Raw genomic sequence first — 56,578 nt, forward strand, 5'->3', positions numbered from 1 at the left:
GCAGCGATGCGTTGAGCTAACCGATACTAATGAACCGTGAGGCTTAACCTTACAACGCCGAAGATGTTTTGGCGAAGAGACAGAATTTCAGCTTTGATTCAGAGTCCGAAGGATTTTGTGCTGAGACAAGGCGGCAAGCGAAGGAAAGGAAGGAGCATACTGAGGTATGTGACTGACTTTACGGGAGCAGCCAACGCAGTATCAGCCCAAAAGACACAGGACAGAGCACAGGAATTTGCCTGGCGGCTGTAGCGCGGTGGTCCCACCTGACCCCATGCCGAACTCAGAAGTGAAACGCCGTAGCGCCGATGGTAGTGTGGGGTCTCCCCATGTGAGAGTAGGGAACTGCCAGGCATCAAATAAGAAGAACCCCGTACCGTAAGGTGCGGGGTTTTTTGCTTTTGTTTTCTCCCTCACCCTGCGGGAGAGGGCACCAGACCGCACCATTCCCCTCCTGGGCTTTCTCCGGAACTTACCTTGCTAACGAAATTTGTGATCTCCCTCGCAATGTTATTTATAACAAAATAATAACATTTAATTTACAAGGTATTGAGTTCCTTCAGAGCTCAACATGCCGTTGTTTATGGCAGGAGTATAATCATAATGACCGAAAGCATTACATCGAACGGGACGCTGGTTGCCAGTGATACCCGAAGAAGGGTATGGGCAATTGTTAGTGCCTCATCCGGTAACCTGGTTGAATGGTTCGACTTTTACGTCTACTCATTCTGTTCACTTTACTTCGCACATATTTTCTTCCCGTCAGGAAACACCACAACGCAGCTACTGCAAACGGCAGGTGTATTTGCCGCAGGATTCTTAATGCGGCCGATTGGTGGCTGGTTATTTGGCCGTATCGCAGACCGTCGCGGGCGTAAAACCTCCATGCTGATCTCGGTCTGCATGATGTGTTTTGGTTCCCTTATCATCGCCTGTCTGCCGGGGTATGACGCTATCGGAACCTGGGCGCCCGCCCTTTTATTGCTGGCTCGTTTATTCCAGGGACTCTCCGTTGGGGGAGAGTACGGCACCAGCGCCACGTACATGAGTGAAATTGCACTTGAAGGTCGGAAGGGTTTTTACGCCTCTTTCCAGTATGTCACGCTCATCGGTGGTCAACTGCTGGCCATTCTGGTTGTCGTGATCCTGCAGCAGATCCTCACAGACAGCCAGCTTCATGAATGGGGATGGCGAATTCCTTTCGCGATGGGGGCTGCACTGGCGATCGTGGCGCTTTGGCTGCGCCGTCAGTTAGACGAAACCTCGCAAAAAGAGGTCAGGGCGCTGAAGGAAGCGGGATCGTTTAAAGGACTGTGGCGAAACCGCAAAGCTTTCCTGATGGTTCTCGGTTTCACCGCCGGTGGTTCACTCAGTTTTTATACTTTTACCACCTACATGCAAAAGTATCTGGTGAATACTACGGGAATGCACGCCAACGTCGCCAGCGTCATCATGACCGCCGCGCTGTTCGTCTTTATGCTGATACAGCCGCTAATTGGTGCGCTCTCAGATAAGATGGGCCGTCGCACATCAATGTTGATTTTTGGTGGCATGTCCGCCTTATGTACCGTCCCCATTTTAACCGCGCTTCAGCACGTCTCATCACCTTATGCCGCATTTGCACTGGTGATGCTGGCGATGGTGATTGTGAGTTTCTACACCTCGATCAGCGGAATACTCAAGGCCGAGATGTTTCCGGCACAGGTGCGTGCTTTGGGAGTAGGGCTTTCTTATGCGGTCGCCAATGCCCTGTTTGGTGGTTCGGCGGAGTACGTTGCGCTGTCCCTGAAATCATGGGGAAGCGAAACGACATTCTTCTGGTATGTGACGATCATGGGGGCGCTGGCCTTTATCGTATCCCTGATGCTGCATCGCAAAGGGAAAGGTATTCGTCTTTAATAATGCGCCATCTGCCACACGGCATAGCCGGTCGTGGCACCGGCAACATCCCAGGCAAAATCTTTCCAGCTCCAGCCGCTCCCTGAGGGGCGGCTATCCCATAATTCTTTAGATGCCCCAAGACTGACTGAGAACATCAGGCCGATTGCCGCACTACGATCCCGGCTATACCCCTGGTGCTGGGCGTACTCATTACCGGCAGCGGACAACATCGCGGATGCGAGGAAGTGTTGCGCTTTATCCTTGCCGGACCAACTATCGTTCGCCATATGGCTACAGCCGGTTAAACAGAGGGTCATGACTAACAGAAGAAGACGCATCAACAGCTCCATAAAAAAGCCCTGCGGGTGGCAGGGCCTGGATATTACAGAATACGGCTGATAAGACGATCGATACGGATGCGACGCAAACGGCGAATAAGCTTACGAACCTTCACCGGATAATCGGCAATGCTCTGTAGCTCGCGGTAATGACGAACAACCGTCGTATGTGTACGAATAAGTTCCAGTTCACGTTCACGCTGCGCGGCCAGCTCATGTTGTGGATCGTGGATCAGAATCGCGTTTTCCAGATCCAGACGCCAGGCACGAGGGTTCAGGTTGTTGCCGGTCAGCAGCATCCATTCATCATCAACCCACATTCCTTTGAGATGATAACTGTTATCTTCATCTTTCCAGAGACGCACCACCAGCTGGTCGGTGTTTACGTAATACTGTAAGCGACTGAGGAAACGACGCAGGTTAATCTCATAAAGGTAGGGCAGGGCGCCGATGATTTTGAAGGGTTGATCTTCAGGAATGAAAAAGTCATTTGCCGTTTTATCACCGACAATGATTTCCACTTTTTTACCGTCGCGCAGCAGCTGAATGATATTGCGCACCAGCACGGCGGGAAGGTTAAAGTACGGCGTACAGATAGTGAGCTTCTGCTCCGCGCACGGCATCAGATGGAAAATCGTTTTGTTCAGCAGGCTGGATTTGCCTAAGCCCACCAGAGGTGTAACGGACAGCTCTTCGTTGTTTGCATCGCCCTGGAAATGATAAACCGCATCGCGCAGCTCCTGGCGGAACGCGCGAACGTCGTTTTTGATTTCCGGGCTTTTCGGTCGATGAGGATCGTCAAGGCGATTCACACCACGGCCATGTACCAGATGTTTATCCACCCAGTTAAACATGATGTCGGCCATCTGCGAATTACGGATCAGATGGTAGCGGTCGTAGCGATACTTATCGAGCTGATGAAGGTAAACATCATTCAGACTCGCGCCACTATAAAGCACGCTGTCATCGATGATGAACCCTTTGAAATGGAGTACGCCAAGCGCTTCACGGGTATTCACCGGCACCCCGTAAACAGGGACATCAACGCCAGGATTTTCCTGCGCCGTGCGGCAATACCAGTCTGCGTTTGTATTTGAAGCAGCAGCGCCAATACGGCCACGCTGAGCGCGGTGCCAGTCAACCAGCACGCGAACATCCAGTTCAGGACGCTGACGCTTGGCTTCGTAGAGCGCATTCAGGATCGCGCGGCCACCTTCATCTTGTTCAAGATAGAGTGCCACAATGCAAATGCGTCGCGTGGCGCTGGCAATCTTTTCCAGAAGCGTCTCCCGAAAATGAGCGGGAGCGTAAAAGAACTCTACATCATCAACTGACTGAGAAATCTTCGGTAGTTGAGCAAGGTGTTGTTGATGTTTATTACGCTTAAATTTTGACAACATCACAGTGCGTTTCTTCTCTGTTCATTGAAGGGTTGTCTGTACCATGCAAACAACATAAGCGGACAATGATACCACCAGTCCCGTCCAAAGTGGGTAACATTTCCAGTAGCTTACTCGGGTTTATCCGGCGATTTCAGAGTGAGGGAGAGGGCAACAATCCCCTCGTCCAGCTGAATATCAACGTCAAAACCGAGTTTTCGCGCCAGGGTCACCATACCGCGATTGTTTGGCATAGTAATGCCATTCAGGCGTAACAATCCGTGATCGCGCGTATAACTGATGAGTTTTTCCAGTAGCCGCCGCCCAAGACCCAGGCCTTTAAGATCGGAGCGCACCAGTACGGCAAACTCCGCGTCGACGTTATCCGGATCTGAAATAGCACGCGTCACGCCAAGGATCTCATCACCGTTTTCGGAACGACGAACGGCGACAAAGGCCATTTCTCGATCGTAGTCGATCTGGGTCATATTGGCTAAATCATCGTGGGTAAATTCGTTGATTTCGCTGAAGTAGCGATAGTAAAGATCCTCTTTCGTGACCTGAGAGATAAACGTCCGCAGTTGCGGTTCGTCTTCCGGCAAAATGGGGCGAAACAGCGAACGCTCACCGTTCTTCATCTCCACCCACTCTTCCAGTTGCAGAGGATAAGGACGGATTGCCAGACGGCTCTCTCTGTCGCCTTCGAATGGCGCGATATCCAGCGTGACGTCCAGCGCCGTGAACTCATTGCCGGAGGCGAGCAGAGGATGAATGTCCAGCCGCTGGATCTCCGCGCAATCGACTATCAGGTTAGAGACCTGCACCAGGAACTGGCTTAACCCCGCAATGTCGAGCGGACGCAGGGCGCTCCGGCCACGGATTTTTTTGCTTTTGATGGCCTGAATAATCAGATAGCGAGCAAGGTTCATGTTCAACGGCGGTAAGGCCACCACGGCTTGTTCTTCAGGGCGCCATTCCACGCCACCTTCTCCCAGCATGATGAGCGGGCCAAAAACCGGATCGTGCTCAACAACCACCCGCAGTTCCTGTGCGCCCGCGCGGTTCGCCATGCTTTGCACCAGCAGTCCGTGGATTCTGGCCTGAGGCCAGGCCATTTTTACGCGGTCGAAAATAGCATCTGCCGCTTGCTGAACTTCAGCCGCGGTTCGAAGATACAGCATTACCCCCTGCACATCGGACTTGTGGGGAATATCTGGTGAGCGAAGCTTAAGGGCGACCGGATAACCAATCTGTTCGGCAATATGTACTGCTTCTGCGCTGTCGCTGGCGATCCAGGTGGGCAGCGTCTGCATCCCATAGCTACCAAGAATGGGTTGCACTTCGTGAGTGTCCAGCGATGTCGCACCTTCATCGATAGCCTGTTGCAACAGCCGGTGAACGTCGACGGAATTTGCCGTCAGATTGCCGGGCAATGCTGGAGTTTCACGTAACTGTTTCTGGTTACGACGGTACTCCACCATATGCATAAAGGCGGTAATAGTCCCTTCCGGGGTACGGTACGTTGGCAACCCCGCTTCGCTGAACAGTCGCCGTGCCTCCTGAGAGGAGAACTCACCGCACCAGTTGGTGAGCAGAGTGACGTATTTACCACGCGGATGGTTACGCACTGCTTCAATGAGGGCTCGCGCGCTCTCACTGCCAGGAGCGACCGCGCTGGGGGAGTGGATAATCATCAGCGCATCGAAATCCTGACTATCCAGCAAAATAGAAATGGCTTTGATATAGCGATCGCTACTGGCATCATCGCGTAAATCAAGGGGGTTCCCGGGGGCAACGCTGATGGGTAAAGCCTCTCTCAGGCGCTGAAGCGTCTCTTCACCGAGCGTGGCCAGCTTGCCATTACGTAACCACAGTTCGTCCAGCGCCAGCGCCGCCGGAGCTGCACCGTTACTGACGATCATTAATTTCTCTCCGCGCAACGGACGCATATGACTCAACGTCTCGACGGCGGAAAAAAGTTCGTGCGTGTCCTGTACCCGCAGTAAACCCGCGCGCTGGATAGCTGCATCCCAGGCGGGATCCATCCCGGAGTGGGAATGCAGCAGGCTCTGTGCTGCAGGGCTGCGTCCGCTCTTGATGACCAGGATGGGTTTATTACGTGACGCACTGCGCGATGCCGACACAAAACGACGGGCGTCGCTAAGGTGTTCAAGATAAAGCAGGATCGCACTGGTTTTGCTGTCACGCGCCAGAAAATCCAGCAGTTCATCCACGTCGATATCCAGGCTGTCACCCAGGGCGATGAAGTAGGAGAACCCCATCTCACGCTGCTGCGCCCAGTCAAGGATCGTGTTGGATACCGCAGCCGACTGCGAAATAAAAGCAAGTTTGCCTTTACGGATCGGGACTGGAGAAAAGCTGGCATTCAGTCCTTGCCAGGGGGCGAGCAGCCCCAGACTGTTCGGCCCAAGAATACGCATTTGATAGCGGCTGGCGCACGCCAGAAGCTCGGGCTGCTGTTCAGGAGGAGATGAGAGGATAATGCAGGTCTTACACCCTTTCTTGCCGAGCGATTCCAGTAATTCCGGGTTACGTTTCGCATTTGTACAGAGTACGGCCAAATCGGGTACGAAAGGCAGGCTCTGAACATCAGGCCATGCAAGTACCCCCTGAACGGCCTTATAGGCCGGTGTAACGGGCATAACGGGGCCATTAAATCCGCCGGCCAGCAGGTTGCGCATCATCAGATAGCCAGCGCGATCCGGTTTCATTGATGCGCCGATGACGGCTATGGATTTAGGACGTAGTAGCGCTTCTAACCCTCGCTGGCTCATGCAGGCCTCCTGTGAATGCAAGCGACCTGATGATTTTAAACGTTTTCTGTCCCGGTTGCTGTGACACTGCCCTTATGAACGGTTTTTCCCGCCAGATAGCGTTCGCGAAAACGGGAGAAATGGCTGCCCAGCGCGGCAGCCGCCTCGGTATCACCCGCTAAATCCAGCAGTGCGATCGCCACTTCGGCGGTGCAGTATTGTCCCTCGGCATGGGCTTCACGTAAGCGGTAGGCCGATACGCGAGAGAGGTCGACAGAAATGATCGGCAGCGCATCAAGGTAAGGGCTTTTGCGAAACATTTTCCGCGCTTCCGTCCAGGTGCCATCCAGCATAATAAACAGCGGTGGTTTTCCGGATGGCGGGGCTGACAGTACCTGACGGTCGGCGCCTGCATAGGAGGCAGGGAAAACGACCATAGGCTGATAGTCCGGGCTTGCCACTAAGTCGAGCAGGGCCTGAGGAGGCTCCGTGCGCGACCACTGAAACGCGGCCGTATCAGGCAGAATATCGGCGATCAGACGGCCCGTATTGCTGGGTTTCATCGGTTCGGTATCAAACATGACCAGGCAAAAACGGCTTTCCGCCGTGGCCGGTACCAGCGTGTCGCACAGGCACACTTTTAACGGCAGCAGGCAGCGCTGGCAGCGACGGATGCGGTTGCCACGAGCGAGAAAAGGGCGAGTCGCGCGGGCAAGGCGTTCGGCGCGTAATTGAAGTACAGCGTTATCAGTCATGGGCGAAAGGGCTGGAAAAACCCCATTTTCGCAGAGGCGGGAACGGGGCACAAGATGTGCCCCGTGAATGTTACAGCGACTCGTTCAACCAGCTCTCGAACGGCGCTTTGGGTACCGCGCCGTTGAGCATGTCGATGACTTCACCATTTTTGAAAATCATGATGGTCGGAATGCTACGAATACGAAAACGGGCGCTGAGCTCGCGTTCTGCCTCCGTATTCACCTTCACAAAACGCATCTTCCCGCTGCGCTCTTCGGCGACATCTTCAAAGATTGGCGCGAAGTTACGGCACGGGCCACACCATGGTGCCCAGAAATCGACAACCACCGGAAGATCGTCCTTGAGGAGTTTGTCCAGCGTAGCACCTGTAGCGTTAATCACATCGCCATCAAACAACTCATGGCCACAACGCCCGCATTTCGCACCATCCTCGATCCGATCGTCCGGAATGCGGTTAAGAGCCTGACAGTTGGCACATACGGTATTCATAACTAACCTCTGATAGAACCATGGGACAGCGGCAGTATGCCGATAATGTTTCTAATATGTTACATATTATCAATGAGCCTGTTTGAAACGACAATGCGTTTTATTCAATGAGAACAATAGTCATAGGCTTTTGTACGAAATTATGGCTATGCGCTTGCACATCGGGTAATCTGCGCGCTTCGCGCAGCGCTGGTGGAGAAAAGCATGAACGACGAAATGAAAAATAAAAGCGGCAAGGTCAAAGTGATGTATGTCCGCAGTGATGATGACTCTGATAAACGCACCCAAAATCCGCGTACCGGAAAAGGTGGCGGGCGTCCGGCGTCCTCTCGTGCAGACGGTGGCCGTCGCCCCGCCCGCGATGACAGAAACAACCGCGGTGATGACCGCAAACGTGATGACCGCAAGCGTGACGATCGCAAACGCGATGATTTTGCACGTGAGGGTTCGTCACCATGGCGTACCGTGTCCCGCGCGCCTGGCGATGAGACGCCTGAAAAAGCCGATCACGGCGGCATCAGCGGTAAAAGCTTTATCGATCCGGAAGTGCTGCGCCGTCAGCGTGCGGAAGAGACACGCGTGTATGGCGAAAACGCCTGTCAGGCTCTGTTCCAGAGCCGCCCTGAGTGTATCGTTCGTGCATGGTTTATCCAGAGCGTCACCCCTCGCTTCAAAGAAGCCCTGCGCTGGATGGCGGCAAACCGTAAAGCCTATCATGTGGTTGATGATGCCGAGTTGACGAAAGCGTCAGGCACCGAACACCACGGTGGTGTCTGCTTCCTGATCAAAAAACGCAACGGCACAACGGTGCAACAGTGGGTCAGCCAGGCCGGTGCCGATGACTGCGTGCTGGCGCTGGAAGATGTGGGTAACCCGCATAACCTGGGGGCGATGATGCGCAGCTGCGCGCACTTCGGCGTTAAAGGGGTACTGCTGCAGGATGCTGCGCTGCTGGAATCCGGTGCCGCGATCCGTACTGCGGAAGGCGGTGCCGAGCACGTTCAGCCGATCACCGGCGACAGCGTTCTGGATGCCATCGAGCAGTTCCGTAAAGCGGGCTATTCCATTGTGACGACCTCCAGCCATGCCGGTACGCCGCTGTTTAAAGCGACGCTGCCGCGAAAGATGGTGCTGGTGTTAGGTCAGGAACGTGATGGTCTGTCAGACGCGGCACTCTCGAGTGCGGATCTGAGCGTCTCTATTGACGGGACGGGCAATGTGGAAAGTCTGAACGTTTCCGTCGCGACCGGCGTACTGCTGGCGGAGTGGTGGCGTCAGAACAAAGCATAAGCTTTTTATGTGCCGGGCCAGCCCGGCACATTCATTTCCTACTCGCTTTCTGCCGGTAACACGGGCATCCAGTCAATCGGCGTTTCGCCACGTTTTTCCAGCCACTCATTCGCCAGAACAAAATGATTACAGCCAAAGAAACCACGATGGGCTGACAGCGGAGACGGGTGTGGCGCTTTCAACACGTGATGACGCTGACGGTCAATAATCGCCCCTTTCTTCTGCGCATGCGATCCCCACAGTAAAAACACTACCCCCTCACGATGTTCATTGATAAGGCTGATGACTTTATCCGTAAAGGTTTCCCACCCAAGGCTGGCGTGAGAGTGCGCCTGACCTGCTCGTACGGTTAATACGGTATTCAGTAACAGCACGCCCTGGCGCGCCCAGCTTTCCAGATAGCCATGATTGGGCCGGGTAAAACCGGGGATCGTTCCTTCAAGCTCTTTATACATGTTCAGCAGAGAAGGGGGGATAGCCACGCCCGGGCGCACGGAGAAGGCCAGCCCATGAGCCTGACCAGGGCCGTGGTAAGGATCCTGACCCAGGATCACCACTTTGACATCGCTCAGTTCGGTATAGCGAAACGCGTTAAATACGTCTTTCTGGGGCGGATAAATCGTCTGGCCAGACTGCCGCTCTGCCGCAACGGTACTGAGAGTGTTGATAAAATAGGGCTGCTGTTTCTCTTCTGCCAGCACATCGTGCCATGTCAGCGGTGTCGTCATCTCGCTCTCCTGCGAATCTCATTCTGCGCCTAGCTTAACCGCTAAATCCTGCGGTGCAAAATTCCATGCGGAAATTAGTCCTAACTCCTTAAATTATGGTTGAAAAATTACAAATTGATTTGAATTGGTAAGGCTGGAAAATTGATCTGAAACAATAAAACCAGACCACACTCTTTGTGTGGTTGGTGATTTTGTTGATTTAAATCAATAAATCACTGGGGTGTGAATGATATATATACACACAAGAAACAATGGTTTTACCAATTGGCCGCGAAAGGCCGACACCAGTTAATGTAGCCTAAGGGAGGCAACACATGATTACAGGTATCCAGATTACTAAAGCTGCAAACGACGATCTGCTCAACTCTTTCTGGCTGCTGGACAGCGAGAAAAACGAAGCACGCTGTGTGGTAGCAAAAGCGGGTTTTGCGGAAGATGAAATCGTTCCAGTTAATAAGCTGGGCGAAATTGAATACCGCGAAATCCCAATGGAAGTGAAACCAGAAGTGCGTGTTGAAGGTGGTCAGCATCTGAACGTGAACGTACTGCGTCGCGAAACGCTGGAAGATGCGGTTAAGCATCCTGAAAAATACCCACAGCTGACTATTCGTGTGTCTGGCTACGCGGTGCGTTTCAACTCCTTGACCCCGGAACAGCAGCGCGACGTTATCGCGCGTACCTTTACTGAAAGCCTGTAAGGTTTTTAGCCAAGGGGGTGGAACAAAAAGCCGGGATATTTCCCGGCTTTTTTTTACTCTTCAGTTTTCGCTTCTGACGCAGTACCGCTTGGCTTACGGCGTTTACCAATATTCTTGGTATCGCGATGACGCTGCTTCACGCGCGGCTTCTCTTTTTCTTTCTCTTTTCTCTCCGCACGTTTCGCCAGTGCTTTTTTAGACGGTTTGCCCGTCATTTTTTCACTCGGTGCACGCGTGGTTGGGCGCAGGCCATCGACAACGCGGGATTTCAGCGGCTCGTCGATATAGCGACCAATTTTCTGCAGCAGCAGATGGTCGTGCGCTTCAACCAGGGAGATCGCTGTACCTTTACGCCCGGCGCGGCCGGTACGGCCGATGCGGTGCAGATAGGTATCACCGCTGCGCGGCATATCGAAGTTGATCACGTGGCTGACGTCCGGAATGTCAATCCCGCGTGCAGCAACATCTGTTGCCACCAGCACGTTAACGCGGCCATCGGTCAGACGCTTAATGCCTTCGGTACGTTTGATCTGTGCCATCTCGCCTTCGAGGTAGCAGTTGTTAATCCCGGCATTACGCAGCATTTCAGCCAGCTCATGCACACGCTCGCGCTTACGCACAAAGACGATAGTGCGGGTGGCCTCTTCCTGCTTCAGCAGGTGCTTGAGCAATTCAACCTTGTGCTCAAGGTTGTCCGCGCGATAGTACCACTGATGGATCTTCTTGCGTTCACGGGTAGAAGGCGTTGCCGACACTTGCACCGGATCTTCCAGCAGGCGCTCTGCGAAGTCTTTGATCGCGTCCCCTTCGAGGGTGGCAGAGAAGAGCATTGTCTGGTTGCGCCAGCGCGTCTCGCCGGCGATGTGTTCGATATCCTGCGCGAAGCCCATGTCCAGCATACGGTCGGCTTCGTCCAGAATCAGGGTTTCTACCGCGCGGCAGTCAAAGTTCTCTTCTTTAATGTATTGCAGCAGACGGCCTGTCGTCGCAACGACGATATCCTGGTTTTCGCTGAACACTTCGGCGTGGTTCATATACGCAACGCCGCCGGTGATTGTTGCGATATCCAGATGGGTATTCGCTGCCAGCTCGCGTGCGTGATCGGCAACCTGCATAGCCAGTTCACGGGTAGGCGTCAGGATCAAAATACGCGGCGGGCCTGATTTTTTACGAGGAAAATCGAGCAGGTGCTGCAACACAGGCAGCAAGTAGGCTGCTGTTTTCCCCGTGCCGGTTGGCGCAGAACCGAGCACATCGCGGCCCTCAAGCGCAGGCGGAATGGCCGCTGCCTGAATGGCGGTCGGGCGTGTAAAGCCTTTGCTCTCAAGTGCATTGAGCAGGCTTTCATCGAGTTCAAGTTCGGAAAAAGTCGTTACAGTCATGTTCTACCTCTGTGTGGGGCGCTGATTATAGACGTTACGGCTGTAATCTTCATCTGTTTGTATGGATATCGCTTTTCGGCCACTTCGCTTTCCCCTATGCTACTCCAGTTTCACTTAGAAGGTTGCTCTGACATGTCTCAACTCAAAGCGCAATTGCGCCGCGATGGTTTTACGTTTAAACAATTTTTTGTTGCTCACGATCGCTGTGCCATGAAAGTCGGTACAGACGGTATTCTACTGGGAGCGTGGGCGCCTGTCGCAGGGGTTAAGCGCATTCTGGATATTGGCACCGGCAGTGGTCTGCTGGCATTAATGCTGGCTCAGCGCACGGATGAGCATGTCACCATTGATGCGGTTGAACTGGATGCGCAGGCCGCAGGGCAGGCGAGTGAAAATGCGCTCGAATCCCCCTGGGCAACCCGAATTAAAGTTGAATGCGCGGACGTACTGGCCTGGGCACCAGAGCAAACGGCGCGTTACGATTTGATCGTCAGTAACCCTCCCTACTACGCGCCCGGCGTGGAGTGCGGTACGCCTGAGCGCGAACAGGCTCGTTATACCGGTTCGCTCGATCATAAAGCCCTGTTAACCAACGCAGCGAATTTAATTTCCGAAGAAGGGTTCTTCTGCGTGGTACTTCCCGAAAGCACCGGTAATACCTTTATTGAGATCGCACGTGAGATGGGCTGGAACTTACGGCTGCGAACCGATATCTCGGATACGGAAGGGCGGTTACCACACCGGGTCTTGCTGGCGCTTTCGCCAAAAGAGGGTGAATGTTTTAACGACAGGATGGTTATCCGTGGGCCAGACCAGCGTTACTCAGAAGATTACACTGCGCTGACCCAGGCATTTTATCTGTTTATGTGACGCTGCGGGGAGAGAACCGACGGGCCGGATTCAGGCAGCGTGTCGGGATAGTCCAGGGTGTAATGTAAACCCCGACTCTCTTTACGCATCATCGCGCAGCGAACGATCAACTCGGCAACCTGTACCAGGTTACGCAGCTCCAGCAGATTGTTGGAAACGCGGAAATTGGCATAATACTCATCAATTTCCTGCTGCAGCATGGTGATACGGCGTAAGGCTCGCTCAAGACGCTTCGTCGTGCGTACAATGCCAACGTAGTCCCACATAAATAGCCGAAGCTCATGCCAGTTATGCTGGATCACAACCAGCTCATCCGGGTTTTCCACGCGGCTCTCATCCCAGGCTGGTAAGTGCTCAGCGTGGCGGGCATACGGCATGCGTTTGGTTATATCCACCGCTGCGGACCAGCCGTAAACCAGGCACTCCAGCAACGAGTTGGATGCCATGCGGTTCGCGCCATGCAGCCCGGTATAGCTCACCTCGCCGATGGCATACAGACCATCCACATCCGTACGCCCATAATCGTCAACCATGACGCCACCACAGGTATAGTGAGCGGCTGGCACAATCGGTACCGGGTCGCGCGTCAGATCAATCCCAAGGCTGAGCAGCTTTTCATAAATCATCGGGAAATGCTGACGGACAAACTCAGCCGGTTTGTGGCTGATATCCAGATACATGCAATCCACGCCAAGACGTTTCATCTCGTGATCGATAGCGCGGGCGACGATATCACGCGGCGCGAGCTCGCCCCGCGGGTCAAAGTCCGGCATAAAACGTGAGCCGTCCGGTCGTTTCAGATACGCGCCTTCACCGCGCAGGGCTTCCGTCAGCAGGAAATTGCGCGCCTGCGGATGAAACAGTGCGGTTGGGTGAAACTGGTTGAACTCAAGATTGGCAACACGACACCCGGCGCGCCAGGCCATGGCGATACCATCACCAGAGGCAATGTCCGGGTTGGTGGTGTATTGATATACTTTGGAGGCGCCACCTGTTGCCAGCACCACGGCTTTCGCCTGACAGGTTTCGACCTTTTCTTTGTTACGATTCCAGACCCAGGCCCCCACCACCCGGCGCGTGCCCGGCAGGCCGATTTTGTCAGAAATAATCAGGTCAACGGCATTACTGCGCTCAAGCACCCGAATATTAGGATGGCTGAGCGCCTTGCTGACCAGGGTGGTTTCTACCGCTTTACCGGTGGCATCTGCAGCGTGCAGGATCCGGCGGTGGCTGTGTCCGCCTTCGCGGGTAAGGTGGTAACTCTCTTCGCCGTTTGGCTGAACCTGAGTATCAAAGAGTACACCCTGGTCAATAAGCCACTGGACGCAGTGACGCGCATTGCTGGCGACAAATTCCGCAGCATGTTCATCGACGATCCCGGCTCCGGCAATCAACGTATCTTCGACATGTGACGCAATGCTGTCTGTTTCATCAAACACGGCGGCAATTCCGCCCTGGGCATAAAATGTGGAGCCTTCGCTCATCGGTCCTTTACTCAGAACAATTACGCTCTGATGCTCAGCCAGACGCAGCGCCAGCGAGAGTCCTGCCGCGCCGCTACCGATGATCAGTACATCACAATGTAGTTCAGGTGTTGTGTTCATGATTTTTGTTTAATTTACTAAACAGTGTTTGGGCAGAATAGCACCTCAGTGCGAGATATCGCACGTTTTTTTTTATTCTCAGTTGCAGTGACTAAACGCGCATGCGCGGATTTCCGGCATGTAAAAGAAGGAAAATATTTTGCGAAGCAGGTCGTTAGCGTCAGATTTTGTGGTGAAATAAAGCCTGGGTTGCGTTACTCTTCTGACCGGATAAGAGATGTTTGAAGTCAGAAAGTGGGTATGTATCGTGAACAGACTTATAATGAGAGAAAATAAACAGTCTGTGACGCGATGAACAAAAACAAAGGCGTTACGGAACTTATTGAAGAATAGACACTCCAACTCGGTGCTTGCTCAAAAGTGCGGGATTTGTAGAGTGGCGTTTCGATAACGCGTGGAATTTTGGTTTGGGGAGACATTACCTCGGATGAGCGAGCAGTTAACGGACCAGGTCCTGGTTGAACGGGTCCAGAAGGGAGATCAGAAAGCCTTTAACCTACTGGTGGTGCGCTACCAGCATAAGGTGGCGAGTCTGGTTTCCCGCTATGTACCGTCAGGTGATGTGCCTGATGTTGTACAAGAGTCTTTTATTAAGGCCTATCGCGCGCTGGACTCGTTCCGGGGAGATAGTGCTTTTTATACCTGGCTGTACCGTATTGCGGTCAATACGGCAAAGAATTATCTGGTCGCTCAGGGCCGTCGTCCGCCTTCAAGTGATGTGGACGCAATCGACGCCGAAAACTTCGAAAGTGGCGGTGCGCTGAAAGAAATTTCGAACCCTGAGAACTTAATGTTGTCAGAAGAACTGAGACAAATTGTTTTTCGCACGATCGAGTCGCTCCCGGAAGATTTACGCATGGCAATTACGTTACGGGAGCTTGATGGTCTGAGCTATGAAGAGATAGCCGCTATCATGGATTGTCCGGTCGGCACGGTACGTTCACGAATTTTCCGTGCGCGAGAAGCTATTGATAATAAAGTTCAACCGCTTATCAGGCGTTGACGATAGCGGGATACTGGAAAAGGTATTAGGCATGCAGAAAGAAAAACTTTCCGCTTTAATGGATGGTGAAACGCTGGATAGTGAGCTGCTCAATGAGTTGTCTCATTCTCCCGAAATGCAAGAGACCTGGGAGAGTTACCATCTCATCCGTGACACCCTTCGTGGTGACACCAGCGAGGTTATCCATTTCGATATCTCAGCCCGCGTGATGGCGGCTATTGAGAATGAGCCTGTTCATCAGACCACTCCGCTGATTCCTGAAGCTCAACCTGCACCACACCAGTGGCAGAAAATGCCGTTCTGGCAGAAGGTGCGTCCGTGGGCCAGTCAACTTACCCAAATGGGTGTGGCGGCATGCGTATCGCTTGCAGTTATCGTTGGCGTCCAGCACTATAATACTCAGTCTGAAACTAATCAGCAGCCAGAAGCGCCAGTGTTCAATACACTGCCGATGATGGGCAAAGCCAGCCCGGTAAGTTTGGGTGTACCGGCTGATGCCTCCGCCAGTGGCGGTCAGCAACAGCAGGTTCAGGAGCAGCGCCGTCGCATTAATGCGATGTTGCAGGATTATGAGTTGCAGCGTCGTCTGCACTCAGAACAGCTTCAGTTTGAGCAGGCACAAACCCAGCAGGCTGCTGTGCAGGTGCCAGGAAACCAAACTTTAGGAACGCAATCGCAGTAATGAAGCAACTTTGGTTCGCCATGTCTCTGATGGCGGGTAGCCTGTTCTTCTCTGCCAACGCCTCGGCTGATGTTTCATCCGGGGCGTTGTTGCAGCAAATGAATCTGGCCAGCCAGTCACTCAATTACGAGTTGGCATTTATCAGCATCAATAAGCAGGGCGTCGAGTCGTTACGCTATCGCCACGCCCGTCTTGATAATCAGCCGCTCGCGCAACTTTTACAGATGGATGGCCCGCGTCGGGAAGTGGTTCAGCGTGGTAACGAAATCAGCTATTTCGAGCCAGGCCTGGAGCCTTTCACCCTCAATGGCGACTATATCGTTGATTCTCTGCCATCGCTCATCTACACCGACTTCAAGCGCCTTGCCCCTTACTACGATTTTATTTCGGTAGGGCGTACGCGCATCGCTGACAGATTGTGTGAAGTGATCCGCGTTGTCGCCCGCGACGGGACGCGTTACAGCTACATTGTCTGGATTGATGCCGAAACCAAGCTTCCAATGCGTGTAGACCTGCTTGATCGCGATGGTGAAACGCTGGAACAGTTCCGCGTTATCTCCTTTAGCGTCAATAATCAGGTGGGTAATAGCATGCAGAATCTGGCGAAAGCCAGCCTGCCGCCGCTGCTTTCCGTTCCGGCGGGAGATTCCGTGAATTTCAACTGGGTTCCTTCCTGGATCCCGCAAGGCTTTACGGAAGTATCAAGCAGCCGCCGACAACTGCCTACCATTGAAACGCCGGTTGAATCGCGCCTCTACTCCGATGGCTTGTTCAGCTTCTCGGTGAACATCAATCGCGCGACGGCAAACAGTGCCGAACAAATGCTGCGTACCGGACGTCGAACAGTCAGTACCACGGTACGCGACAACGCGGAGATCACCATCGTCGGCGAATTACCCCCGCAAACGGCGAAGCGTATTTCTGACAGCATCAAATTCAGGGCTGCACAATGATTAAAGAGTGGGCTACGGTTGTATCATGGCAGGACGGTGTTGCGCTGGTAAGCTGTGATGTAAAGGCCTCCTGTAACAGTTGTGCATCCCGGGCGGGTTGTGGCAGCCGCGTGCTAAATAAGCTCGGGCCGCAAACCTCGCACACGCTTTCCGTGCCAAGTGAGCAACCGCTGGTGGCAGGACAGAAGGTGGAACTGGGCATTGCCGAAGGCAGCCTGTTGGGTTCCGCAATGCTGGTTTATCTCTCCCCGCTGGTGGGGCTCTTTGTGATGGGCGGCGTGTTTCAGATGCTGTTTGGTACCGATGCGGCGGCCATGTGCGGCGCTGCATTGGGAGGTGTGGGTGGTTTCTGGCTTGCCAAAGGTTTCTCCCCAAGGCTCGCAGCCCGCGAAGCGTGGCAGCCTGTTATTCTCAGCGTAGGGCTGGCACCAGACCAACTTCGTGTTGAGACGCTCTCCTCTGAGGCCCGGTGATCCATCGGGCTTTATCATCATTTACATCTTAAAAAAGAAAACGCCATTTCTTCACGCTATACCTGGCGCTAAGTGCATTTCCAGGTAACGGAGATGTAGTGTAGAATGCTGCGTTTTCGCACTGAAAAACGTCAGGCTAAGAACAGCGGCCTCCAGGAATTCGTAAGGCATAATTATTTAACTATATGAAGAACATACGTAACTTTTCGATCATTGCTCACATTGACCACGGTAAGTCGACGCTGTCTGACCGTATTATCCAGATTTGCGGTGGCCTGTCTGATCGTGAAATGGAAGCCCAGGTTCTGGACTCCATGGACCTGGAACGCGAACGTGGTATCACCATTAAAGCGCAGAGCGTCACGCTCGATTACAAGGCGGCTGATGGTGAAACCTACCAACTGAACTTTATCGACACCCCAGGCCACGTTGACTTCTCCTATGAAGTTTCTCGCTCGCTGGCAGCCTGTGAAGGCGCGCTGCTAGTGGTGGATGCGGGGCAGGGCGTAGAAGCCCAGACCCTGGCAAACTGCTACACGGCGATGGAAATGGATCTCGAGGTGGTGCCGGTTCTGAACAAGATCGACCTGCCAGCCGCTGACCCTGAGCGCGTGGCGGAAGAGATTGAAGATATCGTCGGAATTGACGCGACCGATGCCGTGCGTTGCTCGGCCAAAACCGGCGTGGGCGTTACCGATGTGCTGGAACGTCTGGTGCGTGATATTCCGCCACCAGAAGGTGACCCGGATGCCCCACTGCAGGCACTGATTATCGACTCATGGTTCGATAACTATCTGGGCGTTGTCTCGCTGGTGCGTATTAAAAACGGCACCATGCGTAAAGGCGACAAAATTAAGGTGATGAGTACCGGCCAGGTCTATAACGCAGACCGTCTCGGAATCTTCACTCCAAAACAGGTTGACCGTACCGAGCTGAAATGCGGCGAGGTGGGTTGGCTGGTTTGTGCCATTAAAGACATTCTCGGTGCGCCAGTGGGCGATACCCTGACCGGCGCGCGTAACCCGGCAGAAAAAGCGCTGCCAGGCTTTAAAAAGGTGAAACCACAGGTTTATGCCGGCCTGTTCCCGGTCAGCTCTGACGACTACGAGAACTTCCGTGATGCGCTCGGCAAGCTGAGCCTTAACGACGCCTCGCTGTTCTACGAGCCAGAAAGCTCCACGGCGCTCGGCTTCGGCTTCCGCTGCGGCTTCCTTGGTCTGCTGCACATGGAGATCATTCAGGAACGTCTGGAGCGTGAATACGATCTGGATCTGATCACCACCGCGCCGACCGTAGTGTACGAAGTGCAGACCACCAACAAAGAGATTGTCTACGTCGACAGCCCGTCCAAGCTGCCGCCGCTGAACAACATCGATGAGTTGCGTGAGCCAATCGCAGAGTGTCATATGCTGCTGCCGCAGGAATATCTGGGTAACGTTATCACGCTGTGCGTGGAGAAACGTGGCGTTCAGACCAACATGGTTTACCACGGTAACCAGGTCGCGCTGACCTACGAAATCCCAATGGCGGAAGTGGTTCTCGACTTCTTCGACCGTCTGAAGTCTACGTCTCGTGGCTATGCGTCATTGGATTACAACTTCAAACGCTTCCAGGCTTCGAACATGGTACGTGTGGACGTGCTGATCAACGGCGAACGTGTTGATGCGCTGGCCCTGATCACCCACAACGACAATGCACCGTACCGTGGCCGTGAGCTGGTTGAGAAGATGAAAGATCTGATCCCGCGTCAGCAGTTTGATATCGCGATTCAGGCGGCCATCGGCAACCACATTATCGCCCGCTCTACCGTGAAACAGCTGCGTAAAAACGTTCTGGCGAAATGCTATGGCGGTGACGTCAGCCGTAAGAAAAAGCTGCTCCAGAAGCAGAAAGAAGGTAAGAAGCGTATGAAGCAGGTCGGTAACGTCGAACTGCCGCAGGAAGCATTCCTTGCCATTCTGCATGTTGGTAAAGACGGCAAATAACCCTAAGGAGTTGGCATGGCGAACATGTTTGCCCTGATCCTGGTCATCGCTACCCTGGTGACAGGTCTGTTGTGGTGTCTGGATAAGTTTATTTTCGCCCCAAAACGCCGTGAACGTCAGGCTGCCGCGCAGGCAGCCACAGGTGATGGGCTTGATGCGAAAACCCTGAAGAAAGTTGGCCCGAAACCGGGCTGGCTGGAGACCGGGGCATCGGTATTCCCGGTGCTGGCGATTGTGCTGGTGGTGCGTTCGTTTATTTACGAGCCGTTCCAGATCCCGTCAGGCTCCATGATGCCAACGCTGCTGATTGGTGATTTTATTCTGGTCGAGAAGTTTGCCTATGGCATTAAAGATCCGATCTACCAGAAAACGCTGTTCGAAACGGGCCATCCGAAACGTGGCGACATTGTGGTGTTTAAATACCCGGACGATCCACGCCTTGACTACATCAAGCGCGCAGTGGGTCTGCCGGGTGATAAAGTCACCTACGATCCGGTTGCCAAAGAAGTGACCGTTCAGCCTGGCTGCAGCTCCGGTACCGCCTGTGAAAACGCGCTGCCAATCACCTACTCAAACGTTGAGCCAAGTGATTTTGTGCAGACCTTTGCCCGTCGTAACGGCGGCGAAGCGACCAACGGTTTCTTCCAGGTGCCGAAAGATGAAACCAAAGAGAACGGTATTCGTCTGGTCGAACGTAAAGAGACGCTGGGTGATGTGACGCACCGGATCCTGACCGTGCCAATTGCGCAGGATCAGGTCGGGATGTATTACAAACAGCCAGGTCAGCAGCTGGCCACCTGGATCGTACCGCCGGGACAGTACTTCATGATGGGCGATAACCGCGATAACTCCGCGGACAGCCGTTACTGGGGCTTTGTGCCGGAAGCGAATCTGGTGGGTAAAGCAACCGCAATCTGGATGAGTTTCGAGAAACAGGAAGGCGAATGGCCGACCGGGGTACGCCTGAATCGTATTGGCGGGATCCATTAATTCTCAATAATTGAACACGTAGTCGCTTTAATTAGCGGCTACGTGAATTATTTCAGCGATAAATCTCTTCGAACTAACGACATCCCCTGTCGTTGTGTATAGAATATTCCCCCGAAGTTTAAGGTTGGCCCTGCAAGGGTGCCACGGCACACGAAACCGCGTTGGTTTTCTCAGGTCGGTTTCGTGTGCTGCATTTTTGACGCATTCATTTATTGGTATCGCATGAACCCCATCGTAATTAATCGGCTTCAACGGAAGCTGGGCTACACTTTTCATCATCAGGAGCTGTTGCAACAGGCATTAACCCATCGCAGTGCCAGCAGCAAACACAATGAGCGCCTCGAATTTTTAGGTGACTCAATTTTGAGTTTCGTGATTGCTAATGCGCTTTATCATCGTTTCCCGCGTGTGGATGAAGGTGATATGAGCCGCATGCGCGCCACGCTGGTAAGGGGTAACACCCTTGCGGAAATCGCACGCGAATTTGAACTGGGCGAATGTCTGCGTCTTGGGCCGGGTGAACTGAAAAGCGGCGGCTTCCGTCGTGAATCTATTCTTGCCGATACGGTTGAAGCATTAATCGGTGGCGTGTTCCTGGACAGCGATATCCAGACCGTAGAAAAACTGATCCTGAACTGGTATCAGACCCGTCTGGATGAAATCAGTCCGGGCGATAAACAAAAAGATCCGAAAACGCGTTTGCAGGAATATTTGCAGGGTCGTCACCTCCCGCTGCCATCTTATCTGGTGGTGCAGGTGCGTGGTGAAGCGCACGATCAGGAATTTACCATCCATTGCCAGGTCAGTGGCCTGAGTGAACCGGTGGTGGGCACAGGTTCAAGCCGTCGTAAGGCTGAACAGGCTGCCGCCGAACAGGCGTTAAAAATGCTGGAGCTGGAATGAGCGAAGAAAAAACCTATTGCGGATTTATTGCCATCGTCGGACGTCCGAACGTGGGTAAATCCACCCTGCTGAATAATCTGCTTGGGCAGAAGATTTCGATCACCTCGCGTAAGGCACAGACCACGCGTCACCGCATTGTCGGTATCCATACTGAAGGCGCGTATCAGGCGATCTACGTTGATACCCCAGGCCTGCACATGGAAGAGAAGCGTGCCATTAACCGCCTGATGAACAAAGCGGCGAGCAGCTCGATTGGTGACGTGGAGCTGGTTATTTTCGTTGTGGAAGGCACCCGCTGGACGCCGGACGACGAAATGGTCCTGAACAAGCTGCGTGACGGTAAAACGCCGGTGATCCTCGCGGTCAACAAAGTGGATAACGTACAGGAAAAAGCCGATCTGCTGCCGCACCTGCAGTGGCTGGGTAGCCAGATGAACTTCCTCGACATCGTTCCGCTGTCTGCAGAGACCGGTCTGAACGTGGATACCATCGCCGGTATCGTGCGTAAGCATCTGCCGGAAGCGACTCACCACTTCCCGGAAGATTACATCACCGATCGTTCTCAGCGCTTTATGGCTTCTGAAATTATCCGCGAAAAGCTGATGCGTTTCCTTGGCGCAGAACTGCCGTACTCCGTGACGGTAGAGATCGAGCGTTTCCAGAGTAACGAGCGTGGCGGTTACGACATTAATGGCCTGATCCTCGTTGAGCGTGAAGGGCAGAAGAAGATGGTCATTGGCAACAAAGGCGCCAAGATCAAAACCATCGGTATCGAAGCCCGTAAAGACATGCAGGAGATGTTTGAAGCACCGGTTCACCTGGAGCTGTGGGTGAAAGTGAAATCTGGCTGGGCCGATGATGAGCGTGCTCTGCGCAGCCTCGGTTACGGCGAAGATCAGTAAACCAAGACGACGCACGAATGGAAGGCTGGCAGCGCGCTTTTGTTCTGCATAGTCGTCCCTGGAGCGAAACCAGCCTGATGCTGGACGTCTTCACGGAAGAGTCGGGTCGCGTGCGCCTTGTTGCAAAAGGCGCACGTTCCAAACGTTCCAACCTCAAAGGCGCCTTACAGCCCTTTACGCCGCTGCTGGTCCGTTTTGGCGGGCGAGGGGAAGTCAAAACCCTGCGCAGCGCTGAAGCCGTCTCTCTGGCGCTTCCCCTTTCTGGCATCACGCTTTACAGCGGTCTGTACGTCAATGAACTCATTTCACGCGTTCTTGAACATGAGACTCGCTTCTCTGAACTTTTCTTCGATTATCTGCACTGTATCCAGGCCCTTGCTGGCGCAACCGGTTCGCCTGAACCCGCCCTGCGCCGTTTCGAGCTGGCGCTGCTGGGTCACCTGGGATATGGCGTCGATTTTCTGCATTGTGCGGGGAGTGGAGACGAGGTCGAAGACGGGATGACCTACCGGTATCGGGAAGAAAAAGGGTTTATCGCCAGCGTCGTGATTGATAACAACACCTTTACCGGACGCCAGCTCCGGGCGCTGTATGAGCGCGAATTTCCGGACCAGGATACCCTTCGTGCTGCAAAACGCTTTACCCGGATTGCGCTCAAGCCGTATCTTGGGGGCAAACCCCTGAAGAGCCGCGAATTGTTCAGGCAGTTTATGCCGAAACGTTAACGTTTTATCCCTCACCCCAGCCCTCTTCCGGAGGGAGAGAGGGAAGGAAAATGAATCAAAATACCGAGGATTGTCATGGCTGAATTACTGTTAGGCGTCAACATCGATCACATCGCCACGCTGCGTAATGCTCGCGGTACGGCTTATCCCGATCCGGTTCAGGCGGCGTTTATTGCTGAGCAGGCTGGCGCCGATGGCATTACCGTTCATCTGCGCGAAGACCGCCGCCACATCACTGACCGTGACGTGCGTATTCTGCGACAGACGCTGGATACCCGGATGAACCTGGAGATGGCGGTCACGGAAGAGATGCTGACGATTGCCTGTGACACCAAACCGCATTTCTGCTGCCTGGTACCGGAAAAGCGTCAGGAAGTAACCACCGAAGGCGGTCTGGACGTGGCGGGGCAGCGTGACAAAATGCGCGATGCCTGCAAACGTCTGGCGGACGCGGGTATCCTGGTTTCTCTGTTCATTGACGCTGATGCGGAGCAGATCAAAGCGGCGGCTGACGTGGGCGCGCCGTATATTGAAATTCACACCGGCTGCTACGCCGATGCCAAAAACGATGCCGAGCAGGCTAAAGAGCTGGAGCGTATCGCGAAAGCGGCTACTTACGCCGCGAGCCTGGGTCTGAAGGTTAACGCAGGGCATGGGCTGACCTACCACAACGTTAAAGCCATCGCCGCCCTGCCGGAAATGCATGAGCTGAACATCGGCCACGCCATTATTGGCCGTGCGGTGATGAGTGGCCTGAAAGAGGCGGTTTCAGAAATGAAACGCCTGATGCTGGAAGCGCGTCAGTAATGGCTATTCTGGGCTTAGGTACCGACATCGTCGAGATAGCCCGCATTGAAGCGGTGATCGCCCGTAGTGGCGATCGCCTGGCAAGGCGCGTGCTGAGCGATAACGAATGGGCCATCTGGGAAGCGCATCAGCAGCCGGTACGTTTCCTGGCCAAGCGCTTTGCCGTTAAAGAGGCAGCGGCCAAAGCCTTTGGCACCGGTATTCGTAACGGTCTGGCGTTTAACCAGTTTGAAGTGTTTAACGATGAGCTGGGTAAGCCGCGCCTGCGTTTATGGGGCGAGGCCTTGAAGCTGGCAGAGAAACTCGGCGTGGCGCACATGCACGTGACAATCGCGGATGAACGGCACTATGCCAGCGCAACGGTGATTATCGAGAGTTAAAGTTTGTCCGCGTGATGCATCAGGACAAACTTATCCCACAGCTGCTCTTCGCTTTCGACGTGTGCCGGATCCTTCAGGATGGTATTGGGGATCGGGCACACTTTCTGGCAGGTCGGCGTTTCATAGTGGCCAATGCACTCGGTGCAACGGTCGCTGTTAATCTCATAAATGCTGTCGCCCATCGAAATGGCCTGGTTAGGGCATTCCGGTTCGCACATATCGCAGTTGATGCATTTTTTGGTGATTAACAGCGCCATCAGGAAATTCTCAGAAACAACACAAACAGGGCGGGCATTATACGCTCATTCGTTGTTCAAACCAGTTTTTTTACCAGCTCTTCGCTGTGACGAATTCGCTCAGGCGCATGCTCCAGATCCTGCTGCACCAGCGCCATAAACAGCAGATCCGTCAGCATCATTTGCGCGCTGGTGGACGAAACAGCCGCGCTGCGCGTGGCCTGCTCCTCGGCAATGGTATACAAGCAGCGCGTTGCCCGCTGCTGCAGTGCATTGGGCGTAAAACCGGTAATAGCCAGAATTTTACCACCCACACGCAGGGCCTCGTCGGTGGCCATGTTGATTTCACGGCGTTCCCCGGTATAGGAGATCGCCAGCAGCAGATCGTCAGGATCCATGGCCTGCACTGTCGCCAGCAGGGCATGCATATCCTGTTCGACGATGGCGTTATACCCGATTTTCGTCAGCTTCCAGCCAAAATTACGCGCCACCAGCCCGGATGCACCGATGCCGGTCAAAATGATCCGTCGTGCCGCACGCAGCATTGCCACGCTTTCCAGTAATTTTTCTTCAGTGTTGACATCAAGAGTGGCGTGCATGGCCGCGACGTTCTCTTTGATCAACTTCTCGCCCACCAGACGCATGGGATCATCGCCACGGATCTGATTATGCACCGGCATGGATTGCGGATTGGGGTTACTCACCAGGGCTTCGCTGATTGCCAGTTTCAGGGCCGGGAAGCCCTTAAAGCCAATCTTCTGGGCAAACTTCACCACGCTGGACTGGCTCACACCCGCTTCGCTTGCCAGCTGCTGAGAGCTGAGATGGCGGGCATGGTCGGGCTGAGAAAGCAAAAAATCCGCCAGCTTTTTGTCGCTTTGAGCAAAGCCTGCATAACGCTGGCGAATGCGAATTAAACAGTTCATACGTTCTCCTGGCGAAAATGTGATTGTCTGCGCAAATACGAATTTTGCTCGCCTGAATGAATTTTATATTCCATTATAGTGCGATTATTATGAATTAAAAATTCCAGAGGTAAAAAAGATGAATCTTGGCTCACTTGTATCAGAAACGCGTAACCCGCAAACCATGGATCTGGATGCTCTCTCCACCCTGGAGCTGGTTAATCGTTTTAATCAACAGGATACGCTGGTCGCACTGGCAGTGAAAGAGACATTACCAGAGGTGGCGAAGGCCGTCGATGCTGCGGCGCAGGCGCTCAAGGCGGGGGGCCGCATTATTTATATGGGCGCCGGAACCAGCGGACGACTCGGCGTGCTGGATGCCTCTGAATGTCCGCCTACGTTCGGCGTTCCGCACGGGCTGGTGGTCGGTCTCATTGCCGGTGGGCCAGGCGCGCTGCTGAAGGCGGTAGAAGGGGCGGAAGACAACAAACAGCTCGGTGAAGATGACCTGAAAGGGCTTAACCTCAACGCAAACGACCTGGTGGTCGGGCTGGCCGCTTCCGGGCGCACACCTTACGTCATTGGTGGCCTGGAATATGCCAATCAGACGGGCTGCACTACCGTGGCTATCTCCTGTAATCCAGGCTCGCCCATTGCGCAGGTGGCCTGCATCGCTATTTCGCCGGTCGTCGGGCCCGAAGCGCTCACTGGCTCCACGCGCCTTAAATCCGGGACCGCGCAAAAACTGGTGCTCAATATGATCTCCACCGGCGCGATGGTGAAGTTCGGCAAGGTGTATCAGAACCTGATGGTGGATATGCAGGCCACCAACGTCAAGCTGGTGGACCGGGCCTGTCGCATGGTGATGGAAGCGACCGGTGCGAGCCGCGAAGAGGCGGAAGCCGTACTCCAACAAACCGATCACGATGTGAAACCGGCCATTCTGATGATCCTGAGCGGGCTGGATGCCGCCGCCGCGCGAGCCAGGCTTGCCGAGCATAATGGATTCTTACGGGCGGCATTAGAAAACTAACACAGAGGCGTGTATGGAAAAAACAGCAGCGCTCGCCAGCCATATTTTGCAGGGGATCGGCGGAGAGAAGAACATTCAGCGTCTGGAAAACTGCATGACGCGTGTGCGCGTCGAGGTGCATGACGACGACCAGCTTGATATCGCGCACCTTAAGCAGCTTCCTGGCGTCAGCGGGTACGTAAAGCAGGGGCAGCAGCATCAGCTGATCGTCGGGCCGGGAAAAGCGGCGCAGGTCGTTGATGCCATGCGCGCATTGATGGGCGGAGGGGCGGCCGTGCCGGTTGACGATGCCGAGCGCACCAAAGCGCAGGCAAAGGCCAAATACAAAGCCCCCATGAGCGATGCGCTGCGACAGCTGGCAAACGTCTTTATTCCACTTATTCCGGCGTTTATTGCCTCCGGGTTGATCACCGGGATCATCAATATCCTCAAGCGGCCGGATATTGTCGGCGATTTTGCCACGCACTACCCGAACCTGCTCGGCATTCTGGGGATCTTTGGTAGCGCTGTCTTCGCCATCATGAACATTCTGGTTGGGGTTAACACCGCCAAAGTGTTTGGCGGCTCAATGGCGATGGGCGGGGTGATGGCCGGTATTCTCTCCAGCCCGCAGCTTGCGCAGATAACCCTGTTTGGCGAGGCTCTCCAGCCCGGGCGCGGCGGGGTGATTGCGGTGCTGCTGGTGGTCATCCTGATGTGCTGGATTGAGAAAAAGCTGCGCGCCGTTCTGCCCGGTTCCATTGAGCTGATCCTCAATCCGCTGCTGACCACGCTTATCACCGGCTGTGTGGCGATTGTGGCCCTGCAGCCGCTGGGCGGCTGGATCTCTGAGGTGATTGCCCACGGCGCTTCTCTGGCTATCGATCGCGGCGGGTTATTAGTGGGCGCTGTGCTGTCAGGAACCTTCCTGCCGCTGGTGCTGACCGGGCTGCATCAGGGGCTGGTACCGATCCACGTCGAGCTGGTGCAGGCTCATGGTTATAACGCGCTGCTGCCCATTCTGTCGATGGCGGGGGTAGGTCAGGTTGGTGCGGCGATTGCCGTGCTGATGAAAACCCGTAACGCGCGCCTGAAAAAAGTGATTAAAGGGGCGCTACCGGTCGGATTGCTGGGCATTGGCGAGCCGCTGATTTTTGGTGTCACGCTGCCGCTCGGTAAGCCTTTCCTCGCGGCCTGTCTGGGCGGGGCGGTGGGCGGGGCGCTTATCAGCTACTGGAAAGTTGCCACTGTTATCACCTTTGGACTCTCCGGTTTACCGCTGGCGCTCACCATCGTGACCGGAAAAGTCATGCTCTATCTGTTAGGCTATCTGGTAGCGGTGATCGCCGGGTTCTTGTTTACCTGGCTGGCGGGATTCAACGACCCAGAGGAGTAAGGTTTGGCTAATCACGAGCGTCGTGTTGTCTTTTTCGACCTGGATGGAACGCTGCATCAGCAGGATATGTTTGGCACGTTTATGCGCTACCTGCTGCGGCGTCAGCCCCTGAACGCACTGCTCGTCTTACCTTTGTTACCCGTGATTGGCCTTGCGCTGCTGGTGAAAGGCCGGGCAGCGCGCTGGCCAATGAGCCTGCTGCTCTGGGGCTGTACCTTTGGCCACAGTGAAGCCCGGCTCAAACAGCTTGAGCAAGACTTTGCGCACTGGTTTCGCGATCATGTGACGGCGTTTCCGGTTGTGCAGGCACGGCTGACCAGCTACCTCGATGCGAACGACGCCGATATCTGGTTGATTACCGGCTCGCCGCAGTCGCTGGTAGAGCAGGTCTATTTTGATACGCCGTGGTTGCCGAGAGTGAATCTGATCGCCACGCAGATCTCTCGTGGTTACGGCGGGTGGGTGTTGAGCATGCGCTGTCTGGGGCATGAAAAGGTGGCCCAGCTGGAGATGCGCATTGGCACGCCGCTGCGCCTGTACAGCGGTTACAGTGACAGTAAGCAGGACAACCCGCTGCTCTATTTTTGCCAGCACCGCTGGCGCGTCACGCCTGCGGGTGAACTTCAGCAACTCGAATAGTTTTATCCATAGCGGGTGTGTATAATGCCGCCCGCTTTTCGACTGGAGTATCAACCGTTGTCCAACCCTGAATTCTCACACGAATACTGGATGCGCCATGCGCTCACCCTTGCCCGGCGCGCCTGGGACGAGGGAGAAGTGCCCGTGGGGGCGGTGCTTGTCCATAACAACCAGGTGATTGGAGAAGGGTGGAACCGCCCGATTGGTCGCCACGATCCTACCGCTCACGCAGAAATCATGGCGCTTCGTCAGGGGGGGCTGGTACTGCAAAACTACCGTCTGCTCGACACCACGCTGTACGTCACGCTTGAGCCATGCGTCATGTGTTCCGGCGCGATGGTGCACAGCCGTATCGGTACGCTGGTTTTTGGCGCGCGGGATGAAAAAACCGGTGCTGCGGGCTCGCTGATGGACGTGCTTGGACACCCGGGAATGAACCATCAGGTGAAGACTATCGGTGGGGTGCTTGCACCAGAGTGTTCGGGGCTATTAAGTGATTTCTTTCGAATGCGCCGTCAGCAGAAAAAGCAACAAAAGGCAGAATTGAAGTCGTCGGACGATTAATTTCGTCCGGTGCCACAACCGGATAGCTTTGCGCCAGCTGTTTCGCCTCTGTCGCCTCTTTTTCCTTCTCCAGCAGATACCCCACCAGGCTAATCTGATATTTACGAATATTTTCCACGTAGGCATAAGCCTCATGCCCGCGCGCATAGCCGTAGGTGAGCTTGTTGTACCACGGCTTCTGGCTCAGGAGCGGCAGACGCTGTTTTACGTCAGACCAGCTGTCGGGGTTGCCTTTTGTTTTTGCCGTCAGGGCCCGGGCGTCGAGCATGTGGGCATAGCCCATGTTGTAGGCGGCCAGCGCGAACCAGATACGCTCCTCTTCCGGCACTGTCTCGGGGACTTTGGCCATCATATCCTGCAGGTAGCGCGCGCCGCCGCTGATGCTCTGTTCCGCATCGGTACGGTCGGTTAGCCCGAGGCTCTGCGCGGTATTTTTAGTCAGCATCATCAGGCCGCGCACGCCGGTGGGGGAGGTGGCCTGGGTGTCCCAGTGGGACTCCTGATACGAGATAGCCGCCAGCAGTTTCCAGTCAATCTCCTGCGCATATTTTTCGAACAGAGGCTGCAGGTCAGGCAGGACGCTGTCTACCGCGCGCAGGAAGCTGCGGGTGTCAACGTAGTCAAAGTCATCACCATGGCCGAGGTACTTCTCTTCCAGGCGTGCCAGGGTACCGTCTTCATTAATGGTGTTATAAAAATCGAGCATGGCCGCAGAGAGGGTCTGATCGTCATCAAGATGAGTAAACCAGGTCACGGGCTGTTCGTCCGTCACGTCCAGCGCCACGGCGATTTCAGGATGCACCCGCTGGAACAGGCTGATCGCCACGGAGTCGGCGATGGTGTAAGGCAGTTTCTGATCTTTGACCTGGTCCAGCAGCTCGGTCGTGCCGAGTTTAGGGTCGACGGTCCAGCTCAGGTCAGGGTATTTCTTCTCCTTCAGCTCACGCAGATCGTCAATCACCACATGGCCAGGGGCAATCGTCAGCTGTTGAGCGTTGATCGAGGCCAGCGTACGCGGGCGCAGGCTACCGACGCGATAGACCAGCTGCTGTGAAACGGAGTAATAGGTCGGGCCCGGCTGGTAATTCTTGCTGCGCTCGCTGTTGTACACCAGCCCGGCGGCGAGGATATCGGCATCGTTGTTATCCAGGTCATCAAACAGCTGGCTGATGTTCTGGCGCACGGTGATTTTGAGCTTCACGCCAAGGTAATCGGCAAACTGCTGAGCCAGCTCATAGTCCAGACCGATGGTTTTGCCGTTGATGTCGCTGTAAATCAGCGGAGAGTTAAGCGTGCTGACACGCAACTCCCCCCGCTCCTGAATGGCGGCGATACGGTTTTCGGCTTTGCCGAACCAGGGGATGGAAGGCCAGAGGGCCACTGCCAACAGCAACGTTACAATGCCGATGAGCAGATAATTAATCTTTAATTTTTTCAATTAGTTAATTCTCTGCGACGCCGGTTGCCTTAGTATGCTGTAGCCATGTTAAAAATAAGGTTTGCCATTGATTGAGCGGCATTTTGCGTAAAGTTACGCCACTTGGCAACAAATTAGAGAGAGAGGTCACATCTATTGTTAAACGATGCCGTCGATTTTATTTCGACGCAAACGGTTTCGTCGACGCTCAGGATTCTCTATAATGACGCCCGTTTTCCCCCCTTGCGCACACTGTAAGCGCCCCGGCGCTTCGAAGACGAGAGACTTATGATGGAAATTCTGCGTGGTTCGCCTGCACTGTCTGCCTTCCGTATTAACAAACTGCTGGCACGTTTTCAGGCAGCCGACCTTCCGGTAAGCAATATTTACGCTGAGTATGTCCATTTTGCTGACCTGAATGCCCCCCTGAATGCAGAGGAGCGCGTACAGCTGGAACGCCTGCTCAAGTATGGCCCAAATCTGAGCAGCCATACCCCAACCGGTAAACTGATCCTTGCGACGCCTCGTCCAGGCACCATCTCCCCCTGGTCTTCCAAAGCGACTGACATCGCTCACAACTGTGGTCTGAACCAGATTAACCGTCTGGAACGCGGCGTGGCGTATTATGTTGAAGCCTCCACCCTGAGCGACGCCCAGTGGCAGGCGGTGGCCGCAGAGCTGCATGACCGCATGATGGAGAGCGTATTTGCTTCTCTGGATGATGCGCAGAAACTTTTCTCCCACCATCAGCCTGCGCCAGTACAGAGCGTGGATTTGCTGGGGCAGGGCCGTCAGGCGCTGATTGACGCTAACCTGCGTCTCGGCCTGGCACTGGCAGAAGACGAGATTGACTACCTGCAGGATGCGTTCGTTAAGCTGAACCGCAACCCGAACGACATCGAACTCTATATGTTCGCGCAGGCTAACTCTGAGCACTGCCGACACAAGATTTTCAACGCCGACTGGATTATTGATGGCGAACAGCAGCCGAAGTCGCTGTTCAAAATGATCAAAAACACCATGGAGAAAACCCCTGACCACGTGCTGTCTGCCTATAAAGACAACGCCGCGGTGATGGAAGGTTCCGAGGTGGGCCGCTTCTTCGCCGATCGCGAAGCGGGGCGCTATGACTTCCATCAGGAGCCGGCGCATATCCTGATGAAGGTGGAAACTCACAACCACCCAACGGCGATCTCTCCGTGGCCGGGTGCGGCGACCGGTTCCGGCGGTGAAATCCGTGACGAAGGGGCGACGGGCCGTGGTGCGAAACCAAAAGCGGGCCTGGTCGGTTTCTCTGTTTCCAACCTGCGTATCCCTGGCTTTGAACAGCCGTGGGAAGAAGATTTCGGCAAGCCAGAGCGCATCGTGACCGCGCTGGACATCATGACCGAAGGTCCACTGGGCGGCGCGGCATTCAACAACGAATTTGGTCGTCCGGCGCTGAACGGTTACTTCCGTACCTATGAAGAGAAAGTGGACAGCCACAACGGCGAAGAGCTGCGCGGCTACCACAAACCGATCATGCTGGCGGGCGGGATCGGCAACATTCGCGCCGATCACGTGCAGAAAGGTGAGATCGTCGTCGGTGCGAAGCTGATCGTCCTCGGTGGACCGGCGATGAACATCGGCCTGGGCGGCGGTGCGGCCTCTTCAATGACATCCGGTCAGTCTGACGCCGATCTCGACTTTGCCTCCGTTCAGCGTGACAACCCGGAAATGGAGCGTCGTTGCCAGGAAGTGATCGACCGCTGCTGGCAGCTGGGTGATGCAAACCCAATCCTCTTTATTCACGACGTTGGCGCGGGCGGCCTGTCCAACGCCATGCCGGAGCTGGTGAGTGACGGTGGTCGCGGTGGTCGTTTCAACCTGCGCGACATTCTGAGCGATGAGCCGGGCATGAGCCCGCTGGAGATCTGGTGTAACGAATCTCAGGAGCGTTATGTGCTGGCCGTCGCAGCCGATCAGTTGCCGCTGTTTGACGAGCTGTGCCGCCGCGAGCGCGCGCCGTACGCGGTAATCGGTGAAGCGACCGAAGAGAAACATCTCACCCTGAGCGATACCCATTTCGACAACCAGCCAATCGACCTGCCGCTGGACGTGCTGCTCGGCAAAACGCCGAAGATGACCCGCGACGTGCAGACTCGCAAAGCGGCGGGCAACGCGCTGGATCGTCAGGGCATTACCGTAGCAGACGCGGTGAATCGCGTATTGCACCTGCCTGCGGTGGCGGAGAAAACCTTCCTGGTCACCATCGGCGACCGTACCGTGACCGGTATGGTCTCGCGCGATCAGATGGTGGGGCCATGGCAGATCCCGGTGGCGAACTGCGCCGTGACCACTGCGAGCCTCGACAGCTACTACGGTGAAGCGATGGCGTTGGGCGAACGTACACCGGTAGCGCTGCTGGACTTCGCTGCCTCCGCTCGTCTGGCCGTCGGTGAAGCACTGACCAACATTGCCGCGACCCAGATTGGCGATATCAAACGTATCAAACTGTCCGCGAACTGGATGGCCGCTGCCGGTCACCCGGGCGAAGACGCGGGCCTGTATGAAGCTGTGAAAGCGGTGGGTGAAGAGCTCTGTCCTGCGCTCGGCCTGACCATTCCAGTGGGTAAAGACTCCATGTCGATGAAAACCCGCTGGCAGGAAGGCAACGAGCAGCGCGAAATGACTTCGCCGCTGTCGCTGATCATCTCCGCGTTTGCCCGTGTGGAAGACGTGCGCCATACCGTGACCCCACAGCTCTCGACCGAAGACAACGCCCTGCTGCTGATTGACCTGGGTAAAGGTCACAACGCGCTGGGTGCCACCGCGCTGGCACAGGTTTACCGTCAGTTGGGTGATAAACCGGCGGACGTGCGTGATGTGGCACAGTTAAAAGGCTTCTACGACGCCATTCAGGCGCTGGTGGCGCAGCGTAAACTGCTGGCCTACCACGACCGTTCCGACGGCGGCCTGCTGGTGACCCTGGCGGAGATGGCCTTCACCGGACATTGCGGTGTTGAAGCGAACATCGGAACGCTTGGCGAAGATCGTCTGGCGGCACTGTTTAACGAAGAACTCGGCGCGGTGATTCAGGTGCGCGCGGCCGATCGTGACGCGGTTGAAGCCCTGCTGGCTCAGCATGGCCTGGCAGACTGCGTACACTACCTGGGTAAAGCCGTTCAGGGTGACCGTTTCGTCATTGAAGCGGATGGCCATGCGGTGTTCAGCGAAAGCCGCACCACGCTGCGTATGTGGTGGGCGGAAACCACCTGGCAGATGCAGCGCCTGCGTGATAACCCGGACTGTGCCGATCAGGAACACAACGCCAAGGCCAACGACAACGATCCTGGCCTGAACGTGAAGCTCTCCTTCGACATCAACGCAGACATTGCTGCACCGTACATTGCGACCGGCGCGCGTCCGAAAGTCGCCGTGCTGCGTGAGCAGGGTGTCAACTCCCACGTTGAGATGGCCGCGGCCTTCCACCGTGCGGGCTTTGATGCCATCGACGTTCATATGAGTGACCTGCTGGCAGGTCGCACCGGTCTGGAAGATTTCCATGCGCTGGTGGCGTGCGGCGGTTTCTCCTACGGTGACGTGCTGGGTGCCGGTGAAGGCTGGGCGAAGTCCATTCTCTTCAACAGCCGCGTGCGCGATGAGTTCGAAAACTTCTTCCATCGTCCGCAAACCCTGGCGCTTGGTGTGTGTAACGGCTGCCAGATGATGTCTAACCTGCGCGAGCTGATCCCGGGCAGTGAAGCGTGGCCACGCTTTGTGCGTAACCAGTCCGACCGCTTTGAAGCACGTTTCAGCCTGGTCGAAGTGACTCAAAGCCCGTCTCTGCTGCTGCAGGGAATGGTAGGGTCGCAGATGCCAATCGCCGTTTCTCACGGTGAAGGTCAGGTAGAAGTGCGTGATGCCGCCCATCTGGCTCAGCTTGAGAGCAAAGGCCTGGTGGCGCTGCGCTTTGTTGATAACTTCGGCAAGGTGACGGAAACCTATCCGGCTAACCCGAACGGCTCGGTGAACGGGATCACGGCGGTCACCAGCGAAAGCGGCCGTGCGACCATCATGATGCCACACCCTGAGCGCGTGTTCCGCACCGTGAGCAACTCCTGGCACCCGGAAAACTGGGGCGAGGACAGCCCGTGGATGCGTATCTTCCGCAACGCACGGAAACAGTTGGGTTAATCGGTATTGCCCTTTAAAGCCCGGTACGTGAAAGCGCTACCGGGCTTTTTTATGTGTGTCGCAATTTCGCGACAGACCCGTAATGCCACTGTCTCCAAAAGGAGACATTTAACTCTTTGATTTATATATGACAGGGGCGGTTCCCGTTAAGGTGTTGCTGATTAGCGACACTTAGCCTGGAAATCATTCAGCGAGCAATTAACGGTGGAAACCCATAAATTATATAAATATCAATTCGATAATGTATTTATTTGCATTCTGGCACATCTATTGCATAATATTAATCAGTGGCTCATTCACCTTCTTATGTCAGCCCCTTCGGGACGTGCTACATAAACTTCGAATGACGCACAAAAAGGTGCCTGCCGTCCAACTACTGATCATAGCGTTGCTTTATCAGGACAGGGCGAAACGTCGAGTTAGGCACCGCCTCATTCCATGACAAAGCCGGGTTTTTACCCGGCTTTGTTGTATCTGAAGGGCAGACTCAGTTACGCTCTCCTCAAACCCATTCAAAGAGAGTAATGCGTTGAAACGCTGGCCCGTTTTCCCCCGTTCCCTGCGTCAACTCGTAATGATGGCCTTTTTGCTGATCCTGCTGCCTTTACTGATTCTGGCCTGGCAGGCGTGGCAAAGCCTGAACGCGCTCAGTGCCCAGGCGGCACTGACTAACCGCACGACGCTCATTGACGCCAGACGCAGTGAAGCGATGACCAACGCCGCGCTGGAGATGGAGCGTAGCTATCGTCAGTATTGCGTGCTTGACGATCGCACGCTGGAAAAGGTCTACCAGAATCAGCGTAAACGCTATAGCGAGATGCTGGATGCGCATGCCGGCGTGTTGCCGGACGATAAGCTCTACCAGGCATTACGTCAGGATTTGAACGACCTGGCCCAGCTGCAGTGTAAGAACAGTGGCCCTGATGCCGCCGCAGCCGCGCGGCTTGAAGCCTTTGCCAATGCCAATGCTGAGATGGTGCAGTCTACCCGTGCGGTGATTTTCTCTCGCGGTCAGCAACTGCAGCAGGAGATTGCCGAACGCGGTCAGTTCTTTGGCTGGCAGGCGCTGGTGCTGTTCCTGGTCAGCCTCGCGCTGGTGTTACTTTTTACCCGAATGATCATCGGCCCGGTGAAGGGCATCCAGCGGATGATCAATCGTCTGGGGGAGGGGAAATCACTGGGCGATACGGTGGCCTTTAAAGGCCCGCGCGAGTTGCGTTCCGTGGGGCAGCGGATTATCTGGCTTTCGGAGCGCCTGTCGTGGCTGGAATCCCAGCGTCATCAGTTTTTACGTCATATTTCCCACGAGCTTAAAACGCCGCTGGCCAGCATGCGCGAAGGCACGGAATTGCTGGCAGACGAAGTGGCGGGGCCGCTGACGGTGGAGCAGAAAGAGATTGTTGAGATCCTCGACGCCAGTAGCCGCAATCTGCAGAAATTAATTGAGCAACTGCTCGATTACAACCGCAAGCTGGCGGATGGAGCGGTCGTCCTCGAAAATGTCGAGATTGAGCCGCTGGTGGATATGGTGATCTCTGCCCACAGCTTGCCTGCAAGAGCTAAAATGATGCATACCGGGGTGACGCTGAATGAGCCAACCTGCCTGGCTGAACCGATGTTATTGATGAGCGTTCTGGATAATCTTTATTCCAATGCGGTGCACTATGGTACTGAATCCGGTAACATTTATATCCGAAGCTATACGAATGGTTCACGGGTCTTTATTGATGTCGCCAACACCGGCACCCCGATCCCCGATGACGAAAGAGAGATGATATTTGAACCCTTCTTCCAGGGAAGTCATCAGCGAAAAGGTGCGGTTAAAGGAAGCGGTCTGGGGTTAAGTATCGCCCGGGACTGTATACGACGCATGCAGGGGGAGCTAAACATTGTCACGGATGAACGTTCCGATGTTTGCTTCCGTATCGAACTGCCCCTGAGCCGGAAAAACCAATAAAATGAAGCTATGTCTGGTGAGTATGTCACACGTCTTTTTCCGCGCCATACGCGCGGTGTTTTCCCGTAAAACGTTGCGCCTGAGTCTGCCTTGTTTATTGCTGGCGGGGTGTGTTTCCCATGTGCCAAAAAGTGCCATTAGCGATAAACAGGAAGATAAATGGCCAGAGAATCAGCTGGCAGATTTTCTCTCAACCCGCTGCGACGACATCTGGAACCTGTCGGGGCATGACGTCGAAACCAATCCTCTGTTCTGGCTACGCGGAATAGACTGCGCGCAGCGTCTGGCTCCGGTTGAAGCCCGCTCAAAAGCGGCGATGCTGGACGACGATACCTGGCAGGACGCCTTCAAGCGCGGAATATTGCTTGGGGATGCCAAAATTACCCCTGTCGAACGACGCACGAACGTCACGCGGCTCGACACCTTTGTGGCATATCTTCCCGCTCAGGTACGCCCTGTTTATCAGCTCTGGCGCGATGGGCAGACATTACAACTTCAGCTGTCTGAAGAGCGCTCCCGTTACAGCAAGCTGCAACAGTCAACCGACAGCGAGCTGGATACCCTGCGTCAGCAGCAACAACATTTGCGTACGCAACTGGATACCACGACCCGTAAGCTGGAGAACCTGACCGATATCGAAAGACAGCTCTCGTCGCGTAAATATCAGCCTGGGAGTTCATCTGCTGCACCGGACAGCGATACACCGAAACAAGAGGATGTGAAGCATGACGAGCCGTAAACCTGCCCATCTACTGCTGGTGGATGACGATCCCGGTTTGCTCAAGCTGTTGGGAATGCGTCTGGTCAGTGAAGGCTACAGCGTCGTGACGGCTGAAAGCGGGCTGGAGGGGCTGAAAATTCTCGCCCGTGAGAAAATTGACCTGGTGATAAGCGACCTGCGGATGGATGAAATGGATGGCCTGCAGTTGTTCGCAGAGATCCAGAAGCAGCAGCCGGGCATGCCGGTGATTATCCTGACGGCGCACGGCTCGATCCCGGATGCCGTCGCGGCGACACAGCAGGGGGTTTTCAGCTTCCTGACCAAGCCGGTGGACAAAGACGCGCTGTATAAGGCCATCGACAGTGCGCTGGAACATGCTGCCCCGTCGAGCGATGAGGCGTGGCGGGAGCCGATTGTCACGCGTAGCCCCATCATGCTGCGTCTGCTGGAACAGGCCCGGATGGTGGCGCAGTCTGACGTCAGCGTCCTGATTAACGGGCAGAGTGGCACCGGGAAAGAGATCCTGGCACAGGCCATCCATAATGCCAGCCCACGCAGCAAAAACGCCTTTATTGCCATTAACTGCGGCGCACTGCCGGAACAACTGCTCGAATCTGAACTGTTCGGCCACGCCCGCGGTGCGTTCACCGGTGCAGTCAGCAGCCGGGAAGGCCTATTCCAGGCGGCAGAAGGCGGTACGCTTTTCCTGGACGAGATTGGCGACATGCCTGCACCGCTGCAGGTCAAATTACTGCGCGTGCTGCAGGAGCGAAAAGTGCGCCCGTTGGGCAGCAACCGCGATATCGACATTAACGTGCGCATCATCTCCGCCACGCACCGTGATTTACCAAAGGTAATGGCGCGCAATGAGTTTCGTGAAGATCTTTACTACCGCCTGAACGTCGTGAACCTGAAAATTCCGGCGCTGGCCGAACGTGCGGGAGATATCCCTTTGCTGGCGAATCACCTGCTGCGCCAGTCTGCGGATCGCCACAAACCGTTTGTGCGGGCGTTTTCCACCGATGCGATGAAGCGGCTGATGGCCGCAAGCTGGCCGGGAAACGTGCGTCAGCTGGTCAACGTGATAGAGCAGTGCGTGGCGCTGACGTCGTCACCTGTCATCAGTGACGCGCTGGTGGAGCAGGCGCTGGAAGGCGAGAACACGGCACTGCCGACGTTTGCCGAAGCGCGTAACCAGTTCGAGCTAAACTATCTGCGTAAGCTGTTGCAGATCACTAAAGGTAACGTGACCCACGCGGCACGCATGGCCGGACGCAACCGCACCGAGTTCTATAAGCTGCTGTCACGCCATGAGCTGGAAGCCAACGATTTTAAAGAGTAGTACCGCAAACTTCGAATGAATATGATACTGTGAGCAATCGATTACGACGCAGCTTACAGGCAAGAGTTTAAGGACCCACCATGAAAAAGATTGATGCGATTATTAAACCTTTCAAACTGGATGATGTACGTGAAGCGCTGGCGGAAGTGGGCATCACCGGTATGACCGTGACCGAAGTGAAAGGTTTTGGTCGTCAGAAGGGCCACACCGAGCTTTACCGTGGTGCAGAGTACATGGTGGACTTTCTGCCGAAAGTGAAAATTGAAATCGTGGTAAGCGACGATATTGTCGATACCTGTGTGGATACCATTATCCGTACGGCGCAAACGGGTAAAATTGGCGACGGTAAAATCTTCGTCTTTGACGTGGCGCGTGTCATCCGTATCCGTACCGGCGAAGAAGACGACGCCGCGATTTAACATTGTCAGCGATTTGCAGACCGGGTCAGGCGCAGCCGCCATCCGGCAAAAAAGCCCCTCGTTCGAGGGGCTTTTTGTATTACAGCACTTTATGTGGACCAAAACATTCGTAATGGATGTTGTCTTTATTGACGCCCAGCTCAACCAGCTGTTTCGCGGCATACTGCATAAACGCCACCGGACCGCAGACGTAGAACTGCATCTCCGGCGCGCTGAACGCACCTTCATGCTGGCGTAAATCCATCAACCCTTCGCTGTCAAAGCGGGCCGCTGTACGATCGGCATCCGTTGGCAGACGATACCAGGTGTGCGCGGTGAAACGCGGCAGGGTAGCACCCAGCGTTTTCACCTCATCAGCAAAGGCGTGCACATCCCCGTTTTCAGCGGCGTGGAGCCAGTTAACCTGCGCGCTGTGGCTGGATTTCGCCAGCGTGTCCAGCATCGCCAGCATTGGCGTTTGACCCACACCCGCAGAGATCAGCGTCACCGGGGTATTTGCCTCAACGGCCATAAAGAAATCGCCCGCCGGCGCAGCCAGATGAACCACGTCGCCCACGCTGGCTTCGTTATGCAGCCAGCTGGAAACCTGACCGCCGTCCTCGCGTTTCACCGCAATACGGTAGCCTTTGCCGTTTGGCTTACGGGTGAGGGAGTACTGGCGGATCTCCCGATGCGGGAAACCTTCAGGCTTCAGCCAGACGCCGAGATACTGCCCCGGCTGATAATCGGCAACGGGTTGACCATCCACCGGCTCGAACTCAAAACTGGTAATCAGCGCGCTACGCGGCGTTTTCTCAACAATGCGGAAGGCGCGGGTCCCTTCCCAGCCACCGTTCTTGCTGGCGTTTTCGCTGTAGATCTGCGCTTCACGGTTGATAAAGACGTTTGCCAGCACGCCGTAAGCTTTGCCCCATGCGTCCAGTACCTCCTGGCCCGGGCTGAACATCTCGTCCAGCGTCGCCAGCAGGTGACCGCCCACAATGTTGTACTGCTCGGGTTTGATCTGGAAGCTGGTATGCTTCTGCGCGATTTTCTCCACCGCAGGCAGCAGGGCTGGCAGATTTTCAATGTTGCTGGCGTAGGCCGCGATGGCATTGAAAAGCGCTTCCCGCTGATCGCCGTTACGCTGGTTACTCATGTTGAAAATCTCTTTCAACTCCGGGTTGTGCGCGAACATGCGGTCGTAGAAATGAGCGGTGAGCTTAGGGCCTGTCTCCACCAGCAGGGGAATGGTGGCTTTAACGGTAGCGATGGTTTGAGCGTCGAGCATGAGCGCGTCCTTCTGATGTGAACTTAATGATGTATTTTAAATGCATCTTATAAAAATAACCCTGTGATGTAAATGGTTCTTTGCAAGATGAAATATATGCATCACAAACCTGAAAAGAAATCCGTTGAAAATGACGAGGGCTTTATTCCTCAAACCCTTGCGTGGCGTGAAGGAAAACGTTTGCGTAAAATCGTTTGTCAAGACCTGTTATCACAGAACTATTCAGTTATACTGTTGCCCGTCGTCCAACAGGACTGCCTTTTCAGGCCAAATTTTACTTGTTAGCTGAGTCAGGAGATGCGGATGTTAAAGCGTGAAATGAACATTGCCGATTATGATGCCGAACTGTGGCAGGCTATGGAGCAGGAAAAAGTACGTCAGGAAGAGCACATCGAACTGATCGCCTCCGAGAACTACACCAGCCCGCGCGTCATGCAGGCGCAGGGTTCTCAGCTGACCAACAAATATGCTGAAGGTTATCCGGGCAAGCGCTACTACGGCGGTTGCGAGTACGTTGATATCGTTGAGCAACTGGCGATTGACCGTGCGAAAGAACTCTTTGGCGCTGACTACGCTAACGTCCAGCCGCACTCCGGCTCTCAGGCAAACTTCGCGGTCTACACCGCGCTGCTGCAGCCGGGCGATACCGTTCTGGGTATGAACCTGGCGCAGGGCGGCCACCTGACTCACGGCTCCCCGGTAAACTTCTCTGGCAAACTGTACAACATCATCCCTTACGGTATTGATGAGTCAGGCAAAATTGACTACGAAGACATGGCGAAGCAGGCTAAAGAGCACAAGCCGAAGATGATCATCGGTGGTTTCTCTGCTTACTCCGGTATCGTTGACTGGGCAAAAATGCGTGAAATCGCAGACAGCATCGGTGCTTACCTGTTCGTGGATATGGCGCACGTTGCCGGTCTTATCGCCGCAGGCGTTTACCCGAACCCGGTTCCTCATGCTCACGTTGTGACCACCACCACGCACAAAACCCTGGCGGGTCCACGCGGTGGCCTGATCCTGGCGAAAGGCGGCGATGAAGAGCTGTACAAAAAACTGAACTCCGCTGTGTTCCCAAGCGCACAGGGCGGCCCGCTGATGCACGTGATCGCGGCAAAAGCCGTCGCGCTGAAAGAAGCGATGGAGCCAGAGTTCAAAGTCTACCAGCAGCAGGTTGCCAAAAACGCCAAAGCGATGGTGGAAGTGTTCCTGAACCGTGGTTACAAAGTGGTGTCCGGCGGTACTGAAAACCACCTGTTCCTGCTGGATCTGGTTGATAAGAACCTGACCGGTAAAGAAGCTGACGCCGCCCTGGGCCGCGCCAACATCACCGTGAACAAAAACAGCGTACCAAACGATCCGAAGAGTCCGTTCGTGACCTCCGGTATCCGTATCGGTTCTCCGGCTGTTACTCGCCGCGGTTTCAAAGAAGCGGAAGTGAAAGAGCTGGCTGGCTGGATGTGTGACGTTCTGGATAACATCAATGACGAAGCGGTTATTGAGCGCGTAAAAGCGAAAGTTCTGGATATCTGCGCACGCTTCCCGGTATACGCATAATTTTTCTGCTTAGCAGAAATAAAAAGGCCGCGTTTGCGGCCTTTTTTTATGTCTTAACGTCGGTCGAGGGATATTGCTCCCGGTCCCACAATGGCCAGCAGGATAAATGCGCCAGCAATACTGACGTTCTTGTAGAAATTAATCATATTCGGCACAACCGCATCCCCGGTCATGTCCCAGTAATGGTGACCAATAACTGCCGTGCCCAGCGTGTAGAACACAAACAGTACGGCGAGAGGGCGGGTGAAAAAGCCCAGCACGATCAGGATGGCGGCAGGGACTTCCATCACCACGGCGATAATGGCCGCCAGCATGGGCATTGGCGCGCCAAGCGACGTCATATATTGTACGGTGCCGTTAAACCCCGTCAGTTTTGGATAGCCGAAGATAATAAAGAGTACGACAAGCGCGATACGGGCAATCAACAACAACAGGTGGCGTGACTGACCGAAATCGAAATAGCGAAGTGAGTTCATGGCAGAAAACCTCTGCAAGTGGAGTAATTTAAACGTAATACACATTTTCGTTCCCTGCCATAAGCCAGACGATTGCACTGAATGTTAATTTTTCGTTAATTTATAGCAGGCTATCTACTTGCTTAATTTTTATATTCTCGCCAGACTATGGCCTCCATTTCGGGAGGGATTCATGGTCTTGCATTCCACGCGCTGGCTGGCGCTCAGCTATTTCACCTATTTCTTTAGTTACGGTATTTTTCTGCCTTTCTGGAGCGTCTGGCTCAAGGGAATTGGCCTTACTCCGGAAACCATCGGTGTCCTGCTGGGGGCGGGGCTGGTGGCGCGTTTCCTTGGCAGCCTGCTGATTGCACCGCGCGTCAGCGATCCCTCCTTACTCATCAAAGCGGTGCGTATTCTTGCCCTGCTAACGTTGGTCTTTGTGGCCTGCTTCTGGGTTAGCCATCAGTTTGCCTGGCTGATGGTGGTGATGGTCGGCTTTAACCTGTTCTTCTCCCCGCTGGTTCCCCTGACGGACGCCCTGGCAAACACCTGGCAAAAGCAGATCACCATGGACTACGGTCGCGTGCGCCTGTGGGGCTCCATTGCGTTTGTGATTGGCTCTGCGCTGGTGGGGAAACTGGTCAGCCTTTACGATTACCGCGCCATTCTTGCCCTGTTAAGCATCGGTATCGCCTCGATGTTACTGGGCATGCTGCTGCGACCGTCTGTCATGCCGCAAGGCGAAAGTCGCCATCAGGAAAGCGCAGGCTGGCCCGCCTGGCGAAGCCTGGTGGCGCAAAGCTGGCGTTTTCTGGCCTGCGTCTGCCTGCTTCAGGGGGCGCACGCGGCGTATTACGGCTTCAGCGCCATTTACTGGCAGGGCGCCGGTTACTCTGCCTCTGCCGTGGGCTACCTGTGGTCGCTTGGCGTGGTGGCCGAAGTGATTATCTTTGCGCTCAGCAAGAAACTGTTTCGCCGCTTCGGCGCGCGCGACCTGCTGCTGCTCTCCGCCGTGTGTGGCGTGGCGCGGTGGGGCATTATGGGCTGGACGACCGAACTGCCCTGGCTGATCGTGGCGCAAATTCTGCACTGCGGCACCTTTACCGTCTGCCATCTGGCGGCCATGCGCTATATCGCCGCGCGTGAAGGCGGGGATGTGATTCGCTTGCAGGCGGTCTATTCTGCGGTGGCGATGGGCGGCAGCATTGCCGTGATGACGGTCTTTGCGGGCTTCCTGTATCAACATCTGGGACACGGCGTGTTCTGGGTAATGGCACTGGTCGCGCTACCGGCGATGTTTATTCGCCCGAAAGTGGCCGCGCGCGCCTGACTACGATTCCAGCATGGCGCGAATATGTTCTTGCTGCTGTGCGTTCAGCGATTCCACGGCGTGGATCAGCGGCGGTGAGAACAGGGGCAGGGCGGTGGGGTAAGGGGTAATGACCAGCGCCGCTTCGCGCGGAGCTCCCTCTTTCTGAAAAGCCTGCAGCGTCAGATAACGAATATTGAGCGGCAGCAGCGTTAGTTCGCGTAGCTGCTGTTCAATCACCTCTTCACAGGATTTATCCTCTCCGGTTAATAACACCACCTGTTTTTCGTGCAGATCGGTCTCCTGCATCAGCCAGGCGCCAAAAATCACCGCCACCAGACTCATCTCTTCATCAGAAAAACGCAGGCCAAACTCCGCTTCCAGCTCAAACAACGCCTCCTTGGTGGTGCGTAACAGACGGGGGTAAAGGCGATGGATCTCTTCTGGCAGGCTGTTGTCGATGCCGATCTCAAACAGCGACCGGTCCAGCGCCTGTGCCAGATGAACGTAGAGCTGATCGGTCAGCCCTTGTTCATCGCTGAAGTTCATTCCTGTCTGGGCGCGAAAACGGGCAATCATCCGCACGATGGCCCGGCGCAGACGCTGATCCTGCTGATGTTTATCGAGCACCGGATCGGGCGTGCGCAGCATCATAAACAGCAGCGCGAGGAACAGTTGTTCGTCGCTGTGGGTCCCCTGCGGCACGCGGCGTTTCCAGTGACGCACAATTTCCTGCGCCGTAAAGTATTCCCCTCGCGACTGTGTCCAGTTGCGCTGAACGGGGGAAAACTGCGGCGTATTGCCCAGGTGATGCTGGATCAGACAATACTGCAAGAAGAGCTGTAAAAATTGCACGTCACGGCAGTCAAAGGGGCGCTGTAGCTTTCGGGAACAGAAGCTGATCAACGCCCGCAGATTCGTATCGTCATAAAGCGGACGCGCGATGCCCTGCTGTTTAAGCGCGGTTTTAAGCGCCGGGGTAAACTGTTGCGAAACAAAATGTGGGCACAGGCGGAGCGCCCTGCGCAGCCAGTGCAGCAGACATAAACGCTGATTCAGGACCGTGCCTTCAATCCGGTAGCTGCCGTCATGGTGCGTGACAATGTCCAGCCGGTGATAGCGCTGGATTTCATCGCGCGTCTCGGCTATATCTTGCCGTGCCATGGCGTCGTCCACGCCGTTGGTTGCGATTATGCTCTGTGCGGTGACGGCAGCATCGGGCAGGTAAAGCATCAAAAGCACCTGGCAGCGGCGCTGCGAACTGGAAAGCACAGATGGAATTTCAAGCGTTGTCATCATCTGTTGGGTATCCAGTGTGAATGTCTGGTAAGAATAGCTAAAGGATCGACGCTGAAAAGCGTACCGGCAGCCCTTTCACTCAGGATTGCTGGCGAACATCACAGAATTTTTGACGTGAGGAATTGATGCAAACAGTTAAACACAGCGCGATGGCGTTATTTTTGGCGGTTATCACTTTCACCGCCGGCGCGCATCCTCACAGTTTTATCAGTCTCAAAACCGAGCTGGTGACTGACGGAACCCAGTTGAGCGGCCTGAAAATGCGCTGGACGATGGATGAAATCACCTCGGCCGATCTCTTGTATGACGCGGGAAATGCAAAGCCAGGCGATGAGATCTGGAAAAAGCTGGCGGCGGAGGTCATGGCCAACGTACTGGCACAGCACTACTTCACCGAGTTCTGGCATAACGGACAAAAGGTGAAGTTTATGAATCGCCCGACGGAGTACGGCATGTCGCGCGACGGTCATCAGGCGGTGCTGACGTTTGTTCTCCCGCTGGCGCATCCTCAGCCGCTGGCAGGACAGACGTATACCTTTTCCACCTTCGACCCCACCTATTACGTCGATATGAGCTATGCGAAGGAGAGTGACGTGACGCTACCGACTACCCTGCAAAAATCCTGCAAACTCGCTGTTCATACGCCAAAACCCAGCGAAGCGACGCTCAACTTCGCCGTCTCTCTGGATAAAGAGGATGCCCCTCCTGAAGATATGGAACTGGGTAAACAGTTTGCACAGCAGGTGACGTTACAATGTCAGTGATCGCCTCTTCCGCCCGCAAACCACGTCGCTGGCTTCATCTCTGGCCGCTGGCGCTCTTTTTATTGTTGGCCGTGTGCGGCGCGCTGTGGTTATGGCAGGCCTGGCCGCAGGTTATGATGAAAAGCATTCTCTGGCAGCGTGACGTTAACCAGCAGATGAGCGGGTTACTCAAGGCGGTGGCGGATAACCCGACAAAAGCAGGTGGTTCCCTGCTGGCATTCAGTTTTGTCTACGGGGTGCTGCATGCGCTGGGGCCGGGGCACGGCAAGATTGTGATCACTACCTGGCTTGCCACGCATCCCTCGAAGCTGAAATCGAGCATCGGTCTGACACTGGCCTCTTCGCTGCTGCAGGGCGGCGTCGCTATCGGGCTGGTAGTGGTCGTCCTCTCGCTGTTACAGCTTCCCGCTCGTCAGCTGCACCTGAGCAGTTTCTGGCTGGAGAAGGGAAGTTATGCGCTGGTGGGCGTGCTGGGGGTGATCCTCTGCTGGCGGGCGCTGAAAAAAATGCGCGTACTGCTGCAAAAGCCAACCTTCAAATCCTTTACGCCACATCATGTCCATGATGCCCACTGCGGCTGCGGACATCAGCATCTGCCTACGCAGGCGCAGTTGCAGAGCGGCGACGACTGGCGTGCGCGGGTGATGATTGTTCTTTCAATGGGGATGCGACCATGTTCAGGCGCGATCATGGTGCTGCTGTTCAGCAAAGTGATTGGCGTATTCGGCTGGGGCATGCTCTCTGCGCTGGCTATGGCGGCAGGAACGTCCCTGACCATTTCGTCACTGGCATTACTGGTTCACAGCTTCCGTCAACTGGCGGTAAAACTCAGCGGCAATAAAACGCCGGTGCTGTGGCGACAGGTAGGCTGGACGACGCTCGCGCTGGCGGGCGGGGTGATTCTGCTGGTAGCGGCGGTGACGATGTGGATGAGTGCGGTGCCGGTGGGAAGGGGATTGCGACCGTTTTAGTAGGGTGCGGTCTGATGTCCTCACCCTGACCCTCTCCCGGTGGGAGAGGGAATTACCGGGATTAACGCTTCAGCGCATCGCTCAGTTTATCACGCATGTTTGCCAGCATGGCTTTAACAACGCGTGGGTTACCTGCAACGATGTTGCCGGTAGACATATAGTTATGGCCGCCGGTGAAATCGCATACCAGTGCGCCTGCTTCACGCGCGATCAGCTCACCCGCAGCAAAGTCCCACGGCTTCAGCGCCAGTTCGAAGTAACCGTCAACGCGGCCGGTCGCCACGTAGGCCAGATCCAGCGCGGCAGAGCCGGTGCGACGGAAGTCCGCGCATTCGGTGAACAGTTTGCCGAGGATATTCATGTAGGTGGTTGCGTGCTGTTTAGCCTTGAACGGGAAACCGGTCGCCAGAATGGTGCCGTCCAGATCGCGTGCATTGCTGCAGCGCAGACGGTAACCGTTCAGCTGCGCGCCCTGACCGCGGGTAGCGGTGAACAGTTCGTTACGCATTGGATCATAAACAACGGCAACTTCAGTACGGCCTTTAATGCGTACTGCAATAGACACAGAGAAGTGTGGCAGGCGTTTAACGAAGTTGGTGGTGCCATCCAGTGGATCGATAACCCATTGAACATCCTGATCGGTACCTTCATGTTCACCGCTTTCTTCGGTGATGATGGTGTGCTGTGGGTAAGATTTGCGGATCGTTTCGATAATAATCGCTTCTGCGGCTTTATCGACGTTAGTCACGAAATCATTGCTGCCTTTCTGGCTGGTTTCTACGGAGTCTGGCGTTTCGTAGTGTTTGGCAATTACATTACCCGCCTTGCGCGCTGCGCGCACGGCGATGGTCAGCATCGGATGCATCGGTCTCTCTCACTGGATGTTAAAGAACAGGAAAATCGGCGCAGAGTATAGCAGCGGGATCGGAATATGTCTCTCGTTTATGATAATATGCCCGAATATTCTTTAGACACTGAATTCAGACATCCAAAACTATGCTGCAAAACATTCGAATCGTGCTGGTTGAAACATCGCATACCGGCAATATGGGCTCCGTTGCCCGCGCTATGAAAACCATGGGCTTAACGAATCTGTGGCTGGTTAATCCGCTGGTGAAACCGGACTCTCAGGCCATCGCACTGGCCGCCGGTGCCAGCGACGTGATTGGCAACGCGCAAATTGTTGATACCCTGGACGAAGCGCTGGCGGGTTGCAGTCTGGTCGTCGGTACCAGCGCGCGTTCCCGTACGCTGCCGTGGCCAATGCTCGACCCGCGCGAATGCGGCCTGAAAAGTGTCTCAGAAGCGGAACAGGCGCCTGTGGCGCTGGTGTTTGGGCGTGAGCGCGTCGGCTTGACCAATGACGAACTGCAGAAGTGCCATTACCACGTCGCGATTGCGGCGAACCCGGAATACAGCTCGCTGAACCTGGCAATGGCGGTGCAGGTCATTGCCTACGAAGTGCGGATGGCCTGGCTGGCGACCCAGGAGAAAGTGGCAGAACCGAAAGAAGAGACCGCCTATCCGCTGGTGGACGATCTGGAGCGCTTCTATGGTCACCTGGAGCAGACGCTGCTCTCTACCGGTTTTATCCGCGAAGGCCATCCGGGGCAGGTGATGAATAAGCTGCGTCGCCTGTTCACCCGTGCGCGCCCGGAAAGCCAGGAACTGAACATCCTGCGTGGGATTCTGGCGTCGATTGAGCAGAAGAATAAAGAATAACGGTGCGCGTTGTTGCCCGGCGGCGCTGCGCTTGCACGGGCCTACGGTTTTGTAGGTCGGGTAAGCGTAGCGCCACCCGACAAAAACAATGAGAGCACGGAAGGTTAAATACCTGACTAAAACAGTCAAGTAAATAGTTGACCAATTTAGTCAGGAATGTCAGACTTGGCCCTGCTATGCAATACCCCATTTTACTATAAAAAACCCCGGGCAGGGGCGAGTTTGAGGTTAAGTAAGACATGAGACTGACATCTAAAGGGCGTTATGCCGTAACCGCGATGCTGGACGTTGCGCTCAACTCCGAAGCGGGCCCGGTTCCGTTGGCTGATATTTCTGAACGACAAGGGATCTCCCTCTCTTATCTGGAACAGCTGTTCTCCAGACTGCGTAAAAATGGACTGGTTTCCAGCGTTCGTGGCCCAGGCGGCGGTTATCTGCTGGGTAAAGACGCGGGCAGTATTGCGGTTGGCGAAGTCATTAGTGCGGTTGACGAATCCGTTGATGCGACCCGTTGCCAGGGGAAAGGTGGCTGCCAGGGCGGCGATAAGTGCCTGACCCACGCGCTGTGGCGCGATCTGAGCGACCGCCTGACCGGCTTCCTGAACAACATCACCCTCGGTGAACTGGTGAATAACCAGGAAGTTCTGGATGTATCGGGCCGTCAGCACAGCCAGGAATCTCAACGCAGCACCCGCGCGCAGGACGCTATCGACGTTAAATTACGCGCGTAATAAAAAGATAAGTATTTCAGAATCAGGCCGGGGCGAAGCTGCCCCGTGTACTCGGTCGTACATCCAGCCGGTTGCCTGATTCCTTGCATTGAAGCGATGTACGGAGTTTATAGAGCAATGAAATTACCGATTTATCTCGACTACTCCGCAACCACGCCGGTGGACCCGCGTGTTGCCGAGAAAATGATGCAGTGTCTGACCCTGGACGGAAACTTTGGTAACCCAGCTTCCCGTTCACACCGTTTTGGCTGGCATGCTGAAGAGGCGGTGGATATCGCCCGTAATCAGATTGCTGACCTGGTGGGTGCCGACCCGCGTGAGATTGTGTTCACCTCCGGTGCGACCGAATCCGACAACCTGGCGATCAAAGGTGCAGCCAACTTTTATCAGAAAAAAGGCAAGCACATCATCACCAGCAAAACCGAACATAAAGCTGTGCTGGACACCTGCCGTCAGCTCGAGCGTGAAGGCTTTGAAGTCACTTACCTGGCGCCACAGAGCAACGGTATTATTGACCTGAAAGAGCTCGAAGCGGCGATGCGTGATGACACCATCCTGGTTTCCATCATGCATGTAAACAACGAAATCGGCGTGGTGCAGGATATCGCGACCATCGGCGAAATGTGCCGTGCGCGCGGCATCATCTATCACGTTGATGCGACTCAGAGCGTGGGCAAACTGCCTATCGACCTGAGCCAGCTGAAAGTCGACCTGATGTCCTTCTCCGGCCACAAAATCTATGGCCCGAAAGGCATTGGCGCGCTGTACGTTCGTCGTAAGCCACGTATCCGCATTGAAGCGCAGATGCACGGTGGCGGTCATGAGCGCGGCATGCGTTCCGGTACGCTGCCTGTTCACCAGATCGTGGGCATGGGCGAAGCTTACCGCATTGCGAAAGAAGAGATGGAAACCGAGATGGCGCGCCTGCGCACGCTCCGTAACCGTCTGTGGGACGGCGTGAAAGATATGGAAGAAGTGTATCTGAACGGCGATCTCGAGCAGGGCGCACCCAACATTCTCAACGTGAGCTTCAACTATGTTGAAGGCGAATCGCTGATCATGGCGCTGAAAGACCTGGCGGTCTCTTCCGGTTCTGCCTGTACGTCTGCAAGCCTGGAGCCATCCTACGTGCTGCGCGCGCTGGGTATGACTGACGAGCTGGCACACAGCTCTATCCGTTTCTCTTTAGGTCGTTTCACTACCGAAGAAGAGATTGACTACACCATCAAGCTGGTTCGCAACTCCATCGGCCGTCTGCGTGACCTTTCTCCACTGTGGGAAATGTTCAAGCAGGGCGTGGATCTGAACAGCATTGAATGGTCACATCACTAATCGGTACATAAGGAGAATTCAATCATGGCATACAGCGAAAAAGTTATCGATCATTACGAGAACCCGCGCAACGTTGGCTCTTTTGACAACAGCGACGAGAGCGTAGGTAGCGGTATGGTTGGCGCGCCAGCTTGTGGCGACGTGATGAAGTTGCAGATTAAAGTCAACAATGAAGGTATCATTGAAGACGCGCGCTTCAAGACCTACGGCTGCGGTTCTGCTATCGCGTCCAGCTCCCTGGTCACCGAGTGGGTGAAGGGCAAGTCTCTGGACGAGGCACAGGCAATCAAGAACACGGATATTGCTGAAGAACTCGAACTGCCACCGGTGAAAATTCACTGTTCTATCCTGGCAGAAGACGCGATCAAAGCCGCCATTGCGGATTACAAAAGCAAACGTGAAGCAAAATAATTGAGGTTTGAGTATGTCGATTACCCTTAGCGACAGCGCTGCCGCGCGAGTAAGCTCTTTTCTGGCGAACCGTGGTAAAGGCTTTGGCCTGCGACTGGGCGTACGTACCTCCGGCTGTTCTGGTATGGCTTACGTACTGGAGTTTGTTGACGAACCAGCGTCCGATGACACTGTGTTTGAAGACAAGGGCGTGAAGGTGGTGGTCGATGGCAAAAGCCTGCAATTCCTCAACGGCACTCAGCTGGACTTTGTAAAAGAAGGCCTGAACGAAGGGTTCAAATTCACGAACCCGAACGTCAAAGACGAGTGTGGTTGCGGCGAAAGCTTCCACGTTTAATCGCGCGTCATCCGAAACCCCACCGTGGCTTTATTTGCTACGCGTGGGGTTTGTTCTAACAGGCTACCCCTGAGATTGTTATGGATTACTTCACTCTCTTCGGTTTACCCGCTCAATACCCGATTGATCTCCAGGCGCTGACGATCCGTTTTCAGGACCTGCAGCGTCAGTATCATCCGGACAAATTCGCCAGCGGTACTCAGGCTGAACAACTGGCTGCGGTGTCGCAATCCGCGACCATCAACCAGGCCTGGCAGACGCTGCGCCATCCGCTGGCGCGTGCTGAATATCTGCTTTCGCTCCACGGCTTTGATCTGGCGAGCGAACAACACACCGTACGCGACACGGCGTTTCTGATGGAACAGCTTACGCTTCGCGAAGAGCTGGATGAGATTGAACAGGCCAAAGACGAAGCGCGTCTGGAAGGGTTCATCACGCGCGTGAAGGGCATGTTTGATACCCGCCATCAGCAGATGGTGGCGCAACTGAACAACGAGACCTGGGACGTGGCGGCAGACACTGTGCGCAAACTCCGTTTTCTCGATAAACTGCGAAGCAGTGCTGAACAACTCGAAGAAAAGCTGCTCGATTTTTAATTTCGGAAGCAATTATGGCCTTATTACAAATTAGTGAGCCTGGCTTAAGTGCCGCACCGCACCAGCGTCGTCTGGCGGTGGGTATTGATCTCGGCACCACCAATTCCCTCGTGGCGACCGTGCGTAGCGGCCAGGCGGAGACGCTGGCTGACGAGCAGGGCCGCCATCTGCTGCCTTCCGTGGTCCACTACCAGCAGCAGGGCCGCGCGGTGGGCTTTGATGCCCGCACTAACGCCGCGCGCGATCCGGCGAATACCATCAGCTCCGTTAAGCGGATGATGGGCCGCTCGCTGGCCGATATTCAGACCCGTTACCCGCATCTGCCGTATCAGCTGCAGGCCAGTGAAAACGGCCTGCCGATGATTGCGACTGCGGCCGGGCTGCTGAACCCGATTCGCGTATCCGCTGACATCCTTAAAGCGCTGGCGGAGCGTGCCACGGCAACGCTCGGCGGCGATTTAGACGGTGTGGTGATTACCGTTCCGGCTTACTTTGATGACGCACAGCGTCAGGGCACCAAAGACGCCGCGCGTCTGGCGGGCCTGCATGTGCTGCGCCTGCTGAACGAACCGACAGCGGCAGCGATTGCCTACGGCCTCGACTCCGGTCAGGAAGGGGTGATTGCGGTTTACGATCTCGGCGGCGGTACCTTTGATATCTCGATCCTGCGCTTAAGCCGTGGGGTGTTTGAAGTGCTGGCGACCGGCGGGGACTCCGCGCTGGGCGGCGATGACTTTGACCATCTGCTGGCGGATTACATTCGTGAGCAGGCGGGTATCAGCGATCGCAGCGATGCGCGCGTACAGCGTGAACTGCTGGATGCGGCCATCGAGGCCAAAATTGCGCTAAGCGATGCTGAGTCAGTCAGTGTGAACGTGGCGGGCTGGCAGGGTGAGATCGCCCGTGAACAGTTTAACGATCTGATCGCCCCCCTGGTGAAACGCACGCTGTTAGCCTGCCGTCGTGCGCTGAAAGATGCCGGCGTTGAGGCGGATGAGGTGCTGGAAGTGGTCATGGTGGGTGGCTCCACCCGCGTACCGCTGGTGCGTGAGCGTGTAGGCGAATTCTTTGGCCGCACGCCGCTGACCTCCATTGATCCGGACAAAGTGGTTGCCGTGGGCGCGGCGATTCAAGCGGATATTCTGGTCGGCAACAAGCCGGACAGTGAAATGCTGCTGCTGGACGTTATCCCGCTGTCGCTGGGTTTAGAGACCATGGGCGGACTGGTGGAGAAAGTCATTCCGCGCAATACCACCATTCCGGTGGCACGTGCGCAGGAGTTCACTACCTTTAAAGACGGTCAGACGGCCATGTCCATTCACGTGATGCAGGGCGAACGCGAACTGGTGCAGGATTGCCGTTCTCTGGCGCGCTTTGCGCTGCGGAGCATTCCGGCGCTGCCTGCGGGCGGGGCGCATATTCGCGTCACCTTCCAGGTGGATGCGGACGGCCTGCTGAGTGTCACGGCGATGGAAAAATCGACTGGTGTCGAATCGTCCATTCAGGTGAAGCCGTCCTACGGCCTGACCGATGGCGAAATCGCCTCCATGATTCAGGACTCAATGAGCTACGCCGAGCAGGATGTGAAGGCGCGTATGCTGGCCGAACAAAAAGTGGAAGCCGCACGCGTGCTGGAAAGCCTGAACGGCGCGCTCGCTGCCGATGCCGCGCTGTTAAGCGCCGCTGAGCGTCAGGTGATTGACGAGGCTGCTGCGCACTTAAGCGTGGTCGCCCAGGGCATTGACGCTGACGCAATAGAAGAAGCCATTAAAAACGTTGATAAACAAACCCAGGACTTTGCTGCTCGCCGCATGGACAAATCTGTCCGCGTCGCGCTGAAAGGCCAGTCCGTGGACGAGGTTTAATATGCCAAAGATTGTTATTTTGCCTCATGCGGACCTCTGTCCGGATGGCGCTGTTCTGGAAGCGAAGACCGGTGAAACCATTCTCGATGTTGCCCTGCGTGCAGGTATCGAAGTGGAACACGCCTGTGAAAAATCCTGTGCCTGCACGACGTGCCACTGCATTGTGCGTGAAGGTTTCGACTCGCTTGCCGAGAGCACCGAAGACGAAGATGACATGCTGGATAAAGCATGGGGTCTGGAGCCCGACAGCCGCTTAAGCTGCCAGGCAGCGGTGACCGACGAGGATCTGGTCGTGGAGTTCCCACGCTACACCATCAACCACGCACGCGAGCATTAATATGGGACTGAAGTGGACAGACAGCCGTGAAATCGGCGAAGCGCTCTACGACGCTAACCCGGATCTCGATCCAAAAACCGTACGCTTCACCGATATGCATCAGTGGATCTGCGATTTAGAGGATTTTGACGACGATCCCAACGCATCCAATGAAAAAATTCTGGAGGCGATTCTGTTAGTCTGGTTAGATGAAGCAGAGTAAATCACGTAACGGGCTGCCTTCAGGCGGCCCGTTTGCTAATAAGGATAAATAAAATGACCGAAGCGATGAAGATTACGCTCTCTACGCAACCCGCCGATGCGCGTTGGGGCGAAAAAGCCACTTACAGTATCAATAACGACGGTATTACCCTGCACCTGACGGGCAACGACGATCTGGGCCTGATCCAGCGCGCCGCGCGTAAAATTGATGGGCTCGGCATTAAGCATGTCTCTCTTGCAGGCGAGGGCTGGGACACCGACCGCAGCTGGGCGTTCTGGGCCGGTTATAAAGGGCCAAAAGGCACCCGCAAAATTGAGTGGGCCAACCTTGACGAAGCCGGTCAAAAAGAGCTGGAAAGCCGCCTGACCATTATCGACTGGGTACGTGACACCATTAACGCACCGGCAGAAGAGCTGGGGCCGGAACAGCTGGCACAGCGCGCCGTTGACCTGCTGTGTGGCGTGGCCGGCGATAACATGTCTTATCGCATCACCAAAGGTGAAGACCTGCGCGAGCAGAACTACATGGGCATTCACACCGTGGGTCGTGGCTCTGAGCGTCCACCGGTGCTGCTGGCGCTGGACTACAACCCAACCGGCGATAAAGACGCGCCAGTGTTTGCCTGCCTGGTCGGGAAAGGTATCACCTTCGACACCGGTGGCTACAGCCTGAAGCAGAGCGCGTTCATGGACTCCATGAAATCCGACATGGGCGGGGCGGCAACCATTACCGGTGCGCTGGCGTTTGCGATTACCCGTGGCCTGAAAAAACGCGTGAAGCTGTACCTGTGCTGCGCGGACAACATGGTAAGCGGTAACGCCTTCAAGCTGGGCGACATCATTCGCTACCGCAACGGCAAAAATGTTGAAGTGATGAACACCGATGCAGAAGGCCGTCTGGTGCTGGCTGATGGCCTGATCGACGCTTCTGCCCAGAAGCCAGAGTTGATTATCGATATGGCCACCCTGACCGGCGCGGCAAAAACGGCGCTGGGTAACGACTACCATGCGCTGTTCAGCTTTGATGACAAGCTGGCGGCCCGCCTGCTGGCAAGCGCCGCGGCAGAAAACGAACCGTTCTGGCGTCTGCCGCTGGCGGAGTTCCACCGCAGCCAGCTGCCGTCTAATTTTGCCGAACTGAATAACACCGCGAGCGCGGCATACCCGGCGGGTGCAAGCACCGCAGCTGGCTTCCTGTCCCACTTCGTTGAGAACTATCACGAAGGCTGGCTGCATATCGACTGCTCCGCAACCTACCGTAAAGCGGCAGTTGAGCAGTGGTCTGCGGGCGCGACCGGCCTGGGCGTGCGTACCGTGGCGAACCTGCTGACGGCTGAATAATCGTCATTGCCCTCACCCTAACCCTCTCCCACGGGGAGAGGGGATGGTTTGCTCCCTCTCCCTTGAGGGAGAGGGCCGGGGTGAGGGGGGAAATGCATTATCTGGAATTGTTATGTCCGAAACCAAAAACGAATTAGAAACCCTGCTGGAACAGGCGGCGACCGAGCCCGCCCACCGTCCGGCATTTTTCCGCACGCTGCTGGAATCCACCGTCTGGGTGCCAGGAACCGCGGCGGAAGGTGAGCAGGTTGTTGAAGATAGCGCGCTGGATCTGCTGCACTGGGAGAAAGACGACGGCACCTCGGTGATCCCGTTCTTTACCTCGCTGGAAGCGCTACAGACCGCCGTTGAAGACGAACAGGCGTTCGTGGTGATGCCGGTGCGCACGCTGTTCGAAATGACGCTGGGCCAGACGCTGTTCCTTAATGCGAAACTGCCGACCGGGAAAGAGTTCACGCCGCGTGAAATCAGCCATCTGATTGGTGAAGAGGGTAACCCGCTCAGTACCCAGGAAGTGCTGGAAGGGGGCGAAACGCTGCTGCTCTCTGAAGTGGCCGAACCGCCAGCGCAGATGATCGATTCCCTGACCACGTTGTTCAAAACCCTGAAGCCGGTAAGACGCGCGTTCCTCTGTTCGATTAAAGAGCAAGCGGATGAACAGCCGGTACTGTTGATTGGTATTGAAGCTGACGGTGATATCGACGAGATCATCCAGGCGGCGGGCAGTGTGGCCACTGATACGTTGCCGGGCGATGAGCCAATTGATATCTGCCAGGTGAAGAACGGTGAGAAGGGCATCAGCCACTTTATTACCGAGCACATCACACCGTTTTATGAGCGTCGCTGGGGCGGTTTCCTGCGCGATCTCAAAACCAACCGCATCATCTGATTACAGCGGGGTGACTGTCACCCCGTTGCTTCCAGCAGCAGTAAATCCATCAGCAGTACCAGATTCGACTCAAACGACGTCACCCCTGCGGCTTCCGCGGCGTAATGCACCGCCTCGTCATAGAGAGCGAAGTGCACGTCCGCCATGCCCGCCAGCGTATTGGCCGAGGCGCGGGTAAACGCGACAATCGTCATCCCGACGTTTTTGGCGATCCGCGCTTTATCCAGCACCTGCTCTGTTTCGCCGCTGCGCGAGACGGCAATAAATACCTGATACCGGGCGGCGTTGCTGAGAAAGATGTTCCGGCTGTCACCCGGCCCGGAGATAAACGCCGTTTTCCCCAGCACCTGCAGTTTTTTGGTCAGGTATTCGGCAAACAGATAGGAAAACCCGGCACCGTAGAGAAAGAAGC

The 56,578-nt window shown here is 55.3% G+C and carries 56 protein-coding genes and 1 rRNA gene (1 of these 57 cut by a window edge); 41 read left to right on the forward strand and 16 right to left on the reverse strand.

Features of this window, described 5'->3' with window-relative positions; translation table 11 throughout:
- The first annotated feature begins 238 nt into the window (after positions 1-238).
- Positions 239-354 (forward strand): 5S ribosomal RNA (gene rrf / locus AX755_RS05910).
- A gap of 249 nt (positions 355-603) precedes the next feature.
- Positions 604-1,899 (forward strand): MFS transporter, encoded by a 1,296-nt coding sequence (locus AX755_RS05915; RefSeq protein WP_062856449.1) that lies wholly within the window; start codon positions 604-606, stop codon positions 1,897-1,899.
- On the opposite strand, the gene AX755_RS05920 is transcribed toward AX755_RS05915, so the two are convergent.
- From AX755_RS05920 to trxC, 5 genes are all read right to left on the reverse strand, one after another.
- Entirely contained in the window at positions 1,896-2,219 is a 324-nt protein-coding gene (locus tag AX755_RS05920; RefSeq protein WP_062856476.1) for a YfiM family lipoprotein, read from the reverse strand. The genes AX755_RS05915 and AX755_RS05920 overlap by 4 nt on opposite strands.
- 44 nt (positions 2,220-2,263) lie before the next feature.
- Positions 2,264-3,619, reverse strand: coding sequence for a CDP-diacylglycerol--serine O-phosphatidyltransferase (gene pssA / locus AX755_RS05925; RefSeq protein WP_029882218.1), 1,356 nt, complete (start codon positions 3,617-3,619; stop codon positions 2,264-2,266).
- 110 nt (positions 3,620-3,729) lie between these two features.
- The gene (locus AX755_RS05930; protein ID WP_013098332.1) at positions 3,730-6,393 is read right to left on the reverse strand and encodes a bifunctional acetate--CoA ligase family protein/GNAT family N-acetyltransferase; all 2,664 of its coding nucleotides are present in this window, start codon (positions 6,391-6,393) and stop codon (positions 3,730-3,732) included.
- Positions 6,394-6,428: 35 nt separating this feature from the next.
- A complete protein-coding gene (gene tapT / locus AX755_RS05935; RefSeq protein ID WP_058650757.1) occupies positions 6,429-7,127 on the reverse strand; it encodes a tRNA-uridine aminocarboxypropyltransferase in 699 nt (232 codons plus the stop codon).
- 70 nt (positions 7,128-7,197) lie between these two features.
- Positions 7,198-7,617, reverse strand: coding sequence for a thioredoxin TrxC (gene trxC / locus AX755_RS05940; protein WP_013098330.1), 420 nt, complete (start codon positions 7,615-7,617; stop codon positions 7,198-7,200).
- A 204-nt stretch (positions 7,618-7,821) separates the two neighbouring features.
- Here trxC and AX755_RS05945 point away from each other — a divergent pair, with 204 nt between their 5' ends.
- Positions 7,822-8,907 carry a tRNA/rRNA methyltransferase gene (locus AX755_RS05945; RefSeq protein WP_023620103.1) on the forward strand — a complete coding sequence of 362 codons (1,086 nt, stop codon included), beginning with the start codon at positions 7,822-7,824 and terminating at the stop codon, positions 8,905-8,907.
- Positions 8,908-8,945: 38 nt separating this feature from the next.
- Here AX755_RS05945 and ung read toward each other — a convergent pair whose 3' ends face one another.
- Positions 8,946-9,635 carry a uracil-DNA glycosylase gene (ung, locus tag AX755_RS05950; RefSeq protein WP_029882221.1) on the reverse strand — a complete coding sequence of 230 codons (690 nt, stop codon included), beginning with the start codon at positions 9,633-9,635 and terminating at the stop codon, positions 8,946-8,948.
- Between the two features lie 314 nt (positions 9,636-9,949).
- Here ung and grcA point away from each other — a divergent pair, with 314 nt between their 5' ends.
- Positions 9,950-10,333, forward strand: a complete 384-nt coding sequence (gene grcA, locus AX755_RS05955) for an autonomous glycyl radical cofactor GrcA (RefSeq protein WP_013098327.1) — start codon at positions 9,950-9,952, stop codon at positions 10,331-10,333.
- A 53-nt stretch (positions 10,334-10,386) separates the two neighbouring features.
- On the opposite strand, the gene srmB is transcribed toward grcA, so the two are convergent.
- Complete coding sequence (gene srmB, locus AX755_RS05960) at positions 10,387-11,715, reverse strand: ATP-dependent RNA helicase SrmB (RefSeq protein WP_062856450.1); 1,329 nt, start codon at positions 11,713-11,715, stop codon at positions 10,387-10,389.
- Positions 11,716-11,847: 132 nt separating this feature from the next.
- Here srmB and trmN point away from each other — a divergent pair, with 132 nt between their 5' ends.
- Positions 11,848-12,585 carry a tRNA(1)(Val) (adenine(37)-N(6))-methyltransferase TrmN gene (gene trmN / locus AX755_RS05965; RefSeq protein ID WP_062856451.1) on the forward strand — a complete coding sequence of 246 codons (738 nt, stop codon included), beginning with the start codon at positions 11,848-11,850 and terminating at the stop codon, positions 12,583-12,585.
- On the opposite strand, the gene nadB is transcribed toward trmN, so the two are convergent.
- Positions 12,570-14,189, reverse strand: a complete 1,620-nt coding sequence (gene nadB, locus AX755_RS05970; RefSeq protein WP_062856452.1) for an L-aspartate oxidase — start codon at positions 14,187-14,189, stop codon at positions 12,570-12,572. The two genes, trmN and nadB, sit on opposite strands and share 16 nt — an antisense overlap.
- Before the next feature lie 350 nt (positions 14,190-14,539).
- Between nadB and rseD the strand changes: the two genes are divergently transcribed.
- The 12 genes from rseD (at position 14,540) to acpS (ending at position 23,992) form a co-directional block, all read left to right on the forward strand.
- Positions 14,540-14,620 carry a rpoE leader peptide RseD gene (gene rseD / locus AX755_RS25305; RefSeq protein WP_225368419.1) on the forward strand — a complete coding sequence of 27 codons (81 nt, stop codon included), beginning with the start codon at positions 14,540-14,542 and terminating at the stop codon, positions 14,618-14,620.
- Positions 14,617-15,192: an RNA polymerase sigma factor RpoE gene (gene rpoE / locus AX755_RS05975; RefSeq protein ID WP_006176728.1), complete on the forward strand. Its 576-nt coding sequence runs from the start codon at positions 14,617-14,619 to the stop codon at positions 15,190-15,192. The genes rseD and rpoE overlap by 4 nt, the downstream gene beginning before the upstream one ends.
- A gap of 31 nt (positions 15,193-15,223) precedes the next feature.
- Positions 15,224-15,874 carry an anti-sigma-E factor RseA gene (gene rseA, locus AX755_RS05980; protein ID WP_023620106.1) on the forward strand — a complete coding sequence of 217 codons (651 nt, stop codon included), beginning with the start codon at positions 15,224-15,226 and terminating at the stop codon, positions 15,872-15,874.
- Entirely contained in the window at positions 15,874-16,827 is a 954-nt protein-coding gene (gene rseB / locus AX755_RS05985; RefSeq protein WP_013098322.1) for a sigma-E factor regulatory protein RseB, read from the forward strand. The genes rseA and rseB overlap by 1 nt, the downstream gene beginning before the upstream one ends.
- On the forward strand, positions 16,824-17,300 hold the full coding sequence (gene rseC, locus AX755_RS05990) for a SoxR-reducing system protein RseC (protein WP_038420411.1): 477 nt from the start codon (positions 16,824-16,826) through the stop codon (positions 17,298-17,300). Before rseB ends, rseC begins: the two co-directional genes overlap by 4 nt.
- A 185-nt stretch (positions 17,301-17,485) precedes the next feature.
- On the forward strand, positions 17,486-19,285 hold the full coding sequence (lepA, locus tag AX755_RS05995; RefSeq protein WP_013098320.1) for a translation elongation factor 4: 1,800 nt from the start codon (positions 17,486-17,488) through the stop codon (positions 19,283-19,285).
- Positions 19,286-19,300: 15 nt separating this feature from the next.
- Entirely contained in the window at positions 19,301-20,275 is a 975-nt protein-coding gene (lepB, locus tag AX755_RS06000) for a signal peptidase I (RefSeq protein WP_062856453.1), read from the forward strand.
- 222 nt (positions 20,276-20,497) lie between these two features.
- Positions 20,498-21,178, forward strand: coding sequence for a ribonuclease III (gene rnc / locus AX755_RS06005; protein ID WP_003860711.1), 681 nt, complete (start codon positions 20,498-20,500; stop codon positions 21,176-21,178).
- A complete protein-coding gene (gene era / locus AX755_RS06010) occupies positions 21,175-22,080 on the forward strand; it encodes a GTPase Era (RefSeq protein WP_013098317.1) in 906 nt (301 codons plus the stop codon). The genes rnc and era overlap by 4 nt, the downstream gene beginning before the upstream one ends.
- Positions 22,081-22,097: 17 nt before the next feature.
- Positions 22,098-22,805, forward strand: a complete 708-nt coding sequence (gene recO, locus AX755_RS06015) for a DNA repair protein RecO (RefSeq protein ID WP_013098316.1) — start codon at positions 22,098-22,100, stop codon at positions 22,803-22,805.
- A gap of 75 nt (positions 22,806-22,880) precedes the next feature.
- Positions 22,881-23,612 (forward strand): pyridoxine 5'-phosphate synthase, encoded by a 732-nt coding sequence (gene pdxJ, locus AX755_RS06020; protein ID WP_013098315.1) that lies wholly within the window; start codon positions 22,881-22,883, stop codon positions 23,610-23,612.
- Positions 23,612-23,992 carry a holo-ACP synthase gene (gene acpS, locus AX755_RS06025; RefSeq protein WP_013098314.1) on the forward strand — a complete coding sequence of 127 codons (381 nt, stop codon included), beginning with the start codon at positions 23,612-23,614 and terminating at the stop codon, positions 23,990-23,992. Before pdxJ ends, acpS begins: the two co-directional genes overlap by 1 nt.
- Here the strand turns inward: acpS and AX755_RS06030 are convergent.
- Entirely contained in the window at positions 23,989-24,249 is a 261-nt protein-coding gene (locus AX755_RS06030; RefSeq protein WP_008502177.1) for a YfhL family 4Fe-4S dicluster ferredoxin, read from the reverse strand. The genes acpS and AX755_RS06030 overlap by 4 nt on opposite strands.
- Positions 24,250-24,305: 56 nt before the next feature.
- Positions 24,306-25,154, reverse strand: coding sequence for a MurR/RpiR family transcriptional regulator (locus tag AX755_RS06035; protein ID WP_062856454.1), 849 nt, complete (start codon positions 25,152-25,154; stop codon positions 24,306-24,308).
- A 118-nt stretch (positions 25,155-25,272) separates the two neighbouring features.
- Here AX755_RS06035 and murQ point away from each other — a divergent pair, with 118 nt between their 5' ends.
- The 4 genes from murQ to tadA are packed head-to-tail and all read left to right on the forward strand — an operon-like array spanning position 25,273 to position 28,744.
- Positions 25,273-26,166 (forward strand): N-acetylmuramic acid 6-phosphate etherase, encoded by an 894-nt coding sequence (murQ, locus tag AX755_RS06040; protein ID WP_062856455.1) that lies wholly within the window; start codon positions 25,273-25,275, stop codon positions 26,164-26,166.
- Positions 26,167-26,179: 13 nt separating this feature from the next.
- Entirely contained in the window at positions 26,180-27,541 is a 1,362-nt protein-coding gene (locus tag AX755_RS06045; RefSeq protein WP_029882224.1) for a PTS transporter subunit EIIC, read from the forward strand.
- Between the two features lie 3 nt (positions 27,542-27,544).
- Complete coding sequence (yfhb, locus tag AX755_RS06050; RefSeq protein WP_013098310.1) at positions 27,545-28,180, forward strand: phosphatidylglycerophosphatase C; 636 nt, start codon at positions 27,545-27,547, stop codon at positions 28,178-28,180.
- A gap of 24 nt (positions 28,181-28,204) precedes the next feature.
- Entirely contained in the window at positions 28,205-28,744 is a 540-nt protein-coding gene (tadA, locus tag AX755_RS06055; RefSeq protein ID WP_032618416.1) for a tRNA adenosine(34) deaminase TadA, read from the forward strand.
- Here tadA and mltF read toward each other — a convergent pair.
- Positions 28,632-30,182, reverse strand: coding sequence for a membrane-bound lytic murein transglycosylase MltF (gene mltF, locus AX755_RS06060; protein WP_013098308.1), 1,551 nt, complete (start codon positions 30,180-30,182; stop codon positions 28,632-28,634). The two genes, tadA and mltF, sit on opposite strands and share 113 nt — an antisense overlap.
- Positions 30,183-30,449: 267 nt before the next feature.
- Between mltF and purL the strand changes: the two genes are divergently transcribed.
- The 5 genes from purL (at position 30,450) to glnB (ending at position 38,776) form a co-directional block, all read left to right on the forward strand.
- Positions 30,450-34,337, forward strand: coding sequence for a phosphoribosylformylglycinamidine synthase (gene purL, locus AX755_RS06065; RefSeq protein ID WP_062856456.1), 3,888 nt, complete (start codon positions 30,450-30,452; stop codon positions 34,335-34,337).
- 529 nt (positions 34,338-34,866) lie between these two features.
- Positions 34,867-36,294, forward strand: a complete 1,428-nt coding sequence (gene qseE / locus AX755_RS06070; protein WP_029882227.1) for a two component system sensor histidine kinase QseE/GlrK — start codon at positions 34,867-34,869, stop codon at positions 36,292-36,294.
- Between the two features lies 1 nt (position 36,295).
- The gene (gene qseG / locus AX755_RS06075; RefSeq protein ID WP_061771661.1) at positions 36,296-37,033 is read left to right on the forward strand and encodes a two-component system QseEF-associated lipoprotein QseG; all 738 of its coding nucleotides are present in this window, start codon (positions 36,296-36,298) and stop codon (positions 37,031-37,033) included.
- Positions 37,020-38,357 (forward strand): two-component system response regulator GlrR, encoded by a 1,338-nt coding sequence (gene glrR, locus AX755_RS06080; protein ID WP_062856457.1) that lies wholly within the window; start codon positions 37,020-37,022, stop codon positions 38,355-38,357. Before qseG ends, glrR begins: the two co-directional genes overlap by 14 nt.
- An 80-nt stretch (positions 38,358-38,437) precedes the next feature.
- Positions 38,438-38,776, forward strand: coding sequence for a nitrogen regulatory protein P-II (gene glnB / locus AX755_RS06085; protein ID WP_003860685.1), 339 nt, complete (start codon positions 38,438-38,440; stop codon positions 38,774-38,776).
- A gap of 79 nt (positions 38,777-38,855) precedes the next feature.
- Here glnB and hmpA read toward each other — a convergent pair whose 3' ends face one another.
- Entirely contained in the window at positions 38,856-40,046 is a 1,191-nt protein-coding gene (hmpA, locus tag AX755_RS06090) for an NO-inducible flavohemoprotein (protein WP_062856458.1), read from the reverse strand.
- A 303-nt stretch (positions 40,047-40,349) separates the two neighbouring features.
- Between hmpA and glyA the strand changes: the two genes are divergently transcribed.
- Positions 40,350-41,603 carry a serine hydroxymethyltransferase gene (glyA, locus tag AX755_RS06095; protein WP_013098302.1) on the forward strand — a complete coding sequence of 418 codons (1,254 nt, stop codon included), beginning with the start codon at positions 40,350-40,352 and terminating at the stop codon, positions 41,601-41,603.
- 53 nt (positions 41,604-41,656) lie between these two features.
- On the opposite strand, the gene AX755_RS06100 is transcribed toward glyA, so the two are convergent.
- Positions 41,657-42,079 (reverse strand): DoxX family protein, encoded by a 423-nt coding sequence (locus tag AX755_RS06100; protein WP_013098301.1) that lies wholly within the window; start codon positions 42,077-42,079, stop codon positions 41,657-41,659.
- Between the two features lie 172 nt (positions 42,080-42,251).
- Here AX755_RS06100 and AX755_RS06105 point away from each other — a divergent pair, with 172 nt between their 5' ends.
- The gene (locus AX755_RS06105; RefSeq protein WP_013098300.1) at positions 42,252-43,391 is read left to right on the forward strand and encodes a 3-phenylpropionate MFS transporter; all 1,140 of its coding nucleotides are present in this window, start codon (positions 42,252-42,254) and stop codon (positions 43,389-43,391) included.
- Here the strand turns inward: AX755_RS06105 and csiE are convergent, their stop codons facing one another.
- Positions 43,392-44,669 (reverse strand): stationary phase inducible protein CsiE, encoded by a 1,278-nt coding sequence (gene csiE, locus AX755_RS06110; RefSeq protein ID WP_045293500.1) that lies wholly within the window; start codon positions 44,667-44,669, stop codon positions 43,392-43,394.
- Positions 44,670-44,794: 125 nt separating this feature from the next.
- Between csiE and AX755_RS06115 the strand changes: the two genes are divergently transcribed.
- Both AX755_RS06115 and AX755_RS06120 read left to right on the forward strand, forming a co-directional pair.
- Positions 44,795-45,433, forward strand: a complete 639-nt coding sequence (locus AX755_RS06115) for a DUF1007 family protein (RefSeq protein WP_062856459.1) — start codon at positions 44,795-44,797, stop codon at positions 45,431-45,433.
- Entirely contained in the window at positions 45,424-46,404 is a 981-nt protein-coding gene (locus AX755_RS06120; protein ID WP_062856460.1) for a nickel/cobalt transporter, read from the forward strand. The genes AX755_RS06115 and AX755_RS06120 overlap by 10 nt, the downstream gene beginning before the upstream one ends.
- Positions 46,405-46,465: 61 nt before the next feature.
- Here the strand turns inward: AX755_RS06120 and suhB are convergent, their stop codons facing one another.
- Positions 46,466-47,269, reverse strand: a complete 804-nt coding sequence (gene suhB / locus AX755_RS06125) for an inositol-1-monophosphatase (protein WP_062856461.1) — start codon at positions 47,267-47,269, stop codon at positions 46,466-46,468.
- Positions 47,270-47,400: 131 nt separating this feature from the next.
- Here suhB and trmJ point away from each other — a divergent pair, with 131 nt between their 5' ends.
- The 11 genes from trmJ to sseB all read left to right on the forward strand — a co-directional run bounded on the left by trmJ (position 47,401) and on the right by sseB (position 56,166).
- On the forward strand, positions 47,401-48,126 hold the full coding sequence (gene trmJ, locus AX755_RS06130; RefSeq protein ID WP_013098295.1) for a tRNA (cytosine(32)/uridine(32)-2'-O)-methyltransferase TrmJ: 726 nt from the start codon (positions 47,401-47,403) through the stop codon (positions 48,124-48,126).
- A 239-nt stretch (positions 48,127-48,365) separates the two neighbouring features.
- The gene (gene iscR / locus AX755_RS06135; protein WP_013098294.1) at positions 48,366-48,857 is read left to right on the forward strand and encodes a Fe-S cluster assembly transcriptional regulator IscR; all 492 of its coding nucleotides are present in this window, start codon (positions 48,366-48,368) and stop codon (positions 48,855-48,857) included.
- A gap of 117 nt (positions 48,858-48,974) precedes the next feature.
- The gene (gene iscS, locus AX755_RS06140) at positions 48,975-50,189 is read left to right on the forward strand and encodes a cysteine desulfurase (RefSeq protein WP_003860663.1); all 1,215 of its coding nucleotides are present in this window, start codon (positions 48,975-48,977) and stop codon (positions 50,187-50,189) included.
- Positions 50,190-50,213: 24 nt separating this feature from the next.
- A complete protein-coding gene (gene iscU / locus AX755_RS06145) occupies positions 50,214-50,600 on the forward strand; it encodes a Fe-S cluster assembly scaffold IscU (protein ID WP_003860661.1) in 387 nt (128 codons plus the stop codon).
- 13 nt (positions 50,601-50,613) lie between these two features.
- Complete coding sequence (iscA, locus tag AX755_RS06150) at positions 50,614-50,937, forward strand: iron-sulfur cluster assembly protein IscA (protein WP_003860659.1); 324 nt, start codon at positions 50,614-50,616, stop codon at positions 50,935-50,937.
- Positions 50,938-51,017: 80 nt separating this feature from the next.
- Positions 51,018-51,533, forward strand: coding sequence for a co-chaperone HscB (gene hscB, locus AX755_RS06155; RefSeq protein WP_020690034.1), 516 nt, complete (start codon positions 51,018-51,020; stop codon positions 51,531-51,533).
- A gap of 14 nt (positions 51,534-51,547) precedes the next feature.
- Positions 51,548-53,398 carry a Fe-S protein assembly chaperone HscA gene (gene hscA, locus AX755_RS06160; RefSeq protein WP_062856462.1) on the forward strand — a complete coding sequence of 617 codons (1,851 nt, stop codon included), beginning with the start codon at positions 51,548-51,550 and terminating at the stop codon, positions 53,396-53,398.
- A 1-nt stretch (position 53,399) separates the two neighbouring features.
- On the forward strand, positions 53,400-53,735 hold the full coding sequence (gene fdx / locus AX755_RS06165; protein WP_003860652.1) for an ISC system 2Fe-2S type ferredoxin: 336 nt from the start codon (positions 53,400-53,402) through the stop codon (positions 53,733-53,735).
- A gap of 1 nt (position 53,736) precedes the next feature.
- Positions 53,737-53,937 carry a Fe-S cluster assembly protein IscX gene (iscX, locus tag AX755_RS06170; RefSeq protein ID WP_003860650.1) on the forward strand — a complete coding sequence of 67 codons (201 nt, stop codon included), beginning with the start codon at positions 53,737-53,739 and terminating at the stop codon, positions 53,935-53,937.
- Positions 53,938-53,990: 53 nt separating this feature from the next.
- A complete protein-coding gene (pepB, locus tag AX755_RS06175) occupies positions 53,991-55,277 on the forward strand; it encodes an aminopeptidase PepB (RefSeq protein ID WP_013098291.1) in 1,287 nt (428 codons plus the stop codon).
- Positions 55,278-55,389: 112 nt separating this feature from the next.
- Positions 55,390-56,166 (forward strand): enhanced serine sensitivity protein SseB, encoded by a 777-nt coding sequence (gene sseB / locus AX755_RS06180; protein ID WP_020690031.1) that lies wholly within the window; start codon positions 55,390-55,392, stop codon positions 56,164-56,166.
- 17 nt (positions 56,167-56,183) lie between these two features.
- On the opposite strand, the gene AX755_RS06185 is transcribed toward sseB, so the two are convergent.
- Positions 56,184-56,578, reverse strand: partial view of a MurR/RpiR family transcriptional regulator gene (locus tag AX755_RS06185; RefSeq protein ID WP_013098289.1) — the 3' portion only. 376 nt of this gene lie beyond the right edge of the window; only the last 395 of its 771 coding nucleotides appear in the window; the start codon falls outside the window, past its right edge; it ends in the stop codon at positions 56,184-56,186.

The sequence above is a fragment of the Enterobacter sp. SENG-6 genome, assembly GCF_001605945.1.
Classification (GTDB): Bacteria; Pseudomonadota; Gammaproteobacteria; order Enterobacterales; family Enterobacteriaceae; genus Enterobacter; species Enterobacter cloacae.

What these genes read in the sequence shown, in the direction of transcription:
- nadB (WP_062856452.1), bottom strand. Translation starts at nt 14,189, where the DNA reads ATGAACACAACACCTGAACTACATTGTGATGTACTGATCATCGGTAGC.
- hscB (WP_020690034.1), top strand. Translation starts at nt 51,018, where the DNA reads ATGGATTACTTCACTCTCTTCGGTTTACCCGCTCAATACCCGATTGAT.
- sseB (WP_020690031.1), top strand. Translation starts at nt 55,390, where the DNA reads ATGTCCGAAACCAAAAACGAATTAGAAACCCTGCTGGAACAGGCGGCG.
- pssA (WP_029882218.1), bottom strand. Translation starts at nt 3,619, where the DNA reads ATGTTGTCAAAATTTAAGCGTAATAAACATCAACAACACCTTGCTCAA.
- qseG (WP_061771661.1), top strand. Translation starts at nt 36,296, where the DNA reads ATGAAGCTATGTCTGGTGAGTATGTCACACGTCTTTTTCCGCGCCATA.
- hscA (WP_062856462.1), top strand. Translation starts at nt 51,548, where the DNA reads ATGGCCTTATTACAAATTAGTGAGCCTGGCTTAAGTGCCGCACCGCAC.
- AX755_RS06030 (WP_008502177.1), bottom strand. Translation starts at nt 24,249, where the DNA reads ATGGCGCTGTTAATCACCAAAAAATGCATCAACTGCGATATGTGCGAA.
- iscU (WP_003860661.1), top strand. Translation starts at nt 50,214, where the DNA reads ATGGCATACAGCGAAAAAGTTATCGATCATTACGAGAACCCGCGCAAC.
- AX755_RS05920 (WP_062856476.1), bottom strand. Translation starts at nt 2,219, where the DNA reads ATGCGTCTTCTTCTGTTAGTCATGACCCTCTGTTTAACCGGCTGTAGC.
- csiE (WP_045293500.1), bottom strand. Translation starts at nt 44,669, where the DNA reads ATGATGACAACGCTTGAAATTCCATCTGTGCTTTCCAGTTCGCAGCGC.
- iscS (WP_003860663.1), top strand. Translation starts at nt 48,975, where the DNA reads ATGAAATTACCGATTTATCTCGACTACTCCGCAACCACGCCGGTGGAC.
- purL (WP_062856456.1), top strand. Translation starts at nt 30,450, where the DNA reads ATGATGGAAATTCTGCGTGGTTCGCCTGCACTGTCTGCCTTCCGTATT.
- tadA (WP_032618416.1), top strand. Translation starts at nt 28,205, where the DNA reads ATGCCGCCCGCTTTTCGACTGGAGTATCAACCGTTGTCCAACCCTGAA.
- pdxJ (WP_013098315.1), top strand. Translation starts at nt 22,881, where the DNA reads ATGGCTGAATTACTGTTAGGCGTCAACATCGATCACATCGCCACGCTG.
- trmN (WP_062856451.1), top strand. Translation starts at nt 11,848, where the DNA reads ATGTCTCAACTCAAAGCGCAATTGCGCCGCGATGGTTTTACGTTTAAA.
- iscX (WP_003860650.1), top strand. Translation starts at nt 53,737, where the DNA reads ATGGGACTGAAGTGGACAGACAGCCGTGAAATCGGCGAAGCGCTCTAC.
- AX755_RS06115 (WP_062856459.1), top strand. Translation starts at nt 44,795, where the DNA reads ATGCAAACAGTTAAACACAGCGCGATGGCGTTATTTTTGGCGGTTATC.
- glrR (WP_062856457.1), top strand. Translation starts at nt 37,020, where the DNA reads ATGACGAGCCGTAAACCTGCCCATCTACTGCTGGTGGATGACGATCCC.
- trmJ (WP_013098295.1), top strand. Translation starts at nt 47,401, where the DNA reads ATGCTGCAAAACATTCGAATCGTGCTGGTTGAAACATCGCATACCGGC.
- grcA (WP_013098327.1), top strand. Translation starts at nt 9,950, where the DNA reads ATGATTACAGGTATCCAGATTACTAAAGCTGCAAACGACGATCTGCTC.
- tapT (WP_058650757.1), bottom strand. Translation starts at nt 7,127, where the DNA reads ATGACTGATAACGCTGTACTTCAATTACGCGCCGAACGCCTTGCCCGC.
- fdx (WP_003860652.1), top strand. Translation starts at nt 53,400, where the DNA reads ATGCCAAAGATTGTTATTTTGCCTCATGCGGACCTCTGTCCGGATGGC.
- iscR (WP_013098294.1), top strand. Translation starts at nt 48,366, where the DNA reads ATGAGACTGACATCTAAAGGGCGTTATGCCGTAACCGCGATGCTGGAC.
- glnB (WP_003860685.1), top strand. Translation starts at nt 38,438, where the DNA reads ATGAAAAAGATTGATGCGATTATTAAACCTTTCAAACTGGATGATGTA.
- trxC (WP_013098330.1), bottom strand. Translation starts at nt 7,617, where the DNA reads ATGAATACCGTATGTGCCAACTGTCAGGCTCTTAACCGCATTCCGGAC.
- era (WP_013098317.1), top strand. Translation starts at nt 21,175, where the DNA reads ATGAGCGAAGAAAAAACCTATTGCGGATTTATTGCCATCGTCGGACGT.
- rseC (WP_038420411.1), top strand. Translation starts at nt 16,824, where the DNA reads ATGATTAAAGAGTGGGCTACGGTTGTATCATGGCAGGACGGTGTTGCG.
- AX755_RS06045 (WP_029882224.1), top strand. Translation starts at nt 26,180, where the DNA reads ATGGAAAAAACAGCAGCGCTCGCCAGCCATATTTTGCAGGGGATCGGC.
- AX755_RS05930 (WP_013098332.1), bottom strand. Translation starts at nt 6,393, where the DNA reads ATGAGCCAGCGAGGGTTAGAAGCGCTACTACGTCCTAAATCCATAGCC.
- murQ (WP_062856455.1), top strand. Translation starts at nt 25,273, where the DNA reads ATGAATCTTGGCTCACTTGTATCAGAAACGCGTAACCCGCAAACCATG.
- AX755_RS05945 (WP_023620103.1), top strand. Translation starts at nt 7,822, where the DNA reads ATGAACGACGAAATGAAAAATAAAAGCGGCAAGGTCAAAGTGATGTAT.
- AX755_RS06120 (WP_062856460.1), top strand. Translation starts at nt 45,424, where the DNA reads ATGTCAGTGATCGCCTCTTCCGCCCGCAAACCACGTCGCTGGCTTCAT.
- rseA (WP_023620106.1), top strand. Translation starts at nt 15,224, where the DNA reads ATGCAGAAAGAAAAACTTTCCGCTTTAATGGATGGTGAAACGCTGGAT.
- lepB (WP_062856453.1), top strand. Translation starts at nt 19,301, where the DNA reads ATGGCGAACATGTTTGCCCTGATCCTGGTCATCGCTACCCTGGTGACA.
- hmpA (WP_062856458.1), bottom strand. Translation starts at nt 40,046, where the DNA reads ATGCTCGACGCTCAAACCATCGCTACCGTTAAAGCCACCATTCCCCTG.
- pepB (WP_013098291.1), top strand. Translation starts at nt 53,991, where the DNA reads ATGACCGAAGCGATGAAGATTACGCTCTCTACGCAACCCGCCGATGCG.
- AX755_RS06100 (WP_013098301.1), bottom strand. Translation starts at nt 42,079, where the DNA reads ATGAACTCACTTCGCTATTTCGATTTCGGTCAGTCACGCCACCTGTTG.
- AX755_RS06035 (WP_062856454.1), bottom strand. Translation starts at nt 25,154, where the DNA reads ATGAACTGTTTAATTCGCATTCGCCAGCGTTATGCAGGCTTTGCTCAA.
- recO (WP_013098316.1), top strand. Translation starts at nt 22,098, where the DNA reads ATGGAAGGCTGGCAGCGCGCTTTTGTTCTGCATAGTCGTCCCTGGAGC.
- rpoE (WP_006176728.1), top strand. Translation starts at nt 14,617, where the DNA reads ATGAGCGAGCAGTTAACGGACCAGGTCCTGGTTGAACGGGTCCAGAAG.
- lepA (WP_013098320.1), top strand. Translation starts at nt 17,486, where the DNA reads ATGAAGAACATACGTAACTTTTCGATCATTGCTCACATTGACCACGGT.
- srmB (WP_062856450.1), bottom strand. Translation starts at nt 11,715, where the DNA reads ATGACTGTAACGACTTTTTCCGAACTTGAACTCGATGAAAGCCTGCTC.
- rnc (WP_003860711.1), top strand. Translation starts at nt 20,498, where the DNA reads ATGAACCCCATCGTAATTAATCGGCTTCAACGGAAGCTGGGCTACACT.
- AX755_RS05915 (WP_062856449.1), top strand. Translation starts at nt 604, where the DNA reads ATGACCGAAAGCATTACATCGAACGGGACGCTGGTTGCCAGTGATACC.
- iscA (WP_003860659.1), top strand. Translation starts at nt 50,614, where the DNA reads ATGTCGATTACCCTTAGCGACAGCGCTGCCGCGCGAGTAAGCTCTTTT.
- ung (WP_029882221.1), bottom strand. Translation starts at nt 9,635, where the DNA reads ATGACGACACCGCTGACATGGCACGATGTGCTGGCAGAAGAGAAACAG.
- suhB (WP_062856461.1), bottom strand. Translation starts at nt 47,269, where the DNA reads ATGCATCCGATGCTGACCATCGCCGTGCGCGCAGCGCGCAAGGCGGGT.
- AX755_RS06105 (WP_013098300.1), top strand. Translation starts at nt 42,252, where the DNA reads ATGGTCTTGCATTCCACGCGCTGGCTGGCGCTCAGCTATTTCACCTAT.
- rseB (WP_013098322.1), top strand. Translation starts at nt 15,874, where the DNA reads ATGAAGCAACTTTGGTTCGCCATGTCTCTGATGGCGGGTAGCCTGTTC.
- glyA (WP_013098302.1), top strand. Translation starts at nt 40,350, where the DNA reads ATGTTAAAGCGTGAAATGAACATTGCCGATTATGATGCCGAACTGTGG.
- acpS (WP_013098314.1), top strand. Translation starts at nt 23,612, where the DNA reads ATGGCTATTCTGGGCTTAGGTACCGACATCGTCGAGATAGCCCGCATT.